This is a genomic window from Pseudomonas sp. GM33, from assembly GCF_000282295.1.
GTDB classification, from domain to species: domain Bacteria; phylum Pseudomonadota; class Gammaproteobacteria; order Pseudomonadales; family Pseudomonadaceae; genus Aquipseudomonas; species Aquipseudomonas laurylsulfatiphila.
The window spans coordinates 1-47,065 of sequence record NZ_AKJO01000145.1 but is presented as its reverse complement, the minus strand read 5'-3'; the positions used below and the strand labels follow the sequence as shown (position 1 = coordinate 47,065).

Sequence of the window (47,065 nt, the reverse complement as noted above, 5' to 3'; positions counted from 1 at the left end):
TGCTCGCGAAGGCGGCCTGACAGCCGACCAATTTCTTTCAGATGTACTCGGTAAAATTGTGGGAGCGGGCTTGCCCGCGAAGGCGTCCTGCCAGCCAACCAATTTCTTTCAGGTGTCCCCGGCCCAACTGTGGGAGCGAGCTTGCTCGCGATGGCTGCCCAACAGTCAACAACGTTTACCGCCCAAGCCAACCATTCAGACCATTCCCACAAGACTTTCAGGTTGCCTGTCGGAAGAACGATCACTAGCCTCTGACGGTCGCTGCCAATTCAGCGACCGGGACTGCAAGCCCGCCAATAGTTTGTTAGGCGCCCACTGGCGCACCTATAATCGTGGCGCTTCTTTAGCGACCACCGATTTATGGTGGCTGTGTGCGGGAGATCTTCGGGTCTGCCGAGGTTGCCTAACGACTCGGTCTTGCAGACCCGCATACAGCTGCCACCCATCATCTGCAAGTGATGCTGGCTGCTCCAACTTTCGTTAGGAGCTTCACAATGATCAAACCCAGCCCCAACCCCCCGGCTCCAGAGTCCGAAGAAAATACCGGCACTTCAAACCGTCCCTGCCCAATTTTCACCATCCACCCAGGCGTCGACTCCGAAACCTTGCTGGTCCATGCCTACGAAACCCTCGCCTCAGCCAATGTAATGGCAACCGAACTGTCGTCCATCCTGGCCGGCCCAACCTGCAATCTGGCACTCGGCATTCAGCAGATGATTGTCCTCGCGCAACTATCAGTGAATCGCGTGCTCGATCAGTTGGATCAGCAGCAATAACAATACGAAGAGGCCCGCTGAACCTGTACCCATCAGCGGGCCCCCATTGTTCCTACATTTATCTCGGACCCGTCTGATATTGAGGCTCATGAGCCCAGGTGTTGTACTCAACCCCCGGTTTTGTGAATGTTTGAGACAGTGCGCATGAAGAATCCACCCAAGTTGCGGGGACGGACCGACCCGGTGTTTGATCGGCTAGGGCAGTCGCCTCACAAGGAACGCCTCTCGGATTACCTGGCTCTGCTCAAGCCCTTGGACGATCAGGGGCGTTATCTGCCATTCGATGCGTTGCGCTATCGCTGGGCACCGGGGCTGGATTCCAGTTTGTGCTGGGCCTTGGTCAAGAAAGCCCGGACGGCGCAGTATTCGAGTCTTTTGCCATTGGGTGATCCGGTGCGGTGGCTGCAATTCGTGCTGACGCCGCTGGCGCAAAAGGCTATTTCCGCGGTAGACCGGCAAACCACTACGGCCGTGCTGGAGTACATGACCAGCCAGATCGGCGAGCGTGCGCACTTCAGCTATCTGCTCAATGACCTGATTGAAGATGAAGCCATCAGTAGCAGCCAGCTCGAAGGCGCGGCAACCACGACACGTGTGGCCAAGGACATGCTCAAGCGTCACCGCCTGCCGCGCACGCCGGACGAGCGAATGGTTATCGGTAATTTCAAGATGATGAACTTCGCCTGGGAGCAGCGCTACGAGCCTCTGAGCGTTGAGTTGATCGCGGCGATGCACCGCGTTGGCGTCGAGGGCATCGATGATCTGCAGTATTCGCCGGGGGTGTTCAGAAGCCGTGATGATGTCGTGGTGCAGGATGGCGAGGGCAACACCGTTCATACGCCGCCGCCCGCAGCAGGTATTGGGTTGCGTTTGCAGGCGCTGGCGCAATGGATCAACCATTCCCATGACAACCTCCATCAAGCGGATTACCTTCATCCTTTGATCAAAGGCATTGCTCTGCATTTTGCCCTGGGTTATGAGCATCCTTTTCGTGACGGCAACGGTCGGGTCGCGCGGGCGCTGTTTTACTGGTTCATGTTCAAGAATGACTTCTCGGCGTTCCGCTACATCGCGATCAGTGTCTTGTTACGCAATGCACCGGTGAAGTACGGGCGCTCATACCTGGATACCGAGGCGGATGATCTGGATCTGACGTATTTCATCGATTTCCAGTGTTCGGTGGTGCTGCGTGCCGTGGCCAGTTTTACCGAGGCGTATCGGAAAAGTCTGGTTGATGCCGAGTGCTTTGATCGATGGTTGCGGGACAGTGGTTTTCTCGAGCAACTCACGGAGAATCAGCGGGCCGTGTTTCAAGTGGCCAAGAGCGGAATGGCCAAGGAATTTACTGCGGTCAATGTGAAGGAAAACCTGGGGTGCTCTTACAACACGGCATCAGCCACATTGAATGGGCTGGTCGAGTTGAAGTTATTTGAGAAACGGAAGATGGGGCAGGAGTGGGTATTTTTTCTACGACCTGCCTCCGTGACCTGAACCAATATGGGAGCGAGCAGGTCCACTCCCGACGTTGCCATTCTTCGCGTCCACTACGCCCGTGGTCGTCCAGGATCAGTGTTTTTATGAGCAGCTCCATATCGAAGGCGCCAGTAGAATACTGACGCCTGTGACATGAAATAAGTGGATCTTGCGTCAAGTGTCGATCCGCAGGTTTTTAGGTAGAGGCACCGAAACCTGGAAGAGGAACAACATCATTTGGTTTCAGTATCAGATTGTCTGGATGAAGTCCCAGCGACAGTCGACGCTGGCCATAGGTCTCAAATGAACCGACCAGCGTGTAACGTCGGCCCGGTTTGATCATGGAGGGGTCATATTTCAAATAGAAATTGGGTTCCGCGGTCAAGCCGACCCCTTCACACACAAGGGTCTCGTCGTTCTCATCGCTAACGGGTTCAATCAGATTTACATACAGTTTCGAGTCCGCAGGGTAACCAATCCTCGGCATCCAGGTCTTTTCCACGGCGATGTAGCCCAAGGGGCTCAAATAAATGTCTGCATCGTGATCCCCACCTGCCCAATGGAACTCTCGCTCTATATCCAGCAAGAGCGCGGTGTTCTGATGGGAGATTTTTACGTTGATGACAAAGCGACTTCCGACGTCATACCGGTTTGAAGGGACATGGACAGCGAAATTGATGGGGCGTGCCGAGGGAAGTGTGTTGCTGCCCCATATCCCGTGAAGGGTCGGCATAGTTCTGTCGGTAATGTTTTGTACTCTGATATTGATGTCGCAGCCTTCCGGTACTTCGTAGTCCGGAGGAAAGTGCAAGAGTGCGTTGATTGTATGTTGCGTCATAATGATTTCCTTATCCGTTGGTTCGTCGAAATGACGAGCGCTGAGCGTACCCCCAACGCAATCAAGCCTTGCGTAGGAAAAGCTCTCTGTGAGAAGGCGAATCGCATATGGGATTGATCGGAAACGTCCCTGTTTCCGGGAAAGGTGACGGTCAGTTGCGCTCGACAAGATCCGCCGCATCTTCACTGCAATGCAGCGCACCAGTTCAGGCTCGCTACCACAGCGGTTTCTCGGGACCTAGAGCGTGCCGAATACCTTCTTCGCCAAACTGGTCGCCGCCGCCGCGGGGTTCTGGCGGATGGTTTCTTCCTGTTTGCCGATCATTTCGAACAAGCCATTCAACGCCTGTTCGGTGACGTAGTTTTCGACGTTGGCATTCTTCGCGTCCACTACGCCCATGGTCGCCGCTTGCCCGGCGAACGAGTTGTACTGCTGGGCCAGGCCCACCTTGTCGGTGGCTTGCTTGACGATCGGCAGGAACTTGGCGCGGATCTGTTCGCGGCTGGTCTTGTTCAGGTATTGGGTGGCCGAGTCGTTGCCGCCGCTGAGGATGCCCTTGGCGTCTTCCACGGTCATTTTCTTCACGGCGTCGACGAGGATTGGCTGGGCCTGGGTCACGGCGGTTTCGGCCGCCTTGTTCATGCTGGCTTCCAGTTCATCGACCTGGTCACCCATGCCGAACTGTTTCATTTTGCTGGCGACCTTGCCCAGTTTGCCCGGCAGTTCGATTTTTACTTCCGGGTTGTTGCTGAAGCCGCCCGGGGTGCCGAGTTGTTTCACGGCCAGTTGCGCGCCTTGGGTCAGTGCGTCCTTGAGCCCGCCAGTGGCGTCTTTCTGCGACAGGTCGCTGAGGGACAGCGCCAGGGCGTTGGCACAGATCATCAAACCTGCACACAGGCCGGCAAAACGAAGGGTAGGGCGGAGCATGGCAGCTTCCTTGTTCAGAAAAGAGAGAGTTAGCGAACGGCGTCGACGCGGATTTTCAGCGGTTGCGGGTCCTTGCCGTCAAGACGCACGGCATGGTTTTCGGTGGTGGTGAACATCAGCTTTCCGTCGACTTCGATGCGCGCGCTGACTGAGTAGCGATGGCCGGGTTTGACCTGCGCCGGATCGTAGCTCAGATGAAACGGCAGTGGCACCTGGCCTTTGACCGGGCCGTTCTGTTCGTCGAGGACAATGGCCGGTGCGTCGGCCAGGGACACGTCCTGCAAGCTCACGCTCAGGGTAGCGGTGGGCGGCAGGGCGCTGCGTTGCAGGTAAAAGACTTCGCCGTCGAGGCTGGCTTTCGGGGCCGGTTGCAGGGATTGGCAGGCGCCGAGCAAAACCGCAAGCCCGAGGAGAGAGAGTTTTTTCATGAAGCGGATCCTTGTCATTGGCGCCCGAAGAAGACCGGCGCCAACGACAATTTAACGGATTTTACCGAGGATATCGCCTAACTTGCCTGGGGAGTGTTCTCAGACGAGCTGGACCAGCACTTCCTGTTCCTTCACATGATCGACACCCAGTTCCACCGGGTGAGTTTGAGTGGAGATGAAGTGCAGATGGTCTTCGTGGTTGATGCGCGCGCTGAGTGCATAGCGATGGCCGGGCAGGACATCAGCAAGCTTGTACGTCAGGTTGAAGTTCAGCCCGGCTTTTTCTGCATTGGTAGTGATCTGTACGGCCAGCTCTTTTGCTGCGACATCTTGCAGACTGACATCCTCCAGACGGACATAAAGAGTCGAGTTACGCCGCAGTACAGTATTTTCCAGGAAATACACTTTACCGCTGATGCTGAGGAGTTCGTTGCTCATATTGATTTCCTTATCGATTGATCGTCGGTAGTGACGAGGGCCCAGCATAGGGTCGAGGCAGCGTTTGTTATGTAGGGGAACTCTTGCGAGCAGGGGCGAAAAGCAAGTGGCATGGGTCAGAAGCGTCCTTGCTTCAGCCATAAAACCCACGCGCAGTCATGGGAGTGATTCACAGGGGCATTACCAATTCCGCAGCATCATTCCAGCGAATTTTGCTGGCAATATCGACCGGCAACTTCCAAGGGTCATGGACGATCAGGATTGCGGACGCTGCCATTTCCGTTGCCTGCACGGACCAGCACTTCCTGAGGAGGCAGACTAGTGCCATCCAGTATCACCGAGTGACGTTTGGCGGTTACGAAAATCAGTTTGTCGTCATTTTTGATTTGGGCGCTGATCGCATACTGGCGGCCAGGCACGGCGTCAGATGCACGATACGACAGGGTAAACTTCAACCCGGCCATATCGGCATCAGGGGTGACTTGCTGGTCGAGTAATTTGCCGGGCACACCGGAGACGGTGACATCCAGCAGGCTCACATAAAGTGTCGAATTCGGCAGCAGCGCAATTCGTTCAAGGTAATACACGTTGCCGCTGATACTGATGACGGTTTCGTTGCTCATTTTGATTTCCTTATCCAATGATTCGTCGATAGTGACGAGCTGGCAGCGTATCGCTTGGGCGCCGAATCCCGCGTAGGGGAAGTCCTGCGATCGGTAGCGAATGTATAGCGGGATGGGTGAGAAGCTTCCTTGCTTCTGTAAGGCCTTTACATCGCTGTATCAGATTGGCGTTACCAACTCCGCAGCATCTTCACTGCGATGCAACGCCACCTGCCGGATAGACAGGCGGATCTCCGCCGGCAACACCCGTTTGGCCGCGCCTTCGGCCAGTTCGCCGAGCAGTTCGTGATAACCGAGCTTGCCCGCTTCATCGCGTTTGAGCACGTCGAGGTCGAGCATCGTCTGGATGAAGTGGCGGAACAGGCTCTTGTCGAAGAACTCCGGGGCGTTCAGGCCATGCAGGATCGACAGGCGCTGGGCCATGACCGTGCACAGGTCTTCCAGTTCTTCGGCGCTGATGCTGTTCTGACCGCTGTTGAGCAGCAGGGACACGGTCATGTAGAAGCGCTGCAGGGTCTGGGCGATGCTTTTCGATAGCAGCGTCAGCAACACGAAATGCCGTGAGCTTGGCGCCGGGCGCAGGTACACATCGTTCTCGAAACGCAGCAGGCCTTGTTCGACGAACGCCTCCAGCCATTGATCGATCACCCCGTCCAGTTCGTCCAGCGACCAGCGAATGAACAGCTCCGCTTGCAGGTACGGGTATAGCGCGCGGGTGTAGCGCAGGATCTGTTCGCGGCTCATGCGCGAGGCACTCTGGAAGAAGCTCGCCAGCAGTGCCGGCAGGGCGAAGATGTGCAATACGTTGTTGCGGTAGTAGGTCATCAGGACGGCGTTCTGTTCGTCCAGATACAGAATCTTGCCTAGGGCATCGCTCTGCTCGGACAGCAGGTCCATGTCTTTCACGTGCTCGATCAACGCCCGGCCGTCACCGTCCGGCAGGGTGGTGTGTGGCGAGTACGGCACTTTGCGCAGCAGCGCCAGATACAGGTCGAGCACCCGCGCCATGGCGCGATCATCCAGAGCCAGGCGGCTGGTGGACAGTAGCGCCAGGGCAACGAGATTGACGGGGTTGATCGCCGCCGCTTCGTTCAGATGCCGGGCAACCTTCTCGCCGAGGCGGTTGGTGGTTTCGTTGAGCCAGGCTGGTCTGAACTGCGGGCCGAGTTCCTGTTGGCGCCAGTTCGGCTGTTCGCTGTCGAGGAATTCCGCCAGTTTGATCGGCTCGCCGAAGTTCACCGCGACCTGGCCGAAGCGCTGCTTGAGTGCGCCGATGACTTTGAAGATGTCGAAGATCGATTCTTTCTTCTTGGCCGCACCGCGCAACTCGCCAAGGTAGGTCCGGCCTTCCAGTACGCGCTCGTAGCCGATGTACACCGGTACGAAGACGATGGGCATGCGCGATGAGCGCAGGAAGCTGCGCAGGGTGATAGCCAGCATCCCGGTCTTGGGTTGCAGCATGCGCCCGGTGCGCGAACGGCCACCCTCGACGAAATACTCCACCGGGAAGCCCTTGATGAACAGGGTGTGCAGGTATTCGTTGAACACCGAGGTGTACAGCGGGTTGCCCTTGAACGTTCGGCGCATGAAGAACGCGCCGCCACGACGCAGCAGGCCGCCGATCACCGGCATGTTCAGGTTGATCCCGGCGGCGATGTGCGGCGGGGTCAGGCCGTTGCGGAACAACAGGTAGGACAGCAGCAGATAATCGATATGGCTGCGGTGGCAGGGGACGTAGATCACTTCGTGACCCTGGGCGACCTTCTGCACGCCTTCGATGTGGTTGACCTTGATCCCGTCGTAGATCTTGTTCCAGAACCAGCTCAGCACCACTTCCATAAAACGGATGGCCGTGTAGGTGTAGTCCGAGGCGATTTCGTTGCCATAGCGCAGGGCCTGGGCCTTGGCTTTTTCCGGTGAAATGTTCTCGCGTTCGGCTTCGTCGAGGATCGCTTGTCTGACCTGTGGCTGGTTCAGCAGGCCCTTGACCAGGTTGCGACGGTGGGAAATGTCCGGGCCGATCACCGCCGCCTTCAGGTTGCGAAAATGCACCCGCAGGATGCGCTGGGCCATGCGCACGGTGCGCTCGTGCCCCTTGTTGTGCTCGATCAGTTCGCGCAGGTGGATCGGCGCGGAGAACTGCACGCGGGTCTTGCGCCCCAATACGATGATGCTCAGCAAGCGACGCAGACGCCCGGTCACCGCCCAGCTATCGGCGAACAGGAGTTTCCATGGGCTGTTTTCGCTGTCCGGCGACTGACCCCAGAACACGCTGACCGGAATGATCTGCGCGTCTTCGGCGGCGTTCTGGCTCAGGGCGCTGACCAGGCGGGTCAAGGTTGGCGGCGCGCCGCGCTTGTCCTGACGGCCGAGCCAGTCCGGGTCCGGCGTCAGGTAGAAGAACGCGGCCGGTTCCAGCAGGTTGCCCACCGATACCGGCAGCACCGGGCGCGGCAGGCCCGCCTTGCTGCATTCGGTGTCGACCACGGCAAGGTCGGTCAGCGAAGGGTTTTGCAGGACGTAGAACACCGGACGACTGCGGTCGAGGTTGAGGGTGAACGACGACTGGTTGATCGTCTCCGAGCGAACCCAGAGGTACAGCAGTCGGCGCAGGGTGCCAAACACAAGACGGCGGAACGGGGAACGGGTCATACGGCTTCTGCATGAGTGAATGAAACCAAGCGTTTGCTCGGGCGCTGTGTAGTGTGCCGGATTCGTCGAAAATCGGCAAAAAAGCGGCGAAGTAAAGTGCTATTGAGAGTTTCAGCGTCTGTCATATACTCGGCGCTCTGTCGCCGTTGCCCTCATGGGACCGGTATGCGCAGGCTGACGTTCCCGAGGCTTTCCTGCGAAAAGCCCGATCAATAATAAAAAGGGAGTATGAACAAATGGCAACACGCGAAACCGGCAACGTGAAGTGGTTCAACGACGCCAAGGGCTACGGCTTCATTCAGCGCGAGGACGGGGTGGACGTGTTCGTGCACTACCGCGCGATTCGTGGCGAGGGGCACCGTTCACTGACCGAAGGCCAGCAGGTTGAGTATGCGGTGGTCGAAGGGCAGAAGGGGTTGCAGGCTGAGGATGTTGTTGGTCTGTAATCACGCAAAACCATTGTGGGAGCGGGCTTGCTCGCGAATGCGGTGTGCCAGTCGCAGTTGATGCCGGCTGATCCACCGCATTCGCGAGCAAGCCCGCTCCCACATTTGATCGGTGTTGTTGGCTATTAAGCGGTCTTCCAGGTGATCTCTTCTTCACCATCGGCGCTGATGCGAATCCAGCGGTCCGCCGTCTCTTCACCTTCTTCCTCGACCCAGGTTCCCGGCGCGCAACGCACTTCGACGTTCAGTGCGGCAAACGCGGCGCGGGCGCAGGCGATGTCGTCGTCCCATGGGGTCTGGTCGCTTTCCAGGTACAGGCTGTTCCACTTGCCGACCGCTTTTGGCAGCCAGGTCACCGGCACGTTGCCGGCCTTGCACTTGTAGGTCTGGCCCTTCTGCACCCAATCCGAACACGGCCCAAGTGCCGCGCCGAGCCAGGCGGCAATGGCTTTGTGATCGACGTCGGCGTCTTTCAGGTAAATCTCGATATCGGGCTGGCGCATGGATGTCCTCACTGCGGGTCTGAAAAATCCATTCGCGGATTTAGCCGGCCTTGAGCCGTTGCCCAAGACCAAAAATGTTTGAAGTTATTGAAGAACGAAATAATCGTAGCGCATCGACACGGTGACCTCGAACGGCTCGGCCTGCTCGATAACGGCAGCACGGCGTTCGGCACTGGCGCGCCAGCCGTGGGGCGTCATGGCCAGCAGGTTCGCCCGGTCCTGACCACTGTGGAGCGTCAGTTTGAATTCCAGGGTTTCGCTGTACGCCAGCGCCATGCCTTCCGGTACCAGGTCCAGGTGCTTGTCGTCGATGTATTCGCGGACCTCATCGTACAGCCGCTCGCGTAATTCCATCAGATGGCCGCTGGTCGGCCCGACTTTCATCAGGCCGCCGCCGACGCTGAGCAGGCGTTTGGCTTCTTCCCAGTCCAGCGGGCTGAAGACGCTGGCGAGGAACTGGCAACTGCCGGAAGCCAACGGCACCCGCGCCATGCTGGCGATCAACCAGGTGAGCTGCGGGTTGCGTTTGCAGGCGCGTTTGACCGCTTCGCGGGAGATGTCCAGGGCATAACCTTCGGCCTCCGGCAGCGCCTCGGCGATCTGCGCGGTGTAGTAGCCCTCGCCACAGCCGATGTCCAGCCAGCGCTGCGGCGCATAGCTGGCGGCCAGCTCCGCCAGACGCCTGGCCACCGGCGCATAGTGCCCGGCATTCAGGAAATCACGACGGGCTTCTACCATCGCCTGGTTATCCCCGGGGTCGCGGCTGTTCTTGTGCTGCACCGGCAGCAGGTTCAGGTAACCCTGGCGCGCACGGTCGAAACGATGCCCGGCGGGGCAGACCACACCGTTGTCCACCGCATTGAGCGGTGCGCTGCAGATAGGGCAGGCAAGCATCAGGCGAGCAACTTGATCAGGGTCTGGTAGTAGATTTCGGTCAGCACATCGAGGTCGGCTGCCAGTACGCGCTCGTTGACCTGGTGGATGGTCGCGTTGACCGGGCCCAGCTCAACCACTTGCGTGCCCATGGTCGCGATGAAGCGCCCGTCGGAGGTGCCGCCGCTGGTGGACGCCTTGGTGTCGCGACCGGTGATGTCCTTGATGCTCGACGACACCGCGTCCAGCAGCGCGCCTGGCTCGGTGAGGAACGGCAGGCCGGACAGGGCCCAGTCGACGTGCCAGTCCAGGCCATGCTTGTCGAGGATATCGGCGACGCGCTTTTGCAGGCCTTCGACCGTGGACTCGGTGGAGAAACGGAAGTTGAACACCGCCACCAGGTCACCCGGGATCACGTTGGTCGCACCGGTGCCGGAGTTAACGTTGGAGATCTGGAAACTGGTCGGCGGGAAGAAATCGTTGCCGTGGTCCCAATGCTCGGCGGCCAGTTCAGCCAGGGCCGGAGCGGCGAGGTGGATCGGGTTCTTCGCCAGGTGCGGGTAAGCCACGTGACCTTGCACGCCGCGCACGGTCAGCTTGGCACCGAGGGAGCCGCGACGGCCATTCTTGACCACGTCACCCACCAGGGTGGTGCTCGACGGTTCGCCGACGATGCACCAGTCCAGACGCTCCTTGCGCGCGGCGAGGCGTTCTACAACTGCCTTGGTGCCGTGGTGCGCCGGGCCTTCTTCATCGCTGGTAATCAGGAACGCGACTTTGCCCTTGTGATTCGGGTAGTCGGCGACAAAACGCTCGGACGCGACGGTCATGGCGGCGAGGCTGCCTTTCATGTCGGCGGCGCCACGGCCGCAGAGCATGCCGTGTTCGTCGATCAGCGCGTTGAACGGCTCGATCTGCCAGGCGCTCACCGGGCCGGTCGGGACCACGTCGGTGTGACCGGCGAAGCACAGCACCGGACCGTCGTCCTGGCCGTGGGTGGCCCAGAAGTTATCCACATCTTCGATGCGCATCGGTTCCAGAGTGAAACCGGCATCGCCCAGGCGCTGCATCATCTGCTTCTGGCAATCGGCGTCGACCGGCGTCACGGACGGACGGCGGATCAGGTCGATGGCGAGTTGAAGGGTCGGCGAAAGGTCGGCGTGGACCGTCATGGAAAACTCCGGAATCATGAGATATGGGCTTGGGCTTCAATGTGGGAGCGGGCTTGCTCGCGAAAGCGGTGTGTCAGTCAATATATGCCTCAACTGTTACAACGCATTCGCGAGCAAGCCCGCTCCCACAGGAATTGGGGGCGATTGGTAAACCGCGACATGCCCAAGCACCGCAAAATGGCGGTTATCTTAAAGCAAAACGGCGACCATTGGCCGCCGTTTAGTGGATCCGCAAAGATTTAGACGACAGGTGCCGTTTCAGGCTCGGCGGCCGGTTTCGGCAACGACGACAGGAACGCCATGATCAGCGCCGCCAGATACGGCAGCGACTGCACCAGCAGCATGGTGACCCAGAAGCGCATGTCGTTGCTCGGCATGCCGTTGACCAGATAAATCCCCAGCGCCGCGCTCCACAACAGCAACATGATGAACAACTCTTCGCGGGCTTCGGAAATCGCGACCCAGAAGCCATGGTTGTCGGCGTTTTTCGGTGTGCGGAAGAACGGAATGCTGCTGGTGAAGAAGCCGTACAGCACCGCTTTGGCGATGGTGTGAGACAACGCCAGACCGGCCAGCGCCGCGCAGAAGGCATCCTTCAAGTTCACCCCGACCGCACGACGGTAGAGGAAAATGATCTTGGCCACCTTGAACACGAACAGCGCCAACGGCGGGATTGCGAAGATCAGCAGCGGTGGATCGACCCGTTGCGGCACGATGATCATTGCCGCCGACCACAACAGCGCACCGACGGTGAAGAAGATGTTCATGCCGTCCGCCACCCACGGCAACCAGCCCGCGAGGAAGTGGTAACGCTGGCCGCGGGTCAGCTCGGTGTCCTTGCCGCGCAGCAGGCTGGCGGTGTGGCGCTTGATGATCTGAATCGCTCCGTAGGCCCAGCGGAAACGCTGTTTCTTGAAGTCGATGAAGGTATCGGGCATCAGGCCTTTGCCGTAGCTGGTGTGGTAGTACGCCGCCGACAGGCCTTTCTCGAATACGCGCAGGCCCAGCTCGGCGTCTTCACAGATGCACCAGTCGGCCCAGCCCAGCTCTTCGAGCACCGAGCGACGGGTCATGGTCATGGTGCCGTGCTGGATGATCGCGTCGCGGTCGTTGCGGGTGACCATGCCGATATGGAAGAAGCCTTTGTATTCCGCGTAGCAGAGCTTCTTGAAGGTGCTTTCGTTCTGGTCGCGGTAGTCCTGCGGCGACTGCACCACGGCGATTTTCGGGTCGGCGAAGTGCGGCACCATGTGCTTGAGCCAGTTGCGGTCGACACAGTAGTCCGAGTCGATCACGGCAATCACTTCGGCGTCCTTGGCGGTGTGCGGAATCAGGTAGTTCAGCGCGCCACCCTTGAAGCCGGCCAGCGGTGCCACGTGGAAGAACTTGAAGCGCGGGCCGAGGGTGGCGCAGTAGTCGCGCACTGGTTCCCAGACCGCCGGGTCCTTGGTGTTGTTGTCGATGATCAGGACTTCGAAATCCGGATAGTCGAGGTTGGCCAGGGCGTTGAGGGTCTGTTTGACCATCTCCGGCGGCTCGTTGTAGCAAGGCACGTGAATCGACACTTTCGGGCGGTAGCCGGAATCGCCTTCCACTGGCAGGAATTCGCGGCGGCGCTTGTGCACCCACACCGCTTCGGCCAATTCATGGGCTTCGGTCAGCAGCACGATGAACACCCCGAGCGCACCGAGGGCGAGCAGGAAACCCACCGTCAGGCTGAACCAGGTGCTGTATTGCAGGCTGTAGTCGTAACCGATCCACACCAGCACCGAACCACAGAGGAACGCAATGAAGGTCAGGAAGGTGCGACCACGCTGGCGCAGGGCCGAGCCGTCGATCATCAGCAGGGTCAGCGACAACAGCGCCAATACCACCGAACCAACGGCCAGTACGCGCCACTGCGGAATCGCTACCACCGGGCCTTCGAAGTTGAACTTCTGCTGGCGCGCGGCGTTGAACACGCCCCAGTAGGCGCCAACGGAACCTTCGTCGCTGGCTTTCCATGGCTGGTCAAACGCTTCGATCACAAAGTAGTTGAAGCCCTGGCGATTGAGCTTGTTGACCAGGGTTCGCAGGTAGATCGCCTGGTCTGCGGGCGAAGCATCGGCGCCACCGCGCATACGGCCGTTGCTCGGCCAGCCCACTTCGGACAGCAGCAGCGGCTTTTTCGGGAACATCTTTTTCAGGTCGCGGGCGCGGTCGAGGACGAACTGCTGGGCCTTGTCCACTGGAATGAATTCCCAGTAAGGCAGGACGTGCGCGGCGATCAGGTCGACGTGCCTGGCCAGTTCCGGGTGTTCTTCCCAGACGTGCCATTGCTCGGACGTGGTCACTGGCACCTTCACGGCGGCGCGCACGCGATCGAGCATCACGCTCAGTTCGGCGGCGGTGATTTCCTTGCGGAAGATCGCTTCGTTGCCCACCACCACGCGAACCACGCTGCGCGAGGAGTTGGCGATTTCGATGGCGCGGGTGATTTCCCGTTCGTTGCGTTCCTGGTCCGGGCTGATCCAGATCCCCAGTGTCACCCGCAAGCCGAACTCTTCCGCCAGTTTCGGGATGTCTTGCAGGGTGCCGTCGACCGAGTAGATGCGGATGTTGTCCGTCAGCTTGCTCATGATCTCCAGGTCGCGACGCATTTGATCGTCGGTCGGGTACTGGTCTTTCTGCGGGAACTGGCCCTGCTGGAAAGGCGAGTAGGAGAAGCCGGAGATCTGTTCAGGCCAGTTGGGGGCGGTGACCGGACGGTTGATCAGCGCCCAGAAGCCGGTAAACAAGGCTGCGATGGCGAGCACCACGACCAGGTTGAGTCCAAATTTACGCGATGACATAGCTATTTCGGGTTCCAAAGACTGTGGAACGGAGGAACGGTTGGCCGTCGCCAATGGGCGCGCATCCTACACCGGGCATTCTCTAGTCCTACAGCGGACAGGGAATTGCCGGACGTTGGGCAATCTGATTTCGTTAAAGTTCTTTCTATTTTTCCTGTAACTGATTTTGTCTTCATATCGCCATATAATGCCCGCCGGTTTTTGGGGTAATGGTCATGAGTACTGAAGATCCGCGTTTTGCCGGCATCGCCCGCTTGTATGGCATCGAAGGCCTTGAGCGCCTGCGCGCAGCCCATGTGGCGATTGTCGGCGTCGGTGGTGTCGGTTCCTGGGCGGCGGAAGCCGTGGCCCGTTGTGGCGTGGGCGAAATATCGCTGTTCGATCTGGACGACGTCTGCGTCAGCAACGCCAACCGTCAGTTGCACGCGCTGGACAGTACCGTCGGCAAACCCAAGGTCGAGGTGATGGCGGAGCGTCTGCGCGGGATCAACCCGCACTGCACGGTGCACGCGGTGCCGGACTTCGTCACCCGCGACACCATGGCCGAGTACATCACGCCGAACATCGACTGCGTGATCGACTGCATCGACAGCGTCAACGCCAAGGCTGCGCTGATCGCCTGGTGCAAGCGTCGCAAGATCCAGATCATCACGACCGGTGGTGCGGGAGGGCAGATCGACCCGACCTTGATTCAGGTCTGCGACTTGAATCGCACGTTCAATGACCCATTAGCTTCGAAAGTGCGCTCCACGCTGCGCCGCGACTACGGTTTCTCACGCACCGTGACCCGCCATTACAGCGTGCCGTGCGTGTTTTCCACCGAGCAGCTGCGTTATCCGAAACCGGACGGCAGCATTTGCCTGCAGAAGAGTTTTGTCGGTGATGGCGTGAAGCTCGACTGCGCCGGCGGGTTTGGCGCGGTGATGATGGTGACGGCGACCTTCGGCATGGTCGCGGCGACCAAGGCTGTGGACAAGATCGTGGCGGGAGTGCGGCGGCCGGCGGATCGGGTCAAGCCTCAGATTTAAGTGTTGCTACTGATGGCCTCTTCGCGAGCAAGCCCGCTCCCACATTCGATTTTCAGTGAATACAGTTTTTGTGTACGACCGAAATCCAATGTGGGAGCGGGCTTGCTCGCGAAGGCGATTAACCGGCTAACTCATTCATTCGCTGAAGTACGGCATTGAGGCCATTGCTACGAGACTGGGACAACTGCCGCCCCAATCCCAACTGATTGAACCAGTCCGGCAAATCCACCTGCTGCAATTCAGCCGCCGACAAGCCGTTGACCCGCGCCAGCAGCAACGCCACCAACCCGCGAATCAACCGTGCATCGCTGTTGGCGCTGAACTGCCAATGGCCGTCGCGCAATTCGCCCACCAGCCACACCTGGCTTTCACAGCCGTGCACCCGGTTGGCGTCGCACATCTGCGCGTCGCTCAAGGCAGGCAGGCGCTCGCCCCATTGCATCAGCAGGCGTGCCCGTTCTTCCCAGCCGGCGGCTTTGCCAAAGGTATCGAGTGCGGTCACGGCATCGGCAGGCAGGTTCATCGCAGCAGCTCCAGCGCCTGATCCAGGGCTTCAAAAAACCGTTGCAGGTCTTCGGAGTCGTTGTACAGCGTCAACGACACCCGAATCGCCCCCGCCAGTTCAAAGTGTTTGAGCAACGGCATGGCGCAGTGATGGCCAGCGCGCACTGCAATCCCTTGCTCAGTCAGCAAATGCGCCAGGTCGGCGTTATGTACACCCTCGACGGTAAAACTGGCCAGTGCCACTTGCGGCTTGCCCAGCAAGCGGATGCCGTGACGTGCCTCAAGACCCTTGAGCAAACAGGCATGCAGCGCCGTTTCATGGGCGGACACAGCGTCCTGATCGAGCCCGGCGAGGTAATCGAGGGTTGCTCCCAGGCCGATCACACTGGCAATCGGCGGCGTCCCGGCCTCGAAGCCCAGGGGGGCCGGGCGAAAGCGGGCGTCGTGATAATTGGCATCGAGCACCATTTCACCGCCGAACTGCCAGGGACGCAGCTGTTGCAGCGCTGTATTGCGCCCGAACAGCACGCCCAGGCCATCGGGACCGTAGAGCTTGTGGCTGGAGAACACATAAAAATCGCAGCCCAGTGCTTGCACGTCGTGGCGGCCATGGACCACGCCCTGGGCGCCATCGATCACGGTCAGGGCGTTGTGCGCCTTGGCCAGTGCCAGCAATTGAGGCAGCGGTTGCCACGCGCCAATCACGTTGGACAGTTGACTGACGGCCAACAGACGCGTGCGTGGGCCGATCAAACCGGCGGCGGCTTCAAGGTCGATCACGCCGTCGGCGTCCAGCGGCAGGATCACCAGCTTCAGCTCGCGACGGTGCGCCAGTTGCTGCCACGGCAAAAGGTTGGCGTGATGCTCCAGGGCGCTGATGACGATTTCGTCGCCCGGATTGAAAAGATGTTCCAGGCCATAGGCCAGGAGATTCAGTGCGGACGTCGCGCCGTGGGTAAAGATGATCTGCCCGCAATCGCCAGCATTGAGCCATTGTGCGGCTTTGCGACGGCTGTCCTCGAACGCCTGGGTGGCGTGGGCGCCGGGCAAGTGTTGCGCCCGATGCACGTTGGCTGCGCCATTGGCGTAGTAGTGCGCCAGGGCGTCCAGCAGGGCTTGGGGCTTTTGCGTGGTGGCGGCGTTGTCCAGATAGGTCTGGCCTTGCCGCTGCAGGGCGGCGATGGCCGGAAAATCGGCGCGCCAGGGAGAGAGAATCATCATGTGTTCAGCCCTGTGAACTTGGGCGGATGTACACCGGACCTTGTGGGAGCGAGCTTGCTCGCGATGGCGTCCGTAAGGTCGCCAAAAAGCATCGCGAGCAAGCTCGCTCCCACAGGTGCCTGCGGCACTTAGTTGTGAGCGTGCAGCGCTTCGTTCAACTCGATGGCCGATTTGTGGGTTTTGCATTCCACGGCACCGGTTTCCGAATTGCGACGGAACAGCAGGTCCGGCTGGCCGGCCAGTTCACGGGCCTTGACCACTTTGACCAGTTGATTGTTTTCGTCCAGCAGCGCGACTTTGGTACCGGCGGTCACGTACAGGCCCGACTCGACGGTGTTGCGGTCGCCCAACGGGATACCGATACCGGCGTTGGCGCCGATCAGGCAGCCTTCGCCGACCTTGATCACGATGTTGCCGCCGCCCGACAGGGTGCCCATGGTCGAGCAGCCGCCGCCCAGGTCCGAACCCTTGCCGACGAATACGCCGGCGGATACGCGGCCTTCGATCATGCCCGGGCCTTCGGTGCCGGCGTTGAAGTTGATGAAACCTTCGTGCATCACGGTGGTGCCTTCGCCCACGTAAGCGCCCAGGCGCAGACGCGCAGCGTCAGCGATACGCACGCCGGCCGGAACCACGTAGTCGGTCATTTTCGGGAACTTGTCCACCGAGAACACTTCCAGCAGCTCGCCGCGCAGGCGGGCTTCGAGTTGCAGCTCGGCCAGCTCGCTCAGGTCGACAGCGCCCTGGCTGGTCCAGGCCACGTTCGGCAGCAGCGGGAAAATCCCGGCCAGGTTCAGGCCGTGAGGCTTGACCAGGCGATGGCTCAGCAGGTGCAGCTTGAGGTACGCCTCCGGGGTGGACGACAGCTGGGCATCTTCAGCCAGCAGGGTGGCGACCAGCGGCTTGTGGCTCTCGGCCAGGCGGGTCAGCAGGGCAGCCTGGCCGGCGTCGACGCCTTTGAGGGCCTCGGCCAGTTGCGAGGCCTGGGCGGTGCTGAATGCGATGGCCTGATTGCCTTCGGTGTAGCCCAGGATCGGTGCGATAGCGGCGACGACTTCAGCCGATGGCTTGAGAACCGGGGCGGCGTAGAACACTTCCAGCCATGCGCCTTGACGGTTTTGAGTGCCGACGCCGAAGGCCAGGCTGAACAGGGTAGCGGACATGTGAATACCTCTAACAAAATTGAACGGGCTGCTTACTTGAGCGCGGCCGCGTAGATGTCTGGCTTGAAGCCAATCAGGGTTCGGTCACCGAGATCGAGCACCGGGCGCTTGATCATCGAAGGTTGTGCGAGCATCAGTTCGATGGCTTTCGTCTGGTCGAGATCGGCTTTGCGTTCGTCGTCAAGCTTGCGAAAGGTCGTGCCTGCACGGTTCAACACCACTTCCCAGCCGTGCTCGCTGCACCATTGGGTCAGGTGTTCACGGTCGATACCAACCGCTTTGTAATCATGAAAGTCATAGCTGACAGCGTGTTCATCGAGCCAGGTGCGCGCCTTTTTCATGGTGTCGCAGGCTTTGATGCCGAAAAGGTGCAACGTTTTGCTTGAAACGGTCAAGGAATTGCCCCCTTTGCAGGTGCTGGAAATAAAAGGTGGAGGATTATGCCATGGCCGGACGGTTTCGCGGCGGCTGTGGTCGGGTTTGTATGGGTGTCATGCCATAAATCCCTTGTAGGAGCGAGCCTGCTCGCGATGAACCCGAGAGCGCCGCGGGGTATCTGGCATGTCGCGTAATCGTTGACGACCATCGCGAGCAAGCTCGCTCCTACAGGAAGGCGATATTCCGTTGTGCGACATTGGTGCAAGGGTCCGCAAACAGTCTAAGCAGCTAATATGGCACTTCAATGCTGTCGATTGTCCGGGAACCACGTTTTATGCAAACCGCCTACACCGTCCTGATCCTGTTGATGCTGGTCGGCGTTTCGCGCCTGATCGGACGGGTGATCCCGCTGCCGTTGCCGCTGGTGCAAATCGCCGCCGGGGCATTGCTTGCGTGGCCGACTCTGGGGCTGCATGTGGCCCTGGATCCCGAGTTGTTCCTGTTTCTGTTCCTGCCACCGTTGCTGTTCTCCGACGGCTGGCGCATGCCCAAGCGCGAATTCTGGCACCTGCGCGGACCGATCCTGACCCTGGCGGTGGGCCTGGTGTTGTTTACCGTGGTGGGCGCCGGCTATTTCATTCATTGGCTGCTGCCCGGTGTACCGTTGCCGGTGGCGTTTGCCCTGGCGGCCGTGCTGTCGCCGACGGATGCGGTGGCGGTGTCGGCCATCTCCCGCAATCGGCTGCCCACGCCATTGATGCACATCTTGCAGGGGGAGGCGCTGATGAACGACGCTTCGGGCCTGGTGACGTTCAAGTTTGCCTTGGTGGCGGCGGTCACCGGCGTGTTCTCACTGGCCAATGCCAGCCTGACGTTCGTGCTGGTCGCCGTCGGCGGGCTGGCCGTCGGGGTGGCCTTGAGCTGGCTGGTTGGCCGTCTGCGGGCGTGGATGATCGCGCGCGGCTGGGATGACCCCGCGACGCACGTGGTGTTCATGTTGTTGCTGCCGTTTGCGGCCTACGTGCTGGCCGAGCGCATGGAAGTGTCGGGCATCCTCTCGGCAGTGGCGGCGGGGATGATGCAGAGCTGGCTCGATTTGCTGCCGCGCCAGACCAACACGCGCCTGCTCAATCGCAGTGTCTGGTCATTGCTGGAGTTCGCCTTCAACGGCTTGATTTTCCTGCTGTTGGGCCTGCAGTTGCCGGACATCATCAAGGCGGTGGCCAGTCACGAAACCTCGTTGTGGCCGACGTTGTTGTATCGCGGGTTGGATGTGGTGGCGATTTTCCTGGTGCTGCTGGTTTTGCGGTTTGTCTGGGTGCAAAGCATCTGGCGGCTGTCGGTGCTGCTGCGGCGCCTGCGCGGCAAGGGTGAGGTGACCCATGTGCCGACGGCGCGATCCTGTTGGTTGCTGACTGTGGCGGGTGTGCGCGGGGCCGTGACGCTGGCGGGCGTGATGTCGGTGCCGATGTTCATGGGCACCAGTGAGTTTCCCGAGCGCTATCTGCTGATATTCATCGCCGCCGGCGTGATTCTGCTGTCGTTGATTGCGGCCTGCATCGCACTGCCACTGTTGTTGCGCGGCATCGAAGCCAGCCCGGACGACAAGCGGCGCAATGAGGTGCGTGACGCCTGGCGTAAGACCGCCGAAGCGGCCATTCATGCGCTTGAGACAGAAGAGGTTAACCCGCAGGACGCCGCCGAGTCCGCGCTGGCGGCCGAACTCAAGGCACGGATCATGTCCGAGTACCGACACCAGTTGGAGGTGTTCAACGATTCAGCCGAAGCCCAGGCCCTGGCCTTTCAGATGGACTTGCTGGAGCGGCGCTTGCGGGTGAAGGCGCTGCGGGCGCAGCGCCTGGAGTTGTACAGACTCAGCCGTCAGCACCAGATTGGCGATGACGTGTTGCGTGAGGTGCTGGGGGAGCTTGATCTGAGTGAGGCCAAGCTTGGAACGGTCAAGTAATAATGTACATGTTTCCATTGTTGCGTGGCGTACATGGAAGATGAATTGAAAATAATAGTCCTCAAGAAACGATCAGTTTGTTGGAGGATATCTTCAGGATGTTTTAATTGGAACTGCCAGTAAATGGCGCCTTTATTTTGTTAAGTAACTCAATCAGTGAGTGGGGTATGTATGGTGTCCCGTGAGGGTAAATCTTACTGACTACTTCCAGGTCTTTCCTGCTTAGTGTGGAGCCACCTGGGTGGCTCCAGTTGTTTATGGTAAGTCTGCTATCGATGTCGTAGTGCATGATTGACAAGGGGTCGTAATCACCGTAGGTGTAGTTTGTGTTGCGGGGTAGTGGGAGAACGTCTCTGTCAACTTGATCGCGTTCAAGGTTGAATTCTTCTTTATACCATGCGTAAACTTTTTCCCGATCCCAAGGAATATCTGCGTCCGGGTGCTGATGTTCATGGGCGAGGCCAAGTGCGTGTCCAAACTCATGTAATACGCTGAATTCAAACTCATCATCTTCTAAAGGCAGCCCTATTTGCATTGTTTCTTTTTCAGGGGGGCGGGTGAGCGCATCTGTACCGAGATAGGAGTAAGAATCGCCGTATTGGGTTTGCTCGATTTTTATACGAATATCGCCCTCTGCTCCTGAAACGAATTCAAACTTCAAATTGGCATACTCTATCCATTTGCTCGCAATGCTTTTGACTTTGTCGATGGTTTTCTGGTCTTCGTCGTACATGGCTATTTTCAGGATTCGACCAGGCTTCCAGAATTTAGTATGCACAGCGACACTTCTCTTGGCTCGTTTGGAAGTGTTGTGTTCGACATTATCACTGCGCTCACTGATTGCGGCCTCATAGGATGCAATCGGGTCAATGCTTTCAGGGAAACTGCAAGTTCCAATTTTCATAGGGGTGACGTCCGTGTCTTTTATCGGTTGTAGTTTGTTTGGAATGAGATCTTTTGGTTTGGTTTGTTTGCGGTTTTTTTGGTGGGGCTTTTATATAACTTTGCAGGAGGCTTGATCTGGCATTTTTACTCTCCTTCTCGAGGTTTGATTCGCTCAATTAATTGGTTTCGAGTTGGAGGTTATTTAAATTAGAGTCACGCTGTAAAGTTGCTGTATGTGAGATGTTGTTGCTGATGAGCGGCCTGTACTGCGTTGCACAGCACAGGCCTTGTCAGTGTCAGTTGCGGCGAGTGATAAAGTCGCGAATACGTTCTGCCGCTTCAACGCATTCTGATAATGGTGCAACCAGCGCCATGCGCACGCGCCCGGCGCCTGGATTGACGCCATCGACATCCCGCGACAGGTAAGAACCCGGCACCACGGTCACGTGCTCCTGCTCGAACAGGTCGCGGCAGAACGCAGCGTCGTCACCGGCCACATTCGGCCACAGATAGAAACTGCCATCCGGGCGCTGTACGTCCAGCACCGGGCTGAGGATTTCCAGTACTGCATCAAACTTCTCGCGATACAACGCACGGTTGGCGCGCACATGCACTTCGTCATTCCATGCAGCAACGCTGGCCAGTTGGGTTTGAACCGGCATCGCGCAGCCGTGGTAGGTGCGGTAAAGCAGGAAGCCTTTGAGAATGTCGGCGTCACCGGCGACAAAACCGGAACGCAGGCCTGGCAGGTTCGAACGCTTGGACAGGCTGTGGAACACCACGCAGCGCTTGAAGTCCTTGCGGCCCAGTTCTGCGCAGGCGCTGAGCAGGCCTGGCGGCGGCGTTTGTTCGTCGAAGTAGAGTTCGCTGTAGCACTCGTCCGCGGCAATCACGAAATCGTACTCATCGGCCAGGGCGATCAGCTTTTTCAGGGTTTCAACCGGAATCAGTGCGCCGGTCGGATTGCCTGGCGAGCACAGGAACAGGATCTGGCAGCGTTTCCAGATGTCCGGCGAAACGGCGTCGAAATCCGGGTTGAAACCGTTTTCGTCCAGGCACGGCAGGTAATGCGGCTTGGCCCCGGCGAGGAACGCCGCGCCTTCGTAGATCTGGTAGAACGGATTCGGGCTGACCACCAGCGCGTCATCGCCACGGTTGACCACGGTCTGGGTGAAGGCGAACAGCGCTTCGCGGGTGCCGTTGACCGGCAGCACGTTGCGCGCGGGATCGATCCAGCCCTTGGGGACATCGAAACGACGTTCGCACCAGGCGGCGATGGCTTCGCGCAGGGCCGGGATGCCGAGGGTGGTCGGGTACACGGCCATCTGATCGAGATTGCTGGCCAGGGCTTCGGCGACGAAGCTTGGCGAGCGGTGTTTAGGCTCGCCAATCGACAGCGCAATAGGGCGCTTGTCCGGGTTGGGCGTGACGCTGCCGAGCAGGGCGCGGAGTTTTTCGAACGGGTAAGGCTGGAGCTGGGACAGAGCGTTGTTCATCGATAAATCTCGTTCGGTGTTGGAGCGGCGCTGGTCCCTGTAGGAGCGAGCTTGCTCGCGATGGTCGTCAACGATAACGCGTTCTTCCCAGAATAACGCGGTGTATTTGAGTTCATCGCGAGCAAGCTCGCTCCTACAAAAGGCGGGCCGTTGTTAAGTCAGATGCTGATGCGCGACAGTTTGATATCGGGTTCCTGGTTGACGCTCAACTGTTCGACGATTGCATCTTGTAACCGGCTGCACAGCAGCGGGTCGGACAGCGGCTGATTGTGGGCGTCGGTGATGAAGAACACGTCTTCCACGCGCTCGCCGAGGGTGGCGATCTTGGCGTTTTGCAGCGACAGATCGAACTCCAGGAAAATCGTGCCGATCCGCGCCAGCAGGCCCGGGCGGTCGGGTGCCGTGAGTTCCAGCACCGTCACCGGCCGCTGGGCGTCGTTGTGGATCGTTACCTGTGGTGCAAAGGCGAAATGCTTGAGCTGGCGCGGTACCCGGCGCTGGATGATGGTCGGGTAGTTGTCCGGGTTGCGCAGGGCTTCGGTCAGCCCGTCGCGGATCTGTTTGACCCGTGCCGGGTTGTCACCGATCGAGTCGCCGTCGGTGTCGAGCACGATGTAGGTGTCGAGGGTGAACTGGCTGCTGGAGGTGATGACCCGGGCGTCATGGATGTTCAGGTTGAGCTGGTCCATCGCGGCCACGGTCACGGCGAAGAAGTCGTGCTGGTCGGGGGCGTAGATGAAGATCTGGGTCCCGCCTTCGAACTCACGCTGGGTGGTCTCCTTGATCAGCACCAGGGGGCCGCCATCGGCCGGTTGCTGGAGGATCGCGTCGCTGTGCCAGGCCACATCGCCGGCGGTGTGACGCAGGAAATAGTCATCACCCAACTGCGCCCACAGTTGCTCGACATCGTCCGGATCGGTGCCGCCGCGCACCAGAATGTCCAGGGCGGCGCTCTGGGTCTGGCGGATCTGCTCTTCGCGATCCACCGGATTCTCCAGGCCACGACGCAGGGCACGCTTGGTTTCGGTGTAGAGCTGGCGCAGCAGGCTGGCGCGCCAGGAATTCCACAGTGTCGGGTTGGTGGCGTTGATGTCGGCGACGGTCAGCACATACAAGTAGTCAAGGCGGGTTTCATCGCCGACGATCTGTGCGAAGTCGTGGATAACTTGCGGGTCGGACAGGTCCTTGCGCTGGGCGGTGGTCGACATCACCAGATGGTTTTGCACCAGCCACACGATCAGGCGGCTGTCCCACACTGGCAACTGGTGACGTTGGCAAAACGCCTCGGCGTCGACCGCGCCGACGTCCGAGTGGTCGCCATGCCGGCCTTTGCCGATGTCGTGGTACAGGCCGGCCATGTAAATCAGCTCGGGTTTGGGCAGCTTGCCCATGAGCTTGCTGGCCAGCGGGAATTTTTCCGACACCTGGGTGTACTGCAACTTACGCAGGTGCTTGATCAGGTTCAGGGTATGGGCATCGACCGTATAGATGTGGAACAGGTCATGCTGCATCTGCCCGACGATAAAACCGAATTCGGGCAGATAACGACCCAGGATGCCGTAGCGGTTCATCCGTCGCAGGTTGCGGTGGATGCCGATCTTGCACTTGAACAGCTCGATAAACAGGCTGGTGTTGCGAATATCGTTGCGGAAGTCGTCGTCGATCAGGTGACGGCTTTCCCGCAGCATACGAATGGTGTCCGCGCGCACGCCCTTGATTTCCGGCTGCTGGGCCATCAATACGAAAATTTCCAGCATGGCGAACGGCGTGCGGCGGAAAACGTTGTGGTTGCGTGCTTCGATATAGCCATCATGCAGCTGGAAGCGCGAGTTGATCGGCTGTGGTGGTGCCTCGTCTTCCGGTGCGAGGATGACTTCCTCGAAGTGCTGGATGATCAGGTCGCTGAGCTGGGCGATGCTCATCACCACCCGGTAATACTGCTGCATGAAATTTTCGATGGCTTGCTTGGCGTCGTCGCCTTTGAAGCCCAGCAGCCCGGCAATGGTGCGCTGGTGATCGAACAGCAGGCGGTCTTCGGCGCGACCGGCGAGCATGTGCAGGGCATAGCGAACTTTCCACAGGAATTCCTGGGAGGAGGCCAGCAGGGCGTTTTCACTTTCGACCAGAAAGCCTTCGCCGGCCAGTGCCCGCAGGTTCAGGGTGCCGTACTCGCGACGGGCCACCCACAGAATCGTCTGGATATCCCGTAGGCCGCCGGGCGAGCCTTTGACGTTGGGTTCCAGGTTGTATTCGGTGTCGTTGTACTTGTGGTGGCGGGCCTTTTGTTCGGCACGCTTGGCCAGGAAGAAGTCCTTGCTCGGCCACATGTGCCCGGTGCTGGTGACGTCCAGCATACGCTGGCGCAAACGCTCGGGGCCGGCGATGGTGCGGCTTTCCATCAGGTTGGTGACGACCGTCAGGTCGGCGCGGGCCTCGACGGCGCACTCTTCGACCGAGCGAACGCTCTGACCGACCTCCAGGCCGATGTCCCACAACAGGGTCAGAAAGCGCTCGATGGAGTCGCGGAAAACTTCGTGGTCCGCGCTGTCCAGCAGGATCAGCAAATCGATGTCGGAATAAGGGTGCAATTCACCACGGCCGTAGCCACCGACCGCGACCAGCGCGATGTCGGCGTCCTCGCTCCAGCTGAACTGCTCCCAGGCCTTCTGCAGGATATTGTCGACGAACCAGGCGCGATCCTCGATCAGCCGGCGAATGTCCCGGCCATTGCGAAAGCGCGCGTCGAGCACCTCGCGGGCCTGGCGGATCGCCTTCTTGAAGGCCGCGATCGGGCTTGCCTTCAGGGCCAGTTCAGCCTGGAACTGGCCTCGGTCGAAGAGTTCGGGATCCACCTGCGGCATCGATTGGCTTTCCTTTCTGTAGGCGAGATACGCTGGCGAGATCAGGCCGAAACGCGAGGGATGGTGTCATCGCTGCGCAGGGTGAAGATCTCGTAACCGGTTTCGGTCACCAGCAGGGTGTGTTCCCACTGTGCCGAGAGCTTGCGGTCCTTGGTGATCGCGGTCCAGCCGTCGCCCAGAACCTTGGTGTCGGCTTTGCCCTGGTTGATCATCGGCTCGATGGTGAAGGTCATGCCGGCCTTGAGTTCCATGCCGGTGCCGGCGCGGCCGTAGTGCAGGATCTGCGGCTCTTCGTGGAACACCTTGCCGATACCGTGGCCGCAGAATTCGCGAACCACCGAGAATCCGTTCTTTTCAGCGTGCTTCTGGATGATTTCGCCGATGTCGCCCAGGCGGCAGCCGGGTTTGACGATTTCAATCGCCTTGTACATGCATTCCTGGGTCACCTGGGACAGGCGCTCGGCCCAGACCGGCACGCTGCCGACGTGGAACATGCGGCTGGTGTCGCCGTGGTAGCCGTCCTTGATGACGGTAACGTCGATGTTCAGGGTATCGCCGTCTTTGAGCGGCTTGTCGTTCGGGATGCCGTGGCAGACCACGTGGTTGATCGACGTGCAGATCGACTTTGGATAACCCTTGTAGTTGAGCGGGGCAGGGATGGCTTTCTGCTCATTGACGATGTAGTCGTGGCAGATCTGGTTCAGTTGATCGGTGGTAACGCCCGGCTTGACATGTTCGGCAATCATTTCCAGCACATCGGCGGCCAGTTTGCCGGCGATACGCATTTTGGCGATATCCTCGGGCGTTTTGAGGGTGACGGTCATACAGGCTCTCTCTGCGCCAGGCGGCGCTTTCTGAACGGAAAGGGCATTGCGCGATGGGTCTTCGCAGCCCTGAAAAATACGATTCTACCAGACGATCAGTGCAAATCTGCGCCTGTGTGCATCGCTTCTCTCTATAGAATGGTGCATTCTTGGAGGATTCCAAGGGATGGCGCAAAGCGCTCGCCAGGATTTCAGAATCCGGGTTCCGTTTTGCCCTGCCTTGTGATATAAAATGCGCCGCTTTCCGGGGATGTCCCGAAAAGCCTAAATCCACACACGTGTCGACACGATGACCTGGGTGCCTTCAGCTGATGCTGCTGGTTGGTCATTGGGATACGTGGAGGCCAAACCCGACTTATTAAGGAACTATCATGTCCCAAGTCAACATGCGCGATATGCTGAAGGCCGGTGTGCACTTCGGTCACCAGACCCGTTACTGGAACCCGAAAATGGGCAAGTACATTTTCGGCGCGCGTAACAAGATCCACATCATCAACCTTGAAAAAACCCTGCCAATGTTCAACGAAGCTCTGACTTTCGTAGAGCGTCTGGCCCAGGGCAAAAACAAGATTCTGTTCGTCGGCACCAAGCGTTCCGCTGGCAAGATCGTTGCTGAAGAAGCAGCACGTTGCGGTTCGCCGTACGTCGATCACCGCTGGTTGGGCGGCATGCTGACCAACTTCAAGACCATCCGTGCTTCCATCAAGCGTCTGCGTGACCTTGAAGTTCAAGCCGAAGACGGTACTTTCGCCAAGCTGACCAAGAAAGAAGCGCTGATGCGCACTCGTGACCTGGAAAAGCTGGATCGTTCCCTGGGTGGTATCAAGGACATGGGCGGTCTGCCAGACGCTCTGTTCGTTATCGACGTTGATCACGAGCGCATCGCGATCACCGAAGCCAACAAGCTGGGCATCCCGGTCATCGGCGTAGTCGATACCAACAGCAGCCCGGAAGGCGTTGACTACATCATCCCAGGCAACGATGACGCAATCCGCGCTATCCAGCTGTACATGGGTTCGATGGCTGACGCTGTGATCCGTGGCCGCAACAACGTTGCCGGCGGCACCGAAGTGTTCGTTGAAGAAGCTCCGGTAGCAGCAGCTGAGTAATTGACGCCTTGGCGTTGACTCAGTAAGCAAAAAGGGGGCTTGGCCCCCTTTTTGCCACCTCGAAAACCATTTGTCGGCGCCCACTGCTCTATCTGTAACGTGCGGCAGCTAACAAGGGTGGTTCGGGAAGAATTGATCGCCCGTTCGATCGGGTGGAATGGTTGAAAACCTATCCAAGAGGATTTTGAAATGGCAGAGATTACTGCAGCGTTGGTCAAAGAACTGCGCGAGCGTACTGGCGAAGGCATGATGGACTGCAAAAAGGCCTTGACCAAGGCTGGCGGCGACATCGAGAAAGCCATTGATGACATGCGTGCTTCGGGCGCCATCAAGGCTGCCAAGAAAGCCGGCAACGTTGCCGCTGAAGGCGCTATCGCCATCAAGGCCGACGACAAGGCAGCCGTGCTGCTGGAAGTCAACTCGCAGACCGACTTCCTGGCCCTGCAAGACGACTTCAAGAGCTTCGTTGCTGCCAGCGTAGAGAAAGCCTTCGACGAGAAACTGACCGACGCAGCTCCGCTGATCGCCGCTCAGGAATCGGCTCGTGAAGCACTGGTTGCCAAAGTTGGCGAAAACGTCAACATCCGTCGCCTGGTGCGCGTAGAGGGTGACGTTGTCGGCACCTACCTGCACGGTAACAAGATCGGTGTTGCTGTTGTTCTCAAGGGTGGCGATGTTCAGCTGGCCAAAGAGATCGCCATGCACGTGGCGGCAAGCAACCCTGAGTTCCTGCTGCCATCGCAGGTTTCGCCAGAAGCCATCGAGCGCGAAAAAGCCGTTTTCCTGTCTTTGAACGAAGACAAGATGAAAGGCAAACCAGCTGAAATCGTCGAGAAGATGATCGCTGGTCGTATCACCAAGTTCCTGGCTGAAGCCAGCCTGGTCGAGCAGGCTTTCGTGATGAACCCGGAAGTCACCGTAGGCGCCCTGGCCAAGAAAGCCGGCGCTGAAATCGTTTCCTTCACTTACTTCAAGGTAGGCGAAGGCATCGAGAAGCCAGTGGACAACTTCGCAGAAGAAGTTGCTGCCCAGCTGGCTGCCGCCAAGCAATAAGACGGTTTTTTAACTGTCGCCCAAAAGAGGCTGCCCGCTCACGCGCGCAGCCTCTTTTCAGATGGGGTACCAATTTTTATTGGTTTCCTTTTGGAACTGGCTTACAAAGCCATGTTCCGATGGCGCTGAAGCAGCGCCAAGCTAGAGTGAACGCCAGCTGTAAACAGCTCGCAAAGAATTTTTAAAATACGCCGCAGGAGAGATTCGCAATGGCTCAGCAGGGCAGTGGTTATCAGGCTCGCTATAAACGCATTCTACTCAAGCTCAGCGGCGAGGCCCTGATGGGCTCGGAAGAGTTCGGGATCGATCCGAAAGTTCTGGATCGCATGGCATTGGAAGTTGGCCAACTGGTCGGCATCGGTGTACAGGTCGGTCTGGTTATCGGTGGTGGCAACCTGTTCCGCGGTGAAGCGCTGAGCAAGGCTGGCATGGATCGGGTCACTGGCGACCACATGGGCATGCTGGCCACTGTGATGAACGCCCTGGCCATGCGCGACGCCCTTGAGCGCGCCAACATCTCGGCCATCGTGATGTCCGCTATTTCCATGGTTGGCGTGACCGATCACTATGATCGTCGCAAGGCCATGCGTCACTTGAACTCCAAGGACGTGGTGATTTTCGCGGCCGGTACCGGCAACCCGTTCTTTACGACGGATTCGGCTGCCTGCCTGCGTGCAATCGAAATCGATGCCGATGTCGTGCTCAAGGCCACCAAGGTTGACGGCGTCTATACCGCTGATCCGTTCAAAGACCCGCATGCCGAGAAGTTCGATCATCTGACTTACGATGAGGTGCTGGATCGCAAGCTGGGTGTGATGGATCTGACGGCCATTTGCCTGTGCCGCGACCACAAGATGCCGCTACGCGTATTTAACATGAACAAGCCCGGCGCCCTGCTGAACATCGTGCATGGCGGCGCTGAAGGAACCCTGATCGAGGAAGGCCAACAATGATCAACGAAATCAAGAAAGACGCTAAAGAGCGCATGCAGAAGTCCGTGGAATCGCTGGCGCACAACTTCGGCCGCATTCGTACCGGTCAAGCGCACCCGAGCATCCTGGAAGGCGTGATGGTGCCGTACTACGGTTCCGACACCCCGATCAAGCAAGTGGCCAACATCACCGTCAAAGATGCCCGTACCCTGCAAGTCGTTGCCTTCGAGCGCAACATGCTGGGCGCCGTCGACAAGGCGATCGGCAGTGCAGGCCTGAACCTGAACCCGACTAACCTGGGTGAGCTGCTGCTGATCAGCATGCCGGCCCTGACCGAAGAAACCCGTCGCGGCTTCACCAAGCAGGCCCGTGATGTGGCTGAAGATGCCCGTGTTGCCGTGCGCAACATTCGTCGCGATGCAAACAGCTCGCTGAAGGATCTGGTCAAGGAAAAGGAAATCAGTGAGGACGAAGAGCGTCGCGCCACTGGCGAGATCGACGATCTGACCAAGAAGTTCGTAGCTGAAATCGACGCTAAGTTGGCAGAGAAAGAAAAAGACCTGATGGCCGTATAAGAGTCGCGTTTTCATGGATAAGACTAAACAGACTGCACCGTCCGCGGTGCCGCGCCATGTCGCGATCATCATGGATGGTAATAATCGCTGGGCAAAAAAACGCTTTATGCCAGGTGTTGCCGGGCATAAAGCGGGCGTGGATGCGGTACGTGCGGTCATTGAGGTCTGTGCGGAGGCCAAGGTCGAAGTACTGACCCTGTTCGCCTTCTCCAGTGAGAACTGGCAGCGTCCGGCCGATGAGGTCAGCGCTTTGATGGATCTGTTCTTCAGGGCGCTGCGTCGTGAGGCCAAGCGCCTCAACGACAACAACATCTGCCTGCGCATCATTGGTGACCGCTCGCGCTTTCATCCCGAGCTGCAGGCCGCCATGCGTGAAGCTGAGGCCATGACGGTTGGTGCCAATCGTTTTGTCCTGCAGATCGCTGCCAATTACGGCGGTCAGTGGGATATCGCGCAAGCGGCGCAACGATTGGCACGAGAGGTTCAGGCCGGACACTTGCGTCCGGAAGACATCACGCCAGGTCTGCTGCAGACCTGTCTGGTCACTGGTGACCTGCCGTTGCCGGATCTGTGTATTCGGACAGGTGGTGAGCATCGCATCAGTAATTTCCTGCTCTGGCAACTGGCCTATGCCGAGCTGTATTTTTCCGACCTGTTCTGGCCGGACTTCAAACACGATGCCATGCGCAATGCGCTGGCCGATTACGCTTCCCGCCAGCGCCGCTTCGGTAAAACGAGCGAGCAGGTCGAGGCTGGAGCCCGGGTTTAATGCTTAAACAACGAATCATCACCGCGCTGATCCTGCTGCCGATTGCCCTGTGCGGGTTTTTCCTGCTTGAAGGTTCCGGTTTTGCACTGTTCATCGGGCTGGTAGTTACCCTTGGTGCATGGGAGTGGGCACGTCTGGCGGGTTTCGCCGGTCAAGCGTTCCGCGTCGGCTTTGCCGCGGTGGTCGCCTTGATGCTGTTCGTCATGTACATCCTGCCCGGGCTGGCGCCTTGGGTATTGGGTGCTTCGGTGCTGTGGTGGGCGGTGGCGACTTATCTGGTGCTGACCTATCCGCGTTCGAGCGAGCATTGGTCCAATGCGGCGACCAAGCTGGTGATTGGCCTGTTGATTCTCTTGCCGGCCTGGCAAGGTCTGGTGCAGATCAAGCAGTACCCGCTGGGTAACTGGTTGATCATGGCCGTGATGGTGCTGGTCTGGGGTGCCGATATCGGTGCCTACTTCTCCGGTCGTGCTTTTGGCAAGCGTAAACTCGCGCCGCAGGTCAGTCCGGGTAAAAGCTGGGAAGGCGTGTACGGAGGTCTGGCGCTGAGCCTGGTCCTTACGACGCTCGTTGCACTGGTGCGCGACTGGACGGTGGCGCAGCTGTTCAAAGGGCTGATCTGTGCTGCGCTGATCGTGTTCATTTCGGTGGTGGGCGACCTCACTGAAAGCATGTTCAAGCGTCAGTCCGGGATCAAGGACAGCAGCAATCTGCTTCCGGGGCATGGTGGCGTGCTGGATCGTATCGACAGTCTGACGGCGGCCATTCCGGTGTTCGCCGTGCTGTTGTGGATGGCGGCCCCATGAGCCGCCCACAACAGATTACCGTTCTGGGGGCAACCGGTTCGATTGGCTTGAGTACGCTCGACGTCATCGCTCGTCATCCGGATCGATACCAGGTCTTTGCCTTGAGTGGCTTCACTCGCTTGAGTGAATTGCTGACGCTCTGCGTGCGCCATATCCCGCGATTTGCCGTAGTGCCTGAGGTCGCGGCTGCCCGCACCTTGCAGGATGACTTGCGCGCGGCGGGTCTTCCAACCCGCGTTCTGGTGGGTGAGGAGGGTTTGTGTCAGGTCGCTTCCGATCCGGAGGTCGATACGGTCATGGCGGCCATCGTTGGTGCGGCAGGATTGCGCCCGACGCTGGCGGCGGTCGAGGCGGGCAAGAAGATCCTCCTGGCCAATAAAGAAGCGCTGGTGATGTCCGGTGCGCTGTTCATGCAGGCGGTGCGCAAGAGCGGTTCGGTATTGCTGCCGATCGATAGCGAGCACAACGCCATTTTCCAGTGCATGCCGCACGATTATGCCCGTGGCCTCGAGGCGGTCGGCGTACGCCGGATTTTGCTGACGGCTTCCGGTGGTCCATTCCGTCAGACGCCGCTGGCTGAACTGGCGCATGTTTCACCTGACCAGGCCTGTGCGCATCCGAACTGGTCCATGGGGCGAAAAATCTCCGTTGACTCGGCCAGTATGATGAACAAAGGGCTTGAGTTGATTGAAGCCTGCTGGCTGTTCGATGCCAGGCCGTCCCAGGTCGAGGTGGTGATTCACCCGCAAAGCGTGATTCATTCGCTGGTCGACTACGTCGATGGTTCTGTCCTGGCACAGCTGGGTAACCCGGACATGCGCACGCCCATCGCCAATGCCCTGGCCTGGCCGGAGCGGATTGACTCGGGTGTGGCGCCGCTGGATCTGTTTGCCATTGCACGGCTGGACTTCCAGGCGCCCGATGAAGAGCGTTTCCCTTGTTTGCGTCTGGCCCGTCAGGCGGCCGAGGCGGGTAATAGCGCGCCGGCCATGCTCAATGCGGCTAATGAAGTGGCGGTGGCGGCATTTCTCGACGAGCGGGTTCGTTACCCGGAAATCGCGAGTATCATCGAGGAAGTACTGAGTCTGGAACCCGTCGTGGCAGTGGATGATCTCGAAGCAGTGTTCACGGCAGACGCGAAAGCGCGATTGCTGGCCGGACAATGGTTGAGCCGTCACGGGCGGTAAATGCTGCAGATAGTTGACCCGGGCAGCAGCGGATAGGATTGCGGAGAAAGTAGATGAGCGCGCTCTATATGATTGTCGGCACCCTGGTCGCTCTGGGTGTGCTGGTTACCTTCCACGAGTTCGGCCATTTCTGGGTCGCGCGTCGCTGTGGGGTCAAGGTGCTGCGTTTCTCCGTAGGCTTTGGCATGCCTTTGTTGCGCTGGCACGACAGGCAGGGTACCGAATTTGTCATTGCCGCCATCCCGTTGGGCGGCTACGTCAAAATGCTCGACGAGCGCGAAGGCGAGGTGCCGCCCGATCAGCTTGGTCAATCCTTCAATCGCAAATCCGTTCGTCAGCGCATTGCCATCGTGGCGGCGGGACCGATCGCCAACTTCCTGCTGGCATTGGTGTTCTTCTGGGGCCTGGCAATGCTCGGCAGCGAGCAAGTGCGTCCGGTCATCGGGGCTGTAGAGTCTGGCAGCATCGCGGCCAAGGCGGGTTTGAACCCGGGAGAGGAAATCGTGGCCATTGATGGCGAGGCGACTTCCGGCTGGGCGGAGGTGAACCTGCAACTGGTTCGTCGCCTGGGTGAAAGCGGTTCGTTGCAGATAATGGTTCGCGAGCAAGGCTCCACGACCGATTCGCCTCGTGAACTTGCGCTGGATAAATGGCTCAAAGGGGCTGACGAGCCCGACCCGATTCATTCGTTGGGGATTCGCCCGTGGCGCCCGGCATTGCCGCCTGTTCTGGCTGAGCTCGATCCAAAGGGACCGGCCCAGGCTGCCGGCCTGAAGACCGGTGACCGATTGCTGGCGCTCGATGGTCGTACGCTGGATGACTGGCAGCAGGTCGTCGATACCGTCCGTATGCATCCTGACACCAAAATCATGCTGCGGATTGAGCGCGACGGTGCTCAAATCGATGTCCCGGTGACACTTGCCGCTCGCGGCGAGAGCAAGTCACCCAGCGGCTACCTGGGGGCAGGGGTGAAGGCTGTCGATTGGCCGCCGGAGATGATCCGCGAGGTCAGTTACGGACCATTGGCAGCGATTGGCGAGGGGGCTCGGCGCACCTGGACCATGAGCGTGCTGACCCTCGATTCACTGAAGAAAATGTTGTTCGGCGAGCTCTCGGTAAAAAACTTGAGTGGACCGATAACCATTGCTAAAGTGGCGGGCGCTTCGGCCCAGTCGGGTGTTGCTGATTTCCTGAATTTCCTTGCTTATCTGAGTATTAGCCTGGGGGTTCTGAATTTGCTGCCCATTCCTGTGCTGGATGGGGGGCATTTGTTGTTTTATCTGATTGAGTGGGCGCGTGGTCGCCCCTTGTCGGATCGGGTGCAAGGTTGGGGGATACAGATTGGCATCAGTTTGGTGATCGGAGTGATGTTGCTCGCTCTGGTTAATGATCTGGGTCGTCTGTAACGTCGCTGAATTGCGAATCTGCCGCATTTTGCGGCAGTTTGTTTATTGCCAGTTGGAATAAGAAAGGACTTCATGAAACGTCTGCTGCTAACTGCGGTTCTCACCGTATTGATGATCGCCGAAGTTCACGCCGAGTCCTTCACTATCTCTGATATTCGCGTCAATGGCCTCCAGCGGGTCTCCGCGGGTAGCGTCTTTGGTGCTTTGCCGTTGAACGTCGGTGAACAGGCGGATGATCGTCGCCTGGTGGAATCCACTCGTGCGTTGTTCAAAACCGGTTTCTTTCAAGATATCCAGCTGGGTCGCGACGGCAACGTCCTGGTCATCACGGTAGTCGAGCGCCCGTCGGTCGCCAGTATCGAGATCGAAGGCAACAAGGCGATCTCTACCGAAGACCTGATGAAAGGCCTCAAGCAATCCGGTCTGGCCGAAGGCGAAATCTTCCAGCGTGCCACCCTTGAAGGTGTGCGTAACGAACTGCAGCGCCAGTACGTCGCCCAGGGGCGCTATTCGGCTACCGTCGACACCGAAGTGGTGCCGCAGCCGCGTAACCGAGTTGGCCTGAAGGTCAACATCAACGAAGGTACCGTTGCGGCTATCCAGCACATCAACGTGGTGGGCAACACGGTCTTCCCCGATGAGGACCTGATCGACCTTTTCGAACTCAAGACCACCAACTGGTTGTCGTTCTTCAAGAACGATGACAAGTACGCCCGTGAAAAACTCTCCGGTGACCTGGAGCGTCTGCGTTCCTACTACCTGGACCGTGGCTATATCAACATGGATATCGCTTCGACCCAGGTTTCCATCACGCCGGACAAAAAACACGTCTACATCACCGTCAACGTCAACGAAGGCGAGAAATACACCGTTCGTGACGTCAAGCTCAGCGGCGACCTGAAAGTCCCTGAAGATCAGATCAAGTCCCTGTTGCTGGTACAAAAAGGCCAGGTGTTCTCGCGCAAGCTGATGACCACCACCTCCGAGCTGATCACCCGTCGCCTGGGTAACGAAGGTTACACCTTCGCCAACGTCAACGGCGTGCCTCAACCGCACGATGAAGATCACACCGTGGACATCCTGTTCGCGGTTGATCCGGGCAAGCGTGCCTACGTGAACCGCATCAACTTCCGTGGCAACACCAAGTCCGAAGACGAAGTGCTGCGTCGTGAAATGCGTCAGATGGAAGGCGGCTGGGCTTCGACCTACCTGATCGATCAATCCAAGACCCGTCTTGAACGTCTGGGCTTCTTCAAGGAAGTCAACGTCGAAACCCCGGCCGTACCGGGTGTCGATGACCAGGTGGACGTCAACTACAGCGTTGAAGAGCAAGCCTCCGGTTCGATTACCGCCAGCGTCGGTTTCGCCCAGAGCGCGGGCCTGATCCTCGGTGGTTCGATCACCCAGAACAACTTCCTGGGTACCGGTAACAAGGTCAGCGTCGGCTTGACCAAAAGCGAATACCAGACCCGCTACAACTTCGGTTTCGTCGACCCCTACTGGACCGCCGACGGCGTGAGCCTGGGTTACAACGCCTTCTACCGCACGACTGACTACGATGAGCTCGATACCGACGTCGCCAGCTACGCCGTGGACAGCCTGGGTGCCGGTGTGAGTGTCGGTTATCCAATCAGCGAGACTTCGCGTCTGACCTTCGGCCTGAATGCGCAACAGGACACGATCAAGACTGGCGTTTACACCGTCGACGAGATCTTCGACTTCGTTAACAAGGAAGGCGACAAGTACCTGAACTTCAAGGCTTCGGCCGGTTGGTCCGAGTCCACCCTGAACAAAGGCGTATTGGCGACTCGTGGTCACTCCCAAAGCTTGACGGCGGAAGTCACCGTGCCGGGTAGTGACTTGTCGTTCTTCAAACTCGATTACCGTGGTCAGTTGTTCCAGCCTCTGAGTGAAAACTACACCATGCGCCTGCACACCGAATTGGGTTATGGCGACGGCTACGGTTCGACCGAAGGCTTGCCATTCTATGAAAACTACTATGCTGGTGGTTTCAACTCGGTTCGTGGCTTCAAGGACAGTACACTGGGGCCACGTAGTACTCCGAGTCGCGGCGCACTCGAAACGGGCAACCCGGGTACTCTTGCTGACCCGGACCAGGATCCACTGCCGTTCGGTGGTAACGTCCTGATCCAGGGTGGTGCAGAAATCCTGTTCCCGCTGCCGTTCGTCAAGGATCAACGTTCCCTGCGTACGTCGGTATTCTGGGATGTGGGTAACGTATTCGACTCCAAGTGCGAGCAGACGACCAATACCAACCCTGCGTCGAAGTCCAATACGCAGTGTAACGATGTCAGTCTGAGCAACATGGCCAGTTCCGTCGGTGTGGGAGTGACCTGGGTCACCGCACTGGGGCCTCTGAGTTTCGCCCTGGCCATGCCAGTCAAGAAACCGGATGACGCTGAAACCCAAGTGTTCCAATTCTCTCTCGGCCAGACGTTCTAAGCGTCTGACCCAAGATAACGACAATGAATTTTGTAGGAGTGCATCGTGCGTAAGTTGACTCAATTGGTTCTCCTGGCCAGCGTCCTGGTCGCTGGTCCGGCATTTGCCGACATGAAAATTGCAGTTCTGAACTATCAGATGGCTCTGCTGGAGTCCGACGCTGCGAAGAAATACGCTGTGGATGCCGAGAAGAAGTTCGGTCCTCAGCTGACCAAGCTCAAGGCGCTGGAAACCAGCGCCAAGGGTATTCAGGACCGCCTGATGGCCGGTGGCGACAAAATGCAGCAGGGCGAGCGCGAGCGTCTGGAGCTTGAATTCAAGCAAAAGGCCCGTGACTTCCAGTTCCAGTCCAAGGAGCTGAACGAAGCCAAAGCCGTTGCCGACCGTGAAATGCTGAAGCAGCTCAAGCCGAAACTGGACAGCGCTGTGGAAGAAGTCATCAAGAAAGGTGCTTTTGACCTGGTCTTCGAGCGTGGCGCAGTGATTGATGTCAAGCCTCAGTACGACATCACTCGCCAGGTTATCGAGCGCATGAATCAGCTGAAGTAATCCATGACAGTGACCATTAAGCTCGGCCAATTGGCCGAGTTCCTCGGCGCCACGCTACGTGGCGACCCGGAGAGAGAAATTACTGGGCTAGCCACCTTGCAGGAGGCTGGCCCAGCTCAGTTGAGCTTTCTCGCAAACCCTCAATACCGTAAATACCTGGCAGACAGCCGGGCCGCAGCGCTGTTGCTGAAGGCTGCTGATGCCGAAGGTTTTGCCGGTAATGCGCTGGTGGTGCCTGATCCGTATCTGGCCTACGCACGTGTTTCCCACCTGTTCGATCCAAAGCCGAAAGCGGCTGCCGGTATTCACCCGACAGCGGTTGTGGCCGAGGACGCGGTGGTTGACCCGGCTGCGAGTATCGGTGCCTTTGCGGTGATCGAAAGCGCGGCACGAATTGCTGCTGGCGTGACCGTCGGTGCACATTGCTTCATCGGTGCCCGTTGCGAAATCGGCGAAGGCGGCTGGCTGGCCCCGCGGGTCACGCTGTACCACGACGTGCGCATCGGCAAGCGTGTGGTCATTCAGTCGGGTGCCGTGCTCGGTGGCGAAGGTTTCGGTTTTGCCAATGAGAAAGGTGTCTGGCAGAAAATTGCCCAGATCGGTGGTGTGCTGGTCGGTGACGATGTCGAGATTGGCGTGAATACCGCTATCGACCGCGGCGCATTGGCCGATACCATTCTCGGTAATGGTGTGAAGCTCGACAACCAGATCCAGATCGCCCACAACGTTCAGGTCGGTGATCACACCGCCATGGCCGCCTGCGTCGGGATCTCCGGCAGCACCAAGATCGGCAAGCATTGCATGCTCGCTGGCGGTGTAGGGCTGGTGGGACATATCGAGATTTGCGATAACGTTTTCATCACCGGGATGACCATGGTGACCCACTCGATTACCGAAAAGGGTTCCTATTCTTCCGGTACGGCCATGCAGCCAGCAGCCGAGTGGCGCAAAAGCGCGGCTCGCATCCGTCAGCTCGATGACATCGCGCGGCGCCTGCGACAGCTGGAAAAGCAAGTAGGGGAAGTGACCCCTGACGGTAATGCTTCATCAGATGGCTGATACCATTTCCATATCAAGTGTGCACAGCCGCTAGACTGCCTCCTTGATTTGCTAGTGGAGCGTGCGTCAGTCGCGCGCTCCCAATCTTTACATAGGCTTCCCCCCGAAATGATGGACATCAACGAGATTCGCGAATACCTGCCTCACCGTTACCCGTTCCTGCTGGTGGACCGGGTAGTGGAGCTGGATGTTGAAGGCAAGCGCATTCGCGCCTACAAGAATGTCAGCATCAACGAACCGTTCTTCAATGGCCACTTCCCCGCGCATCCAATCATGCCGGGCGTATTGATCATCGAAGCCATGGCTCAGGCTGCCGGGATCCTTGGTTTCAAGATGCTCGACGTGAAACCGGCCGACGGCACCCTCTATTACTTCGTCGGTTCCGACAAGCTGCGCTTCCGCCAGCCGGTTCTGCCAGGCGATCAGTTGATCCTTGAAGCCAAGTTCATCAGCTGCAAGCGTCAGATCTGGAAATTCGAATGCCAGGCTTCGGTAGATGGCAAGCCGGTCTGCTCCGCTGAAATCATCTGCGCGGAACGCAAACTATGAGTTTGATTGACCCTCGTGCAATCATCGATCCGACAGCCATTCTGGCTGACGGCGTCGAGGTCGGCCCGTGGTCGATCGTCGGCGCAGGTGTGGAAATCGGCGAGGGGACAGTCATCGGGCCGCACGTGATCCTCAAGGGCCCGACCCGAATCGGCAAGCACAATCGCATCTACCAGTTTTCCTCGGTGGGCGAAGACACGCCTGACCTGAAGTACAAGGGCGAGGAAACCCGCCTGGTGATTGGTGATCACAACGTCATCCGTGAAGGCGTGACGATCCACCGTGGCACCATCCAGGATCGTTCGGAAACGACCCTGGGCGATCACAACCTGATCATGGCCTATGCCCACATCGGCCACGACAGCGTGATTGGCAACCACTGCATCCTGGTGAACAACACCGCGCTGGCGGGCCATGTGCATGTGGAAGACTGGGCCATCCTCTCCGGTTTTACCCTGGTTCACCAGTATTGCCACATCGGCGCCCACAGCTTCTCCGGCATGGGGACGGCGATCGGCAAGGATGTTCCAGCCTACGTCACGGTATTCGGCAACCCTGCCGAAGCCCGCAGCATGAACTTCGAGGGCATGCGCCGTCGGGGTTTCAGCGAAGACGCGATCCACGCGCTGCGTCGTGCCTACAAGGTGGTGTACCGCCAGGGCCTGACCGTGGAGCAGGCGCTTGCCGAGCTGGCAGAGCCGTCCGCCCAGTATCCGGAAGTGGCGGTGTTCCGTGACTCGATCCAGTCTTCGACCCGCGGCATCACCCGCTAACCATGGCCAATCTGCGTATTGCGCTGGTAGCGGGCGAGGCTTCCGGTGACATTCTGGGTGCGGGCCTCATGCGCGCGCTCAAGGCTCGTCACCCGGCCGTCGAGTTCATCGGTGTCGGTGGTCCGTTGATGCAGGCTGAAGGCCTGACCTCGTATTTCCCGATGGAACGTCTGTCCGTCATGGGCCTGGTGGAAGTGCTGGGCCGGTTGCGCGAGTTGCTGGCGCGGCGCAAGAAGCTGGTCGCCGACCTGATCGCCGCGAAACCCGATGTGTTCATCGGTATCGATGCGCCGGACTTCAACCTCAATATCGAACTCAAACTGCGTCAGGCCGGTATCAAGACCGTGCATTACGTCAGTCCGTCGGTGTGGGCCTGGCGGCAGAAGCGCGTGCTGAAGATTCGCGAAGGCTGCGATCTGATGCTCACGCTGTTCCCGTTCGAAGCCAAATTTTATGAAGAGAAAGGCGTGCCGGTGCGGTTCGTCGGCCATACCTTGGCCGATGCCATTCCGCTCGAAGCCGATCGCGCGGCTGCGCGGGCCGAGCTCGGTTTGCCTGACGGGCCGCTGGTGGCGTTGATGCCTGGCAGCCGTGGCGGTGAAGTTGGCCGGCTAGGTGCGTTGTTTCTCGATACTGCGCAGCGCCTGCGGGCATTGCGCCCGGGTGTGCGGTTTGTCATGCCTTGCGCCAGTGCGCAACGTCGCGCACAGCTTGAAGAACTGTTGGCTGGTCGCGATCTGCCATTGACCCTGCTCGATGGACAGTCGCATCTGGCCTTGGCAGCGTGCGATGCGGTGTTGATTGCCTCCGGTACCGCGACGCTTGAAGCATTGCTGTACAAGCGGCCGATGGTGGTCGCCTATCGCCTGGCACCGCTGACGTTCTGGATTCTCAAGCGCATGGTGAAAAGCCCCTACATTTCGTTGCCGAACTTGTTGGCACAGCGTCTGTTGGTGCCCGAGTTGTTGCAGGACGATGCCACGGTCGAAGCGCTGGCCCAGACCTTGTCACCCTTGATCGAGGGTGGGGAAGAGCAGACCCGTGGTTTTGATGAAATTCACCGGACCCTGCGTCTGGATGCCTCCAACCAGGCTGCGGACGCAGTGCTGAAGCTGATCGGCCAGGTAGAATGAGTAAAACGAACATGCAGATGGGGCTGGACTTTACCTTGGTCGCTGAAGTCGAAGAGTTGGTTGCCGGCGTCGATGAAGTGGGTCGTGGCCCGCTCTGTGGCGCGGTAGTGACAGCGGCGGTGATTCTTGATCCGAACCGCCCTATCCTCGGCCTGAACGACTCGAAGAAACTCACCGAGGCCCGTCGCGAAAAGCTCTACGACGAAATCTGCGAAAAAGCCCTGAGTTGGTGCATCGCTCGCGCCGAAGTCGAGGAAATCGACGAACTGAATATCCTCCACGCCACCATGCTGGCCATGCAGCGCGCCGTGGCCGGGCTGCACATCCAGCCGAAGCTGGCGATGATCGACGGCAACCGCTGCCCGAAACTGCCGATGCGTTCCGAGGCTGTGGTGAAGGGCGACAGCAAGGTTCCAGCCATCGCCGCCGCATCGATTCTGGCCAAGGTCAGTCGCGACCGGGAAATGGCTGCGTTCGAGTTGATCTACCCGGGTTACGGCATTGGCGGGCATAAAGGCTACCCGACCCCCGTTCATCTGGAAGCGCTCGCCCGTCTTGGCCCGACCCCCATTCACCGGCGTTCGTTTGCCCCGGTGCGTCTGGCTTACGAGGCGCGGGAAAGTCTCATCGAGAGTTAGTCGCAAGGCTGATTTTTTTTACCAAGGCCCGGTACAATCCGGGCCTTGTTGTCTTTACGTTCTCAGACAGGATCACTATGCCGGCTTCATTCGTTCACCTACGCCTGCACACTGAATACTCCCTGGTCGACGGTCTGGTGCGGATCAAACCGCTGGTCAAGACCCTGGTCGGCATGAACATGCCTGCCGTGGCGGTCACCGACCAGAACAACATGTGTTCCCTGGTCAAATTCTATAAAAACGCCATGGGTGCCGGGATCAAGCCGATCTGCGGCGCCGACCTGTGGCTGTCGAACAAGGATCCGGACAACCCGCTGAGCCGGATCAGCCTTCTGGTGATGAACGCCGAAGGCTATCGCAACCTCACCGAGCTGATTTCCCGCGGCTTTATCGAGGGGCAGCGCAATGGCGCAATCATCATCGAGCGCGAATGGGTCGCTGAAGCCAGCGCCGGCTTGATCATGTTGTCGGCGGCCAAAGAGGGCGAGATCGGGCAGGCCATGCTCAGCGGCAACCCCGCCGAGGCCGAAACCCTGGCCCGCGAATGGATGGATGTGTTTCCGGATCGCTTCTACCTGGAGATCCAGCGCACCAATCGCCCCAACGATGAAGAACAGTTGCACGGCGCCGTGGCCCTGGCCGAGAAGCTCGGTGCGCCGCTGGTGGCGACCAACGACGTGCGTTTCATCAAGCAGGAAGACTTCGCCGCCCACGAAACCCGCGTCTGCATCGGTGAGGGCCGCGCTCTCGACGATCCGCGGCGCTCGAAGAATTACAGCGATCAGCAGTACCTCAAAAGCGCCGAGGAAATGGCCGAGCTGTTCAGCGACATTCCCGAAGCGCTGGAAAACACCGTCGAGATCGCCAAACGCTGCAACATCGAAGTGAAGCTGGGCACGCACTTCCTGCCCAACTTCCCGATCCCCGATGGCATGACCATCGACGAGTACTTCCGCAAGGTGTCCTTCGATGGCCTGGAAGAACGCCTAGCCGTCCTGCTGCCCAAGGACACCACCGAAGACTACGAGGCCAAGCGTCAGGTCTATGTCGACCGGCTGAATTTCGAGCTGGATATCATCATCCAGATGGGTTTCCCGGGTTACTTCCTGATCGTGATGGACTTTATCCAGTGGGCCAAGAACAACGGCGTGCCGGTAGGTCCTGGCCGTGGGTCGGGTGCCGGATCGCTGGTGGCCTATGTGCAGAAGATCACCGACCTCGACCCGCTGGAATATGACCTGCTGTTCGAACGTTTCCTTAACCCGGAACGGGTATCGATGCCCGACTTCGACGTCGACTTCTGCATGGACGGTCGCGATCGGGTGATCGACTACGTGGCCGAGAAATACGGCCGCAACGCGGTAAGCCAGATCATCACTTTCGGTTCCATGGCCGCCAAGGCTGTTGTCCGCGACGTGGCGCGGGTGCAGGGCAAGTCCTATGGCCTGGCGGATCGTCTGTCGAAGATGATTCCGTTTGAAGTCGGCATGACCCTGGAAAAGGCCTACGAGCAGGAAGAGATCCTGCGCGACTTCATCAAGGTCGATGAAGAAGCCGCGGAAATCTGGGAGATGGCCCGCAAGCTCGAAGGCGTTGTGCGTAACGTCGGCAAGCACGCCGGTGGTGTGGTGATTGCCCCGACCAAACTGACCGACTTCTCGCCGATCTACTGCGACGAGGCGGGCGATGGCCTGGTAACCCAGTTCGACAAGGACGACGTTGAAGCGGCCGGTCTGGTGAAGTTCGACTTCCTCGGCCTGCGGACCCTGACGATCATCGATTGGGCGCTGAAAACCATCAACCGCGACCGCGCCAAGGTCAACGAGCCACCGCTGGATATCGCCTTCATCCCGCTGGACGACAAGCCGACCTACACCTTGCTGCAAAAGGCCGAAACCACGGCGGTGTTCCAGCTTGAATCCCGGGGCATGAAGGAGCTGATCAAAAAGCTCAAGCCCGACTGCCTGGAAGACTTGATCGCGCTGGTGGCCCTGTTCCGTCCGGGCCCGCTGCAATCGGGCATGGTGGACGACTTCATCAACCGCAAGCACGGTCGCGCCGAGCTGGCGTACCCGCACTCGGACTACCAGTACGAAGGCCTCAAGCCCGTACTGGCACCGACCTACGGCATCATCCTGTACCAGGAACAGGTGATGCAGATTGCCCAGGTCATGGCCGGTTACACCCTCGGTGGTGCGGACATGCTGCGTCGAGCCATGGGCAAGAAAAAACCCGAGGAAATGGCCAAGCAGCGCGGCGGTTTCATTGAAGGTTGCGCCACCAACAATATCGACGCGGACCTCGCCGGTAACATTTTCGACCTGGTGGAAAAATTCGCCGGTTACGGCTTCAACAAGTCGCACTCCGCCGCCTATGGCCTGGTGTCCTACCAGACCGCGTGGCTGAAGGCGCACTACCCGGCGCCGTTCATGGCCGCGGTACTCTCGGCGGATATGCACAACACCGACAAGGTCGTGACCTTGATCGAAGAAGTGCGGACCATGAAGCTGCGTCTCGACGCGCCGGACGTCAACACTTCCGAATTCAAGTTCACGGTGAACGACGAAGGCCGGATCATCTACGGCCTGGGTGCCATCAAGGGCGTGGGTGAGGGGCCGGTCGAGGCCATCACCGAAGCGCGTCTGGCGGGGCCGTTCAAGGATCTGTTCGATTTCTGCGCCCGGGTCGACCTCAAGCGCATCAACAAGCGCACCCTCGACGGCTTGATCCGCAGCGGTGCCCTGGATCGCCTTGGGCCGTACTTCCACGATGAGCAGAAAGCCTACCAGGCCAACATCGACCGCAACCGCGCGGTGCTGCTGACGGCCATGGAAGAAGCGATCAAGGCGGCCGAACAGACCGCGCGTACCCAGGACAGCGGTCACTCGGACCTGTTTGGCGGTCTGTTTGTCGAAGAAGACGCCGACGTCTACGCCAATCACCGCAAGGCCAAGGAACTGACCCTCAAGGAGCGTCTCAAAGGCGAGAAAGATACCCTCGGCCTGTACCTGACCGGTCACCCGATTGACGAGTATGAGGGTGAAATCCGTCGCTTCGCCCGTCAGCGCATCATCGATCTGAAACCGGCGCGTGATACCCAGACTGTTGCCGGGATGATCATCGCCTTGCGGGTGATGAAGAACAAAAAGGGCGACAAGATGGGGTTCATCACCCTTGACGACCGCTCCGGGCGGATCGAGGCCTCGCTGTTTTCCGAGGCGTTCCATTCGGCGCAGTCACTGTTGCAGACCGACGCGATGGTGGTGGTCGAAGGCGAGGTCAGCAACGACGACTTCTCCGGCGGCCTGAAGTTGCGGGTCAAGCGGGTGATGAGCATGGAAGATGCGCGCACCAACCTGGCCGAAAGCCTGCGCCTGAAGCTGCATGCCAAGGATCTCAAGGGCGATCAGCTACGCTGGTTGGGCGAGTTGTTGAAGCGTCACCGCGGTGCGTGCCCGATCACCATGGACTACACCAGCCCTGATGCGAAGGCCTTGTTGCAGTTCGGCGAGGGCTGGCGGATCGATCCGGCGGATGCGTTGATTCAAGCCTTGCGTGACCAGTTCGGGCGAGACAACGTCTTCCTCCAATACCGTTGACGGTCAGTGCTATCAGATTGCCCTGACCCAAACCTGAATTTTTAATCTCGACCTCAACGCGCCTGTCCCTTAAGGTAGGGCGCGAATAGACAACCGGCCGGCCCAAGACTCCTTGGGACTCGACCCAAGACGGACGCCTATGAACCCGAATTTTCTAGATTTCGAACAGCCGATCGCCGACCTGCAAGCCAAGATCGAAGAGTTGCGCTTGGTCGGTAATGACAATTCGCTGAATATCGGCGATGAGATCTCCCGCCTGCAGGACAAGAGCAAAACGCTGACCGAAGACATTTTCGGCAAGCTGACCAGCTGGCAGATCGCACGCCTGGCACGTCACCCGAAACGTCCGTATACCCTGGACTACATCGAACACATCTTCACCGAGTTCGACGAACTGCACGGTGACCGTCACTTCTCCGACGACGCGGCCATCGTTGGCGGCATCGCCCGTCTGGACGACAAGCCGGTCATGGTCATCGGCCACCAGAAAGGCCGTGAAGTGCGCGAGAAGGTTCGCCGCAACTTCGGCATGCCGCGTCCGGAAGGCTACCGCAAGGCTTGCCGCCTGATGGAAATGGCCGAACGCTTCAAGATGCCGATCCTGACCTTCATCGACACCCCAGGCGCTTACCCTGGCATCGACGCTGAAGAGCGCAACCAGAGCGAAGCGATTGCCTGGAATCTGCGGGTCATGGCGCGCCTGAAAACTCCAATCATCGCCACCGTGATCGGTGAGGGTGGTTCCGGTGGTGCACTGGCAATCGGTGTCTGCGATCAGCTGAACATGCTGCAATACTCGACCTACGCGGTGATTTCGCCGGAAGGTTGCGCTTCGATTCTGTGGAAAACCGCCGAGAAGGCACCGGATGCCGCAGAGGCAATGGGCATCACCGCCGAGCGCCTCAAAGGCCTGGGCATCGTGGACAAGGTGATTGGCGAGCCATTGGGCGGCGCACACCGTGACCCGGCTGCTGCCGCTGCATCGATCCGCGCCGAGCTGAGTTCGCAGCTGGCGATGCTGAAGAAGTTCGACAACGACGCGCTGCTCAAGCGCCGTTACGATCGTCTGATGAGCTACGGTCTCTAAGCCGAACACGCAGTGCCCATGTGGGAGCGAGCTTGCTCGCGATGAGGGTGTAACAGTCGACGAATGTGTTGAATGTTAGGCCGCTATCGCGAGCAAGCTCGCTCCCACATTTGATTTGTGCATAGAGGCAGATATGAGTCAGTCCGCGATTGATTTGTCTTCCAGGCTTTTGCTGAATCTTAAACCGTGGCGCAATGCTGCGACCTGGCGCATCGCCTTCTCCGGCGGCCTGGACTCCACTGTCCTGCTGCATCTGCTGGCACATCTTGCAAAAACCGAATCCCTGCCGGCGCTGAGCGCCATCCATGTACATCACGGCCTTCAAGCCGTGGCCGATGCGTGGCCGGAACATTGTCGTTCTGTGTGCGCTGCGCTGGGTATCCCGTTGCAGACCGTTCGTGTACGGGTGGCGCCCGGTGCCAGCCTGGAGCGTGCGGCCCGGGACGCGCGTTATCACACGTTCACCGAAGTGACTCGGCCCGATGAGGTACTGCTGACCGCCCAGCACCGCGACGATCAGGCGGAAACCTTACTGTTCCGTTTGTTGCGTGGGGCCGGCGTGCGCGGGCTGTCGGGTATGCCGCGTCAACGCCCGCTGGGCAAGGGCCATCTGCTGCGGCCATTGCTAGATGTCACGCGGGCTGAACTGGAGGCCTATGCCAACGAGCATGGCTTGAGCTGGATCGAAGATCCTTCAAACGAAGATCGGCAGTACTCACGCAACTACCTGCGGCATCAAGTCTTCCCCGCATTGACCCGGCGCTGGCCACAAGCGGTGGCAACCATGGCCCGTAGCGCGGCGCATCTGACTGAAGCGCAGGGGTTGCTCGAAGAGCTGGCGGACATGGATTTGCGTGAGGCCAACTCTGTCAGTGAGTTCGCCTGGCTGGGCTTGCGATCCCTTGAGCTGGCGTCGCTTGCGCAACTCTCCGCTGCCCGCCAGCGCAATGCCTTGAGTCATTGGCTCGAACCGCTGACCCGCCTGCCGGACACTGACCATTGGTCGGGTTGGGAGGATTTGCGCGACGCCAGCGGCGATGCCTGCCCGGTGTGGCGGCTGGCCGATGGCGAG

Annotated in this window: 41 protein-coding genes; 23 read left to right on the top strand and 18 right to left on the bottom strand. The window is 59.1% G+C overall.

Annotated elements, in window-relative coordinates; genetic code table 11:
* Positions 1 to 494 precede the first annotated feature (494 nt).
* Both PMI26_RS05560 and PMI26_RS05565 read left to right on the top strand, forming a co-directional pair.
* Positions 495 to 776 (top strand): DUF6124 family protein, encoded by a 282-nt coding sequence (locus PMI26_RS05560; protein ID WP_007978434.1) that lies wholly within the window; start codon positions 495 to 497, stop codon positions 774 to 776.
* Positions 777 to 920: 144 nt separating this feature from the next.
* On the top strand, positions 921 to 2,267 hold the full coding sequence (locus PMI26_RS05565) for a Fic family protein (RefSeq protein WP_007978432.1): 1,347 nt from the start codon (positions 921 to 923) through the stop codon (positions 2,265 to 2,267).
* Between the two features lie 178 nt (positions 2,268 to 2,445).
* Here the strand turns inward: PMI26_RS05565 and PMI26_RS05570 are convergent, their stop codons facing one another.
* The 6 genes from PMI26_RS05570 to plsB all read right to left on the bottom strand — a co-directional run bounded on the left by PMI26_RS05570 (position 2,446) and on the right by plsB (position 8,155).
* Positions 2,446 to 3,087: a hypothetical protein gene (locus PMI26_RS05570; protein ID WP_007978430.1), complete on the bottom strand. Its 642-nt coding sequence runs from the start codon at positions 3,085 to 3,087 to the stop codon at positions 2,446 to 2,448.
* 237 nt (positions 3,088 to 3,324) lie between these two features.
* Positions 3,325 to 4,014 (bottom strand): DUF4197 domain-containing protein, encoded by a 690-nt coding sequence (locus tag PMI26_RS05575; protein WP_007978428.1) that lies wholly within the window; start codon positions 4,012 to 4,014, stop codon positions 3,325 to 3,327.
* Between the two features lie 29 nt (positions 4,015 to 4,043).
* Positions 4,044 to 4,442 (bottom strand): YbaY family lipoprotein, encoded by a 399-nt coding sequence (locus PMI26_RS05580; RefSeq protein WP_007978426.1) that lies wholly within the window; start codon positions 4,440 to 4,442, stop codon positions 4,044 to 4,046.
* A 99-nt stretch (positions 4,443 to 4,541) separates the two neighbouring features.
* Entirely contained in the window at positions 4,542 to 4,880 is a 339-nt protein-coding gene (locus PMI26_RS05585; protein WP_007978424.1) for a YbaY family lipoprotein, read from the bottom strand.
* 245 nt (positions 4,881 to 5,125) lie between these two features.
* Entirely contained in the window at positions 5,126 to 5,503 is a 378-nt protein-coding gene (locus tag PMI26_RS05590) for a YbaY family lipoprotein (RefSeq protein ID WP_007978422.1), read from the bottom strand.
* Positions 5,504 to 5,662: 159 nt separating this feature from the next.
* Positions 5,663 to 8,155, bottom strand: coding sequence for a glycerol-3-phosphate 1-O-acyltransferase PlsB (plsB, locus tag PMI26_RS05595; RefSeq protein ID WP_007978420.1), 2,493 nt, complete (start codon positions 8,153 to 8,155; stop codon positions 5,663 to 5,665).
* Positions 8,156 to 8,391: 236 nt separating this feature from the next.
* Between plsB and PMI26_RS05600 the strand changes: the two genes are divergently transcribed.
* Positions 8,392 to 8,601 carry a cold shock domain-containing protein gene (locus PMI26_RS05600; protein WP_007954750.1) on the top strand — a complete coding sequence of 70 codons (210 nt, stop codon included), beginning with the start codon at positions 8,392 to 8,394 and terminating at the stop codon, positions 8,599 to 8,601.
* A 125-nt stretch (positions 8,602 to 8,726) separates the two neighbouring features.
* Here PMI26_RS05600 and PMI26_RS05605 read toward each other — a convergent pair whose 3' ends face one another.
* The 4 genes from PMI26_RS05605 to PMI26_RS05620 all read right to left on the bottom strand — a co-directional run bounded on the left by PMI26_RS05605 (position 8,727) and on the right by PMI26_RS05620 (position 13,980).
* Positions 8,727 to 9,104, bottom strand: a complete 378-nt coding sequence (locus PMI26_RS05605) for a hypothetical protein (RefSeq protein ID WP_007978418.1) — start codon at positions 9,102 to 9,104, stop codon at positions 8,727 to 8,729.
* Positions 9,105 to 9,188: 84 nt separating this feature from the next.
* Positions 9,189 to 9,998 carry a putative RNA methyltransferase gene (locus PMI26_RS05610; protein WP_007978416.1) on the bottom strand — a complete coding sequence of 270 codons (810 nt, stop codon included), beginning with the start codon at positions 9,996 to 9,998 and terminating at the stop codon, positions 9,189 to 9,191.
* Complete coding sequence (gene dapE, locus PMI26_RS05615) at positions 9,998 to 11,149, bottom strand: succinyl-diaminopimelate desuccinylase (protein ID WP_007978414.1); 1,152 nt, start codon at positions 11,147 to 11,149, stop codon at positions 9,998 to 10,000. Before dapE ends, PMI26_RS05610 begins: the two co-directional genes overlap by 1 nt.
* Positions 11,150 to 11,388: 239 nt before the next feature.
* Complete coding sequence (locus PMI26_RS05620) at positions 11,389 to 13,980, bottom strand: glycosyltransferase (protein ID WP_007978412.1); 2,592 nt, start codon at positions 13,978 to 13,980, stop codon at positions 11,389 to 11,391.
* Positions 13,981 to 14,189: 209 nt separating this feature from the next.
* Between PMI26_RS05620 and tcdA the strand changes: the two genes are divergently transcribed.
* Positions 14,190 to 15,008, top strand: a complete 819-nt coding sequence (gene tcdA / locus PMI26_RS05625; protein ID WP_007978410.1) for a tRNA cyclic N6-threonylcarbamoyladenosine(37) synthase TcdA — start codon at positions 14,190 to 14,192, stop codon at positions 15,006 to 15,008.
* A 118-nt stretch (positions 15,009 to 15,126) separates the two neighbouring features.
* On the opposite strand, the gene PMI26_RS05630 is transcribed toward tcdA, so the two are convergent.
* From PMI26_RS05630 to PMI26_RS05645, 4 genes are all read right to left on the bottom strand, one after another.
* Positions 15,127 to 15,531 (bottom strand): SufE family protein, encoded by a 405-nt coding sequence (locus tag PMI26_RS05630; RefSeq protein ID WP_007978408.1) that lies wholly within the window; start codon positions 15,529 to 15,531, stop codon positions 15,127 to 15,129.
* Positions 15,528 to 16,733: an aminotransferase class V-fold PLP-dependent enzyme gene (locus PMI26_RS05635; RefSeq protein ID WP_007978406.1), complete on the bottom strand. Its 1,206-nt coding sequence runs from the start codon at positions 16,731 to 16,733 to the stop codon at positions 15,528 to 15,530. The genes PMI26_RS05630 and PMI26_RS05635 overlap by 4 nt, the downstream gene beginning before the upstream one ends.
* A 128-nt stretch (positions 16,734 to 16,861) precedes the next feature.
* On the bottom strand, positions 16,862 to 17,896 hold the full coding sequence (gene dapD / locus PMI26_RS05640; protein ID WP_007978405.1) for a 2,3,4,5-tetrahydropyridine-2,6-dicarboxylate N-succinyltransferase: 1,035 nt from the start codon (positions 17,894 to 17,896) through the stop codon (positions 16,862 to 16,864).
* Positions 17,897 to 17,928: 32 nt separating this feature from the next.
* Positions 17,929 to 18,291 (bottom strand): ArsC family reductase, encoded by a 363-nt coding sequence (locus tag PMI26_RS05645; protein ID WP_007978403.1) that lies wholly within the window; start codon positions 18,289 to 18,291, stop codon positions 17,929 to 17,931.
* 317 nt (positions 18,292 to 18,608) lie between these two features.
* Here PMI26_RS05645 and PMI26_RS05650 point away from each other — a divergent pair, with 317 nt between their 5' ends.
* Entirely contained in the window at positions 18,609 to 20,240 is a 1,632-nt protein-coding gene (locus PMI26_RS05650; RefSeq protein ID WP_007978401.1) for a Na+/H+ antiporter, read from the top strand.
* A 103-nt stretch (positions 20,241 to 20,343) separates the two neighbouring features.
* Here PMI26_RS05650 and PMI26_RS05655 read toward each other — a convergent pair whose 3' ends face one another.
* The 4 genes from PMI26_RS05655 to map form a co-directional block, all read right to left on the bottom strand.
* The gene (locus PMI26_RS05655; protein ID WP_007978399.1) at positions 20,344 to 21,144 is read right to left on the bottom strand and encodes a M12 family metallopeptidase; all 801 of its coding nucleotides are present in this window, start codon (positions 21,142 to 21,144) and stop codon (positions 20,344 to 20,346) included.
* Positions 21,145 to 21,421: 277 nt separating this feature from the next.
* Positions 21,422 to 22,621, bottom strand: a complete 1,200-nt coding sequence (dapC, locus tag PMI26_RS05660) for a succinyldiaminopimelate transaminase (RefSeq protein WP_007978397.1) — start codon at positions 22,619 to 22,621, stop codon at positions 21,422 to 21,424.
* Positions 22,622 to 22,779: 158 nt separating this feature from the next.
* Positions 22,780 to 25,482, bottom strand: a complete 2,703-nt coding sequence (locus PMI26_RS05665; protein ID WP_007978394.1) for a [protein-PII] uridylyltransferase — start codon at positions 25,480 to 25,482, stop codon at positions 22,780 to 22,782.
* Positions 25,483 to 25,523: 41 nt separating this feature from the next.
* Positions 25,524 to 26,306: a type I methionyl aminopeptidase gene (map, locus tag PMI26_RS05670; RefSeq protein WP_007978392.1), complete on the bottom strand. Its 783-nt coding sequence runs from the start codon at positions 26,304 to 26,306 to the stop codon at positions 25,524 to 25,526.
* 371 nt (positions 26,307 to 26,677) lie between these two features.
* On the opposite strand from map, the gene rpsB reads away from it, so the two are divergent.
* The 18 genes from rpsB to tilS all read left to right on the top strand — a co-directional run.
* Positions 26,678 to 27,415, top strand: a complete 738-nt coding sequence (rpsB, locus tag PMI26_RS05675; protein WP_007978390.1) for a 30S ribosomal protein S2 — start codon at positions 26,678 to 26,680, stop codon at positions 27,413 to 27,415.
* Positions 27,416 to 27,604: 189 nt separating this feature from the next.
* Positions 27,605 to 28,468, top strand: a complete 864-nt coding sequence (gene tsf / locus PMI26_RS05680; protein WP_007978387.1) for a translation elongation factor Ts — start codon at positions 27,605 to 27,607, stop codon at positions 28,466 to 28,468.
* A 209-nt stretch (positions 28,469 to 28,677) separates the two neighbouring features.
* Entirely contained in the window at positions 28,678 to 29,421 is a 744-nt protein-coding gene (pyrH, locus tag PMI26_RS05685) for a UMP kinase (protein WP_003222124.1), read from the top strand.
* A complete protein-coding gene (gene frr / locus PMI26_RS05690) occupies positions 29,418 to 29,975 on the top strand; it encodes a ribosome recycling factor (protein ID WP_007978385.1) in 558 nt (185 codons plus the stop codon). The genes pyrH and frr overlap by 4 nt, the downstream gene beginning before the upstream one ends.
* A gap of 13 nt (positions 29,976 to 29,988) precedes the next feature.
* Positions 29,989 to 30,744 (top strand): polyprenyl diphosphate synthase, encoded by a 756-nt coding sequence (gene uppS, locus PMI26_RS05695; protein ID WP_007978383.1) that lies wholly within the window; start codon positions 29,989 to 29,991, stop codon positions 30,742 to 30,744.
* Positions 30,744 to 31,550, top strand: coding sequence for a phosphatidate cytidylyltransferase (locus PMI26_RS05700; RefSeq protein WP_007978382.1), 807 nt, complete (start codon positions 30,744 to 30,746; stop codon positions 31,548 to 31,550). Before uppS ends, PMI26_RS05700 begins: the two co-directional genes overlap by 1 nt.
* Entirely contained in the window at positions 31,547 to 32,737 is a 1,191-nt protein-coding gene (ispC, locus tag PMI26_RS05705) for a 1-deoxy-D-xylulose-5-phosphate reductoisomerase (RefSeq protein WP_007978380.1), read from the top strand. The genes PMI26_RS05700 and ispC overlap by 4 nt, the downstream gene beginning before the upstream one ends.
* Positions 32,738 to 32,790: 53 nt before the next feature.
* Positions 32,791 to 34,143: a sigma E protease regulator RseP gene (rseP, locus tag PMI26_RS05710; RefSeq protein ID WP_007978378.1), complete on the top strand. Its 1,353-nt coding sequence runs from the start codon at positions 32,791 to 32,793 to the stop codon at positions 34,141 to 34,143.
* Positions 34,144 to 34,215: 72 nt separating this feature from the next.
* On the top strand, positions 34,216 to 36,606 hold the full coding sequence (gene bamA / locus PMI26_RS05715; protein ID WP_007978377.1) for an outer membrane protein assembly factor BamA: 2,391 nt from the start codon (positions 34,216 to 34,218) through the stop codon (positions 36,604 to 36,606).
* Between the two features lie 45 nt (positions 36,607 to 36,651).
* Positions 36,652 to 37,155 (top strand): OmpH family outer membrane protein, encoded by a 504-nt coding sequence (locus tag PMI26_RS05720; RefSeq protein WP_007978376.1) that lies wholly within the window; start codon positions 36,652 to 36,654, stop codon positions 37,153 to 37,155.
* A gap of 3 nt (positions 37,156 to 37,158) precedes the next feature.
* Positions 37,159 to 38,214, top strand: coding sequence for a UDP-3-O-(3-hydroxymyristoyl)glucosamine N-acyltransferase (gene lpxD / locus PMI26_RS05725; protein WP_007978375.1), 1,056 nt, complete (start codon positions 37,159 to 37,161; stop codon positions 38,212 to 38,214).
* Between the two features lie 108 nt (positions 38,215 to 38,322).
* On the top strand, positions 38,323 to 38,763 hold the full coding sequence (gene fabZ / locus PMI26_RS05730) for a 3-hydroxyacyl-ACP dehydratase FabZ (RefSeq protein ID WP_007978374.1): 441 nt from the start codon (positions 38,323 to 38,325) through the stop codon (positions 38,761 to 38,763).
* Positions 38,760 to 39,536: an acyl-ACP--UDP-N-acetylglucosamine O-acyltransferase gene (lpxA, locus tag PMI26_RS05735; RefSeq protein ID WP_007978373.1), complete on the top strand. Its 777-nt coding sequence runs from the start codon at positions 38,760 to 38,762 to the stop codon at positions 39,534 to 39,536. The genes fabZ and lpxA overlap by 4 nt, the downstream gene beginning before the upstream one ends.
* A gap of 2 nt (positions 39,537 to 39,538) precedes the next feature.
* Positions 39,539 to 40,669 (top strand): lipid-A-disaccharide synthase, encoded by a 1,131-nt coding sequence (gene lpxB, locus PMI26_RS05740; protein WP_007978372.1) that lies wholly within the window; start codon positions 39,539 to 39,541, stop codon positions 40,667 to 40,669.
* 11 nt (positions 40,670 to 40,680) lie between these two features.
* A complete protein-coding gene (rnhB, locus tag PMI26_RS05745; RefSeq protein ID WP_007978371.1) occupies positions 40,681 to 41,307 on the top strand; it encodes a ribonuclease HII in 627 nt (208 codons plus the stop codon).
* 77 nt (positions 41,308 to 41,384) lie between these two features.
* Positions 41,385 to 44,906: a DNA polymerase III subunit alpha gene (gene dnaE / locus PMI26_RS05750; protein WP_007978370.1), complete on the top strand. Its 3,522-nt coding sequence runs from the start codon at positions 41,385 to 41,387 to the stop codon at positions 44,904 to 44,906.
* A gap of 139 nt (positions 44,907 to 45,045) precedes the next feature.
* On the top strand, positions 45,046 to 45,993 hold the full coding sequence (locus tag PMI26_RS05755) for an acetyl-CoA carboxylase carboxyltransferase subunit alpha (protein WP_007978369.1): 948 nt from the start codon (positions 45,046 to 45,048) through the stop codon (positions 45,991 to 45,993).
* 133 nt (positions 45,994 to 46,126) lie between these two features.
* Positions 46,127 to 47,065 (top strand): tRNA lysidine(34) synthetase TilS (gene tilS / locus PMI26_RS05760; protein ID WP_007978368.1); only part of this gene is annotated, 939 nt, incomplete at its 3' end.

Excerpts from the sequence above, each read along its gene's own strand:
- PMI26_RS05560 (WP_007978434.1), top strand. The coding sequence starts at position 495 with ATGATCAAACCCAGCCCCAACCCCCCGGCTCCAGAGTCCGAAGAAAAT.
- PMI26_RS05565 (WP_007978432.1), top strand. The coding sequence starts at position 921 with ATGAAGAATCCACCCAAGTTGCGGGGACGGACCGACCCGGTGTTTGAT.
- PMI26_RS05570 (WP_007978430.1), bottom strand. The coding sequence starts at position 3,087 with ATGACGCAACATACAATCAACGCACTCTTGCACTTTCCTCCGGACTAC.
- PMI26_RS05575 (WP_007978428.1), bottom strand. The coding sequence starts at position 4,014 with ATGCTCCGCCCTACCCTTCGTTTTGCCGGCCTGTGTGCAGGTTTGATG.
- PMI26_RS05580 (WP_007978426.1), bottom strand. The coding sequence starts at position 4,442 with ATGAAAAAACTCTCTCTCCTCGGGCTTGCGGTTTTGCTCGGCGCCTGC.
- PMI26_RS05585 (WP_007978424.1), bottom strand. The coding sequence starts at position 4,880 with ATGAGCAACGAACTCCTCAGCATCAGCGGTAAAGTGTATTTCCTGGAA.
- PMI26_RS05590 (WP_007978422.1), bottom strand. The coding sequence starts at position 5,503 with ATGAGCAACGAAACCGTCATCAGTATCAGCGGCAACGTGTATTACCTT.
- plsB (WP_007978420.1), bottom strand. The coding sequence starts at position 8,155 with ATGACCCGTTCCCCGTTCCGCCGTCTTGTGTTTGGCACCCTGCGCCGA.
- PMI26_RS05600 (WP_007954750.1), top strand. The coding sequence starts at position 8,392 with ATGGCAACACGCGAAACCGGCAACGTGAAGTGGTTCAACGACGCCAAG.
- PMI26_RS05605 (WP_007978418.1), bottom strand. The coding sequence starts at position 9,104 with ATGCGCCAGCCCGATATCGAGATTTACCTGAAAGACGCCGACGTCGAT.
- PMI26_RS05610 (WP_007978416.1), bottom strand. The coding sequence starts at position 9,998 with ATGCTTGCCTGCCCTATCTGCAGCGCACCGCTCAATGCGGTGGACAAC.
- dapE (WP_007978414.1), bottom strand. The coding sequence starts at position 11,149 with ATGACGGTCCACGCCGACCTTTCGCCGACCCTTCAACTCGCCATCGAC.
- PMI26_RS05620 (WP_007978412.1), bottom strand. The coding sequence starts at position 13,980 with ATGTCATCGCGTAAATTTGGACTCAACCTGGTCGTGGTGCTCGCCATC.
- tcdA (WP_007978410.1), top strand. The coding sequence starts at position 14,190 with ATGGTCATGAGTACTGAAGATCCGCGTTTTGCCGGCATCGCCCGCTTG.
- PMI26_RS05630 (WP_007978408.1), bottom strand. The coding sequence starts at position 15,531 with ATGAACCTGCCTGCCGATGCCGTGACCGCACTCGATACCTTTGGCAAA.
- PMI26_RS05635 (WP_007978406.1), bottom strand. The coding sequence starts at position 16,733 with ATGATGATTCTCTCTCCCTGGCGCGCCGATTTTCCGGCCATCGCCGCC.
- dapD (WP_007978405.1), bottom strand. The coding sequence starts at position 17,896 with ATGTCCGCTACCCTGTTCAGCCTGGCCTTCGGCGTCGGCACTCAAAAC.
- PMI26_RS05650 (WP_007978401.1), top strand. The coding sequence starts at position 18,609 with ATGCAAACCGCCTACACCGTCCTGATCCTGTTGATGCTGGTCGGCGTT.
- PMI26_RS05655 (WP_007978399.1), bottom strand. The coding sequence starts at position 21,144 with ATGAAAATTGGAACTTGCAGTTTCCCTGAAAGCATTGACCCGATTGCA.
- dapC (WP_007978397.1), bottom strand. The coding sequence starts at position 22,621 with ATGAACAACGCTCTGTCCCAGCTCCAGCCTTACCCGTTCGAAAAACTC.
- PMI26_RS05665 (WP_007978394.1), bottom strand. The coding sequence starts at position 25,482 with ATGCCGCAGGTGGATCCCGAACTCTTCGACCGAGGCCAGTTCCAGGCT.
- map (WP_007978392.1), bottom strand. The coding sequence starts at position 26,306 with ATGACCGTCACCCTCAAAACGCCCGAGGATATCGCCAAAATGCGTATC.
- rpsB (WP_007978390.1), top strand. The coding sequence starts at position 26,678 with ATGTCCCAAGTCAACATGCGCGATATGCTGAAGGCCGGTGTGCACTTC.
- tsf (WP_007978387.1), top strand. The coding sequence starts at position 27,605 with ATGGCAGAGATTACTGCAGCGTTGGTCAAAGAACTGCGCGAGCGTACT.
- pyrH (WP_003222124.1), top strand. The coding sequence starts at position 28,678 with ATGGCTCAGCAGGGCAGTGGTTATCAGGCTCGCTATAAACGCATTCTA.
- frr (WP_007978385.1), top strand. The coding sequence starts at position 29,418 with ATGATCAACGAAATCAAGAAAGACGCTAAAGAGCGCATGCAGAAGTCC.
- uppS (WP_007978383.1), top strand. The coding sequence starts at position 29,989 with ATGGATAAGACTAAACAGACTGCACCGTCCGCGGTGCCGCGCCATGTC.
- PMI26_RS05700 (WP_007978382.1), top strand. The coding sequence starts at position 30,744 with ATGCTTAAACAACGAATCATCACCGCGCTGATCCTGCTGCCGATTGCC.
- ispC (WP_007978380.1), top strand. The coding sequence starts at position 31,547 with ATGAGCCGCCCACAACAGATTACCGTTCTGGGGGCAACCGGTTCGATT.
- rseP (WP_007978378.1), top strand. The coding sequence starts at position 32,791 with ATGAGCGCGCTCTATATGATTGTCGGCACCCTGGTCGCTCTGGGTGTG.
- bamA (WP_007978377.1), top strand. The coding sequence starts at position 34,216 with ATGAAACGTCTGCTGCTAACTGCGGTTCTCACCGTATTGATGATCGCC.
- lpxD (WP_007978375.1), top strand. The coding sequence starts at position 37,159 with ATGACAGTGACCATTAAGCTCGGCCAATTGGCCGAGTTCCTCGGCGCC.
- fabZ (WP_007978374.1), top strand. The coding sequence starts at position 38,323 with ATGATGGACATCAACGAGATTCGCGAATACCTGCCTCACCGTTACCCG.
- lpxA (WP_007978373.1), top strand. The coding sequence starts at position 38,760 with ATGAGTTTGATTGACCCTCGTGCAATCATCGATCCGACAGCCATTCTG.
- lpxB (WP_007978372.1), top strand. The coding sequence starts at position 39,539 with ATGGCCAATCTGCGTATTGCGCTGGTAGCGGGCGAGGCTTCCGGTGAC.
- rnhB (WP_007978371.1), top strand. The coding sequence starts at position 40,681 with ATGCAGATGGGGCTGGACTTTACCTTGGTCGCTGAAGTCGAAGAGTTG.
- dnaE (WP_007978370.1), top strand. The coding sequence starts at position 41,385 with ATGCCGGCTTCATTCGTTCACCTACGCCTGCACACTGAATACTCCCTG.
- PMI26_RS05755 (WP_007978369.1), top strand. The coding sequence starts at position 45,046 with ATGAACCCGAATTTTCTAGATTTCGAACAGCCGATCGCCGACCTGCAA.